At 65.7% G+C, this 57,671-nt stretch carries 45 protein-coding genes and 1 pseudogene (1 of these 46 running past the window's edge); 28 read left to right on the forward strand and 18 right to left on the reverse strand.

Annotated elements, in window-relative coordinates:
• Window positions 1-99 precede the first annotated feature (99 nt).
• Window positions 100-1,203: an anhydro-N-acetylmuramic acid kinase gene (locus Q0743_RS23295; protein ID WP_298243826.1), complete on the reverse strand. Its 1,104-nt coding sequence runs from the start codon at window positions 1,201-1,203 to the stop codon at window positions 100-102.
• 165 nt (window positions 1,204-1,368) lie between these two features.
• Here Q0743_RS23295 and tyrS point away from each other — a divergent pair, with 165 nt between their 5' ends.
• The 4 genes from tyrS (at window position 1,369) to Q0743_RS23315 (ending at window position 6,641) form a co-directional block, all read left to right on the forward strand.
• On the forward strand, window positions 1,369-2,622 hold the full coding sequence (gene tyrS, locus Q0743_RS23300) for a tyrosine--tRNA ligase (RefSeq protein WP_298243827.1): 1,254 nt from the start codon (window positions 1,369-1,371) through the stop codon (window positions 2,620-2,622).
• Between the two features lie 56 nt (window positions 2,623-2,678).
• Entirely contained in the window at window positions 2,679-3,938 is a 1,260-nt protein-coding gene (locus tag Q0743_RS23305) for an MFS transporter (RefSeq protein ID WP_298243828.1), read from the forward strand.
• A 219-nt stretch (window positions 3,939-4,157) separates the two neighbouring features.
• A complete protein-coding gene (locus Q0743_RS23310) occupies window positions 4,158-4,562 on the forward strand; it encodes a DoxX family protein (protein WP_298243829.1) in 405 nt (134 codons plus the stop codon).
• A 384-nt stretch (window positions 4,563-4,946) separates the two neighbouring features.
• Window positions 4,947-6,641 carry a methyl-accepting chemotaxis protein gene (locus tag Q0743_RS23315; protein WP_298243830.1) on the forward strand — a complete coding sequence of 565 codons (1,695 nt, stop codon included), beginning with the start codon at window positions 4,947-4,949 and terminating at the stop codon, window positions 6,639-6,641.
• Window positions 6,642-6,752: 111 nt separating this feature from the next.
• Here the strand turns inward: Q0743_RS23315 and Q0743_RS23320 are convergent, their stop codons facing one another.
• Window positions 6,753-10,577, reverse strand: coding sequence for a DUF3971 domain-containing protein (locus Q0743_RS23320; RefSeq protein WP_298243831.1), 3,825 nt, complete (start codon window positions 10,575-10,577; stop codon window positions 6,753-6,755).
• Between the two features lie 195 nt (window positions 10,578-10,772).
• On the opposite strand from Q0743_RS23320, the gene Q0743_RS23325 reads away from it, so the two are divergent.
• The gene (locus Q0743_RS23325) at window positions 10,773-11,462 is read left to right on the forward strand and encodes a peroxiredoxin (protein WP_298243832.1); all 690 of its coding nucleotides are present in this window, start codon (window positions 10,773-10,775) and stop codon (window positions 11,460-11,462) included.
• Window positions 11,463-11,573: 111 nt separating this feature from the next.
• Window positions 11,574-12,926 (forward strand): peptidoglycan DD-metalloendopeptidase family protein, encoded by a 1,353-nt coding sequence (locus Q0743_RS23330; RefSeq protein ID WP_298243833.1) that lies wholly within the window; start codon window positions 11,574-11,576, stop codon window positions 12,924-12,926.
• 34 nt (window positions 12,927-12,960) lie between these two features.
• Here the strand turns inward: Q0743_RS23330 and Q0743_RS23335 are convergent, their stop codons facing one another.
• Both Q0743_RS23335 and Q0743_RS23340 read right to left on the reverse strand, forming a co-directional pair.
• Window positions 12,961-14,151, reverse strand: a complete 1,191-nt coding sequence (locus Q0743_RS23335) for a DUF5666 domain-containing protein (RefSeq protein WP_298243834.1) — start codon at window positions 14,149-14,151, stop codon at window positions 12,961-12,963.
• A complete protein-coding gene (locus tag Q0743_RS23340) occupies window positions 14,148-15,035 on the reverse strand; it encodes a DUF6502 family protein (RefSeq protein WP_298243835.1) in 888 nt (295 codons plus the stop codon). Before Q0743_RS23340 ends, Q0743_RS23335 begins: the two co-directional genes overlap by 4 nt.
• Before the next feature lie 124 nt (window positions 15,036-15,159).
• Here Q0743_RS23340 and Q0743_RS23345 point away from each other — a divergent pair, with 124 nt between their 5' ends.
• The 5 genes from Q0743_RS23345 to Q0743_RS23365 are packed head-to-tail and all read left to right on the forward strand — an operon-like array spanning window position 15,160 to window position 20,678.
• On the forward strand, window positions 15,160-15,321 hold the full coding sequence (locus Q0743_RS23345) for a hypothetical protein (RefSeq protein WP_298243836.1): 162 nt from the start codon (window positions 15,160-15,162) through the stop codon (window positions 15,319-15,321).
• Between the two features lie 7 nt (window positions 15,322-15,328).
• Window positions 15,329-17,269, forward strand: a complete 1,941-nt coding sequence (locus Q0743_RS23350) for a glycosyltransferase (protein WP_298243837.1) — start codon at window positions 15,329-15,331, stop codon at window positions 17,267-17,269.
• Between the two features lie 3 nt (window positions 17,270-17,272).
• On the forward strand, window positions 17,273-18,013 hold the full coding sequence (locus tag Q0743_RS23355) for an ABC transporter ATP-binding protein (RefSeq protein ID WP_298243838.1): 741 nt from the start codon (window positions 17,273-17,275) through the stop codon (window positions 18,011-18,013).
• On the forward strand, window positions 18,010-19,404 hold the full coding sequence (locus Q0743_RS23360; RefSeq protein ID WP_298243839.1) for a glycosyltransferase family 1 protein: 1,395 nt from the start codon (window positions 18,010-18,012) through the stop codon (window positions 19,402-19,404). The genes Q0743_RS23355 and Q0743_RS23360 overlap by 4 nt, the downstream gene beginning before the upstream one ends.
• Window positions 19,401-20,678: an O-antigen ligase gene (locus Q0743_RS23365; protein ID WP_298243840.1), complete on the forward strand. Its 1,278-nt coding sequence runs from the start codon at window positions 19,401-19,403 to the stop codon at window positions 20,676-20,678. Before Q0743_RS23360 ends, Q0743_RS23365 begins: the two co-directional genes overlap by 4 nt.
• Here the strand turns inward: Q0743_RS23365 and Q0743_RS23370 are convergent, their stop codons facing one another.
• From Q0743_RS23370 to Q0743_RS23395, 6 genes and pseudogenes are all read right to left on the reverse strand, one after another.
• Window positions 20,679-21,914 carry an ABC transporter substrate-binding protein gene (locus Q0743_RS23370; protein WP_298243841.1) on the reverse strand — a complete coding sequence of 412 codons (1,236 nt, stop codon included), beginning with the start codon at window positions 21,912-21,914 and terminating at the stop codon, window positions 20,679-20,681. It abuts the gene before it with no gap.
• Between the two features lie 107 nt (window positions 21,915-22,021).
• Window positions 22,022-22,934 (reverse strand): annotated as a pseudogene (locus Q0743_RS23375) (DMT family transporter).
• Window positions 22,935-23,022: 88 nt separating this feature from the next.
• Window positions 23,023-23,901 carry an NAD(P)-dependent oxidoreductase gene (locus Q0743_RS23380; RefSeq protein WP_298243842.1) on the reverse strand — a complete coding sequence of 293 codons (879 nt, stop codon included), beginning with the start codon at window positions 23,899-23,901 and terminating at the stop codon, window positions 23,023-23,025.
• Between the two features lie 2 nt (window positions 23,902-23,903).
• A protein-coding gene (gene prfB / locus Q0743_RS23385) for a peptide chain release factor 2 (RefSeq protein WP_298243843.1) occupies window positions 23,904-25,035 on the reverse strand; the annotation gives its coding sequence in 2 pieces (ribosomal slippage) (window positions 23,904-24,965 and window positions 24,967-25,035; 1,131 coding nt in all).
• 111 nt (window positions 25,036-25,146) lie between these two features.
• Window positions 25,147-27,660, reverse strand: coding sequence for a penicillin-binding protein 1A (locus Q0743_RS23390; protein WP_298243844.1), 2,514 nt, complete (start codon window positions 27,658-27,660; stop codon window positions 25,147-25,149).
• A gap of 299 nt (window positions 27,661-27,959) precedes the next feature.
• A complete protein-coding gene (locus Q0743_RS23395) occupies window positions 27,960-29,255 on the reverse strand; it encodes an N-acetylmuramoyl-L-alanine amidase (RefSeq protein ID WP_298243845.1) in 1,296 nt (431 codons plus the stop codon).
• Between the two features lie 707 nt (window positions 29,256-29,962).
• Between Q0743_RS23395 and Q0743_RS23400 the strand changes: the two genes are divergently transcribed.
• Together Q0743_RS23400 and Q0743_RS23405 are read left to right on the forward strand one after the other, a co-directional pair.
• Window positions 29,963-33,049: an Rne/Rng family ribonuclease gene (locus Q0743_RS23400; RefSeq protein WP_298243846.1), complete on the forward strand. Its 3,087-nt coding sequence runs from the start codon at window positions 29,963-29,965 to the stop codon at window positions 33,047-33,049.
• Window positions 33,050-33,114: 65 nt separating this feature from the next.
• Window positions 33,115-34,347: an FAD-binding oxidoreductase gene (locus Q0743_RS23405; RefSeq protein ID WP_298243847.1), complete on the forward strand. Its 1,233-nt coding sequence runs from the start codon at window positions 33,115-33,117 to the stop codon at window positions 34,345-34,347.
• Here the strand turns inward: Q0743_RS23405 and Q0743_RS23410 are convergent.
• The 4 genes from Q0743_RS23410 to Q0743_RS23425 form a co-directional block, all read right to left on the reverse strand.
• Entirely contained in the window at window positions 34,344-36,425 is a 2,082-nt protein-coding gene (locus tag Q0743_RS23410) for a tetratricopeptide repeat protein (protein WP_298243848.1), read from the reverse strand. The genes Q0743_RS23405 and Q0743_RS23410 overlap by 4 nt on opposite strands.
• Window positions 36,426-36,618: 193 nt before the next feature.
• Window positions 36,619-37,953 carry a dicarboxylate/amino acid:cation symporter gene (locus Q0743_RS23415; protein ID WP_298243849.1) on the reverse strand — a complete coding sequence of 445 codons (1,335 nt, stop codon included), beginning with the start codon at window positions 37,951-37,953 and terminating at the stop codon, window positions 36,619-36,621.
• Between the two features lie 84 nt (window positions 37,954-38,037).
• Window positions 38,038-38,595, reverse strand: a complete 558-nt coding sequence (locus tag Q0743_RS23420; RefSeq protein ID WP_298243965.1) for a biotin transporter BioY — start codon at window positions 38,593-38,595, stop codon at window positions 38,038-38,040.
• A gap of 89 nt (window positions 38,596-38,684) precedes the next feature.
• A complete protein-coding gene (locus Q0743_RS23425; protein ID WP_298243850.1) occupies window positions 38,685-39,872 on the reverse strand; it encodes an aminotransferase class I/II-fold pyridoxal phosphate-dependent enzyme in 1,188 nt (395 codons plus the stop codon).
• A gap of 192 nt (window positions 39,873-40,064) precedes the next feature.
• Here Q0743_RS23425 and Q0743_RS23430 point away from each other — a divergent pair, with 192 nt between their 5' ends.
• The 10 genes from Q0743_RS23430 (at window position 40,065) to aat (ending at window position 49,967) form a co-directional block, all read left to right on the forward strand.
• A complete protein-coding gene (locus tag Q0743_RS23430) occupies window positions 40,065-41,465 on the forward strand; it encodes a M48 family metalloprotease (protein WP_298243851.1) in 1,401 nt (466 codons plus the stop codon).
• A gap of 131 nt (window positions 41,466-41,596) precedes the next feature.
• Complete coding sequence (locus Q0743_RS23435; RefSeq protein ID WP_298243852.1) at window positions 41,597-42,364, forward strand: DsbA family protein; 768 nt, start codon at window positions 41,597-41,599, stop codon at window positions 42,362-42,364.
• A gap of 220 nt (window positions 42,365-42,584) precedes the next feature.
• A complete protein-coding gene (locus Q0743_RS23440; protein WP_298243853.1) occupies window positions 42,585-43,397 on the forward strand; it encodes a DUF1236 domain-containing protein in 813 nt (270 codons plus the stop codon).
• Between the two features lie 227 nt (window positions 43,398-43,624).
• Window positions 43,625-44,092: a type II 3-dehydroquinate dehydratase gene (aroQ, locus tag Q0743_RS23445; RefSeq protein WP_074119570.1), complete on the forward strand. Its 468-nt coding sequence runs from the start codon at window positions 43,625-43,627 to the stop codon at window positions 44,090-44,092.
• Window positions 44,093-44,129: 37 nt separating this feature from the next.
• On the forward strand, window positions 44,130-44,618 hold the full coding sequence (accB, locus tag Q0743_RS23450) for an acetyl-CoA carboxylase biotin carboxyl carrier protein (RefSeq protein WP_298243854.1): 489 nt from the start codon (window positions 44,130-44,132) through the stop codon (window positions 44,616-44,618).
• Between the two features lie 80 nt (window positions 44,619-44,698).
• Window positions 44,699-46,054 (forward strand): acetyl-CoA carboxylase biotin carboxylase subunit, encoded by a 1,356-nt coding sequence (gene accC, locus Q0743_RS23455; protein ID WP_298243855.1) that lies wholly within the window; start codon window positions 44,699-44,701, stop codon window positions 46,052-46,054.
• 109 nt (window positions 46,055-46,163) lie between these two features.
• Complete coding sequence (locus tag Q0743_RS23460) at window positions 46,164-47,690, forward strand: CHASE3 domain-containing protein (RefSeq protein WP_298243966.1); 1,527 nt, start codon at window positions 46,164-46,166, stop codon at window positions 47,688-47,690.
• Window positions 47,687-48,127 (forward strand): response regulator, encoded by a 441-nt coding sequence (locus Q0743_RS23465; protein ID WP_298243856.1) that lies wholly within the window; start codon window positions 47,687-47,689, stop codon window positions 48,125-48,127. The genes Q0743_RS23460 and Q0743_RS23465 overlap by 4 nt, the downstream gene beginning before the upstream one ends.
• Window positions 48,124-49,227, forward strand: coding sequence for a histidine kinase dimerization/phosphoacceptor domain -containing protein (locus Q0743_RS23470; protein WP_298243857.1), 1,104 nt, complete (start codon window positions 48,124-48,126; stop codon window positions 49,225-49,227). Before Q0743_RS23465 ends, Q0743_RS23470 begins: the two co-directional genes overlap by 4 nt.
• Before the next feature lie 59 nt (window positions 49,228-49,286).
• Complete coding sequence (aat, locus tag Q0743_RS23475) at window positions 49,287-49,967, forward strand: leucyl/phenylalanyl-tRNA--protein transferase (RefSeq protein ID WP_298243858.1); 681 nt, start codon at window positions 49,287-49,289, stop codon at window positions 49,965-49,967.
• A 37-nt stretch (window positions 49,968-50,004) separates the two neighbouring features.
• Here aat and Q0743_RS23480 read toward each other — a convergent pair whose 3' ends face one another.
• Window positions 50,005-51,039, reverse strand: coding sequence for a DUF2155 domain-containing protein (locus tag Q0743_RS23480; RefSeq protein WP_298243859.1), 1,035 nt, complete (start codon window positions 51,037-51,039; stop codon window positions 50,005-50,007).
• Window positions 51,040-51,240: 201 nt separating this feature from the next.
• Between Q0743_RS23480 and Q0743_RS23485 the strand changes: the two genes are divergently transcribed.
• Together Q0743_RS23485 and Q0743_RS23490 are read left to right on the forward strand one after the other, a co-directional pair.
• Window positions 51,241-52,188 carry an alpha/beta hydrolase gene (locus Q0743_RS23485; protein WP_298243860.1) on the forward strand — a complete coding sequence of 316 codons (948 nt, stop codon included), beginning with the start codon at window positions 51,241-51,243 and terminating at the stop codon, window positions 52,186-52,188.
• A gap of 119 nt (window positions 52,189-52,307) precedes the next feature.
• Window positions 52,308-53,321, forward strand: coding sequence for a Na+-dependent transporter (locus Q0743_RS23490; RefSeq protein WP_298243861.1), 1,014 nt, complete (start codon window positions 52,308-52,310; stop codon window positions 53,319-53,321).
• A 7-nt stretch (window positions 53,322-53,328) separates the two neighbouring features.
• On the opposite strand, the gene Q0743_RS23495 is transcribed toward Q0743_RS23490, so the two are convergent.
• A complete protein-coding gene (locus Q0743_RS23495) occupies window positions 53,329-53,511 on the reverse strand; it encodes a hypothetical protein (RefSeq protein WP_298243862.1) in 183 nt (60 codons plus the stop codon).
• Between the two features lie 11 nt (window positions 53,512-53,522).
• Window positions 53,523-54,461 (reverse strand): GlxA family transcriptional regulator, encoded by a 939-nt coding sequence (locus Q0743_RS23500; RefSeq protein WP_298243967.1) that lies wholly within the window; start codon window positions 54,459-54,461, stop codon window positions 53,523-53,525.
• 97 nt (window positions 54,462-54,558) lie between these two features.
• Between Q0743_RS23500 and Q0743_RS23505 the strand changes: the two genes are divergently transcribed.
• Together Q0743_RS23505 and Q0743_RS23510 are read left to right on the forward strand one after the other, a co-directional pair.
• Window positions 54,559-55,245 carry a DJ-1/PfpI family protein gene (locus tag Q0743_RS23505; RefSeq protein WP_298243863.1) on the forward strand — a complete coding sequence of 229 codons (687 nt, stop codon included), beginning with the start codon at window positions 54,559-54,561 and terminating at the stop codon, window positions 55,243-55,245.
• 270 nt (window positions 55,246-55,515) lie between these two features.
• Entirely contained in the window at window positions 55,516-56,169 is a 654-nt protein-coding gene (locus Q0743_RS23510; protein ID WP_298243864.1) for a glutathione S-transferase family protein, read from the forward strand.
• A gap of 495 nt (window positions 56,170-56,664) precedes the next feature.
• Here the strand turns inward: Q0743_RS23510 and Q0743_RS23515 are convergent, their stop codons facing one another.
• Window positions 56,665-57,072 (reverse strand): NADH:ubiquinone oxidoreductase subunit NDUFA12, encoded by a 408-nt coding sequence (locus tag Q0743_RS23515; protein ID WP_298243865.1) that lies wholly within the window; start codon window positions 57,070-57,072, stop codon window positions 56,665-56,667.
• Window positions 57,073-57,317: 245 nt separating this feature from the next.
• Between Q0743_RS23515 and Q0743_RS23520 the strand changes: the two genes are divergently transcribed.
• On the forward strand, window positions 57,318-57,671 hold the 5' portion of the coding sequence (locus Q0743_RS23520) for a BA14K family protein (RefSeq protein ID WP_298243866.1). It continues 321 nt past the right edge of the window; 354 of the gene's 675 nt are visible here — the first part of the coding sequence; the start codon lies at window positions 57,318-57,320; its stop codon lies beyond the right edge, outside the window.

The following is a 57,671-nucleotide window of genomic DNA, read 5'->3' on the forward strand; positions in this document are numbered from 1 at the left end:
TCGCATCTGCGCAAAATTGCTACGCAATTTTGTCGCTGAGCTCCTCGCAATGACGCGGATGGTGCGCGCGCAATGCCGATAGACCTGAACTTGCTACCCTCAAGGCCGCGCGATCACCCCGCCCGTCATCGGCATCGGCACGCCCGTGGTGGCCGGATAGGACAGCGGCAGGCCCTTCAGCCCGCGCGCGGCGAGGAAGCCGAAGGCCTGGGCCTCGATGGCGTCAGAGGCCCAGCCGAGCGTCTCGGCGGCCTCGACGGTGGCCGAGCCCACCCGCTCGCGCAGCATCCTGAGCATGGTGAGGTTGCGGGCGCCGCCGCCGCAGACGATCCAGCTCCGTGGCCGGCGCGGCAGCAGCGGGATGATGCGGGCGATGGCCGCCGCGGTGAAGGCGGTGAGCGTTGCCGCGCCATCGGCCGGCGCGACATCGCCGAGCCTGAGCGCCGCAAAATCGTTGCGGTCGAGCGATTTGGGCGGAGGCAACGCGAAGAACGGCAGCTCCAGCGCGCGCGCAACCCAGGCCTCGTCCACCTTGCCGAGGCTCGCGAACTTACCTTCCGCGTCGAACGCCTGGTTCATGGTGCGGTACATGAAATCGTCGAGCAGCGCGTTGCCGGGACCGGTGTCACAGGCGATCAGCGTGTCGTTGCCGTCGATATAGGTGATGTTGGAAACGCCGCCGATATTGACCACGACGATCGGCCCCTCGCGGTCCAGCGCGTTGGCGAGCGCGCGGTGGTAGACGGGTACGAAGGGCGCGCCCTGCCCGCCAGCCTCGACGTCGGCGGCGCGGAAATCATGCATGACGGGAATGTGGATCGCTTTGGCCAGGGCCGTCGCGTCGCCGATCTGCACCGTCAGCCGCTTTTCGGGCCGGTGCAGCACGGTCTGGCCGTGGAAGCCGACGATGTCGATATCCTCCGGCTTCATCCGGTTCTGGGCGAGGAAGGCGGCGACCGCCTCGGCGTGGGCCTGCGTGACCGCACGCTCGGCGTCGGCCAGGATGCCCGGCCGGGCATCGCGCTGTGCCAGGTTCACGGCCTCGCTCAGCGCCTGGCGCAGCAGATTGCGCTCGGTCGGGTTATAAGGCCGGTAGCCGGACGGCCCGAACGCCTTCACCTGCTTTCCATCGGTTTCGATCAGCGCGACATCCACCCCGTCCAGCGAGGTGCCGCTCATCAAACCGAGTGCCGTCAACATCATGGATCAGCGTCCTCAAAACACCCCCTCCGGCATGCCGATCTTGTGCCAGAGGGACACATCTTATAATGCCACAGCGCCAAGTGGCGGGCGGCAATCGGGTTCCCATTGAAGACCCTTAAATTGCTCCCAAAACAGTAAACCAAGAATTTCTGGGCATGCCGACAGATGACTGCATTTAAATCGGATTTCCTCAATACCCTGCAGGAACGTGGTTTCATCCACCAGTGCTCCGATTTCGAGGGGCTGGACGCGCTCGCCGCCAAGGGCGAAGCGACCGCCTATGTCGGCTACGATTGCACCGCCCGCTCGCTGCATATCGGCAACTATCTGACCATGATGATGCTGCACTGGCTGCAGCAGTCCGGCAACAAGCCGATCACGCTGATGGGCGGCGGTACGACCATGGTGGGTGATCCCTCCGGCAAGGACGAGACGCGCGCCATGCGCACCGTCGCCGAGATCGAGGCCAACAAGGCCTCGATCCGCGGCGTATTCGCCAAGGTGCTGAACTATGGCGACGGCAAGAGCGACGCCATCATGCTCGACAATGCGGAGTGGCTGACCAAGCTGAACTGGATCGAGATGCTGCGCGACGTCGGCCGGCACTTCTCGGTCAACCGCATGCTGACCATGGACTCCGTGCGGCTGCGCCTCGAGCGCGAGCAGGAGATGAGCTTCATCGAGTTCAATTACATGGTCTGCCAGGCCTACGACTTCGTCGAGCTTGCCAAGCGCACCGGCTGCAAGCTGCAGATGGGCGGCTCGGACCAGTGGGGCAACATCATCATGGGCGTCGATCTCGGCCGCCGCATGGGCACGCATCAGCTGTTCGCGCTGACGACGCCGCTGCTGACGACCGCGTCGGGGGCCAAGATGGGCAAGACCGCGCAAGGCGCGGTGTGGCTCAACGCCGACCAGTTCAGCCCTTATGATTTCTGGCAGTACTGGCGCAACACCGAGGATGCCGACGTCGGCAAGTTCCTGAAACTGTTCACGACGCTGCCGATGGCCGAGATCAAGAAGCTAGAGGCGCTCGGTGGCTCCGAGATCAACGAGGCCAAGAAGGTGCTCGCCACGGAAGCGACCGCGCTGCTGCACGGCCGCGATGCCGCAAACGAAGCGGCAGAGACCGCCCGCCGCACCTTCGAGGAAGGCGCGCTCGCCGAGAGCCTGCCGACGGTCGAAATTCCGCGCGGCGAACTCGACGCCGGCCTCGGCGTGCTCAATGCCTTCGTCAAGGCGGGCCTCGTTGCCTCCAATGGCGAGGCACGCCGCCAGATCAAGGGCGGCGGCCTGCGCGTCAACGACGCGGCAGTCACCGACGAGAAGATGGCGCTGTCGGCCGGCAATCTGACGCCGGAAGGCGTGATCAAGCTGTCCTTCGGCAAGAAGAAGCACGTCCTGATCAAGCCTGCATAGGCGTATGAGCTTTTGATGCTTGTCAGGGCGCGACGAAGCGCGCTCCCTGACGGGTAATGGATCAGAACACGCCCAAGGATGCGTCGCGGGAACACGCTTCGAACGCGCAGCAAAGCGCAGTGCGCACGGCACTCGTCGTGCTGGCATTGTGCTTCACATTGGCGGTTCTCGGCCGCGGCCTGAGCGAGAGCTTCACGGTCTTCCTCAAGCCGATCTCCGAAAATTTCGGCTGGGACCGCGCGCAGGTCGTCTCGATCTATTCGCTGACGTGGCTGATCAGCGGACTGACCGCGCCACTTGTCGGGCGCCTGTTCGACCATTCCGGACCGCGCATCGTTTACGCGCTCGGACTGTTCCTGCTCGGCTCGGCCTTCCTGATCGCGAGCCAGGCACAGGCGCTGTGGCAATTCCAGCTGTCGATCGGCCTCTGCGTCGGCATCGGCGTTGCCTTCATCGGCAATGTGCCCAACTCGATCCTGCTCGGCCGCTGGTTCGGCCCCAAATTGCCGACCGCGATGGCGGTGGTGTATTCGGCGATGGGCGGCGGCGTGCTGGCACTGTTGCCGGCCTCGCAGGTCCTGATCGACCGGCTCGGCTGGCGCGAGACCTACCAGCTCTATGGCCTCGCCGCGCTCGCGCTGCTGGTGCCGCTGCTGCTGCTGCCCTGGCGGATGTTTGCGGCCGGCTCGCCGCATGTTACCAAGCGAAGCGATCCAGACTTCATCGACAACGGCTGGACGCTTCTCAGCGCGATGCGCCACCACGCGTTCTGGGCGCTGTTTTCGACCTTCTTCTTCACCGCCGTCGGCATGTATTCCATCGCCGCCCAGATCGTGGCCTATCTGATCGACGCCGGCTTTCCGCCGCTGCAGGCCGCGACGGCCTGGGGCTTTTCGGGGGTCGTGCTGGTGTTCGGCATGTTGGGGGTGTCCGCGCTCGACGGGATGATCGGGCGGCGGCCATCGGTGCTGCTCAGCTACGCGATCTCGATTCTGGGCATCGTGCTGCTCTGGCTGCTGCAATATTATCCGAACGTGATCCTGCTCACCGGCTTCGTCGTCTGCTTCGGCAGCATGATGGGTTCGCGCGGCCCGCTGATCACGGCAACCGCGATGAAGATCTTTCGCGGCAAGCGCGTCGGCACGATCTTCGGCACCATCTCGATCGGCAGCGGCTTGGGCTCGGCGTTTGGCTCATGGAGCGGCGGCCTCATTCACGACGTCACGCACGGCTACAATCTCCTGCTCGTGTTCGCACTTGCGAGCGTGATCCTCGGAATGATTCCATTCCTGATCGTCCCCGCCTTGCGGGAGTAAGTCTCCCCGACGTAACCTGCATCCCTCGATGTCACCGGGGAATTACGGACGACAGGCGGACATCTCACGCAAAAAAATCCGGCGCAACCTGCGTGAACGGACGAGCTGCGGTGTTTTGTCCGACATGACGAAAATGTCAGCGCGGAATTGATCCGGGGTGGCTTGCGAGGCAGAGCTGAATACGATCCTAGTCGCGCATTGGATGGAGGGCACAAACCAATGGACTTTCCCTATCTCACTCGCTTTCAACCGGTTCTCTTGAGCCTGTTTCGCTTCATCACCGGTCTCTTGCTGTTCCAGTACGGCGTCGCCAAGCTGTTCAAGTTTCCGGTGCTTCCCTACTTCGCCAACATCCCGCCGCTGATCTACGCCGCAGGCACGCTCGAACTCGTGCTCGGCGCGCTGCTGATGCTCGGCCTGTTCACCCGCCTCACCGCCTTCATCCTCTCCGGCGAAATGGCCTTCGCATATTTCATGGGCCACATGTTCAAGGGCGAAACGCCGGTGTTCCTGCCGCTGCTCAACGGCGGCACCGCGGCGATCTTGTTCTGCTTCGCCTGCCTCTACCTGTCGGCAGCCGGCGGCGGCTCGGTCAGTGCCGATGCGGCGATGGGTAAGCGATAGCGGCCCCTTCGCGCGGCGCTGACGCGCCTCTCTCTGACCCGCAAATCAGGACGGCACCGGCAGACCCGCCGGCGCCGTCTCAGCGCGCCCCCAGCACGTTCCAGATCAGGACGAGGGCCGCCACCAGCAGCACCGACATGACGATGCGGTGAGCGAATCGGTTCATTGCCGCTCCTGCCGGGCTTGATCACCGCCAAAAGTAGAGAGCGATTCTCCCCCGCAAAAATACGGGCGCATGGCGATGCATGGCCTTCCGCCTGCACACGCGCGCATATGGCTGCGCCGCATCTGCCGAACAGGCGGAGCCCAGAGGCGTATGTTCATGATTGGTAAGAACTTCATGCTACCGATGCGAGCAATAACAACCATTCCGTAGGGGCTGTGATGAAGCTGCTGAGTCATTTGAAGATCCGGACCAAGCTTGCCAGCATGGTCTGCCTCGCAGCTCTCACAGTCACGGCCATCATCGGCGTCTCGTCGGTCCTCAGCAAGAGCCGCATGATGGAGGACCGTACCCAGCAGATGCGGACGGCCGTTGAGCTCCTCTATAACTACGCGCAATCGCTCCAGGACGAGGTGACCGCCGGCAAGCTGACGCTGGCCGATGCCAAGGCCCAATTCCACCAGCGCGGCCGCCGCATGAACTTCAACGGCAACCAGGGCTACCCCGTCGTCTACAATGCCGACACGTCGATCCTGGTGAACGGCGCCAACCAGCAGCTCGAAGGCAAGGTCACCGGTGCGAAGGACTCCAACGGTGTCCTGATTGCCGACGCCATTCTCAAGGCCGGCAGTGAAGCCACCCAGGGCGGCGTCACCTCCTATCTCTACCCCCGCCCCGGCCAGACCGAGCCGGTCCGCAAGACCGTCTTCGCGCGCAAATTCGCGCCCTGGAACGCGACCATCAGCTACGGCCTCTATGTCGACGACATCGACGCCGACGTCCGCGCCCTGACGCTGGAGCTCGCTGCGATCGGCGTCGGCCTGATGCTGCTGATGGCGGCGCTGTCTTGGCTGATCGCCCGCGACGTGCTCAGCGCGCTCGATCGCCAGAAGACCCGCATGCAGGAGATTTCCGAAGGCGCGATCGACAAGCCGGTCGAGGAAACCGACCGAGGCGACGAGATCGGCCGCATGGCCGAGACGCTCGAAGTGCTCAGACAGACCGCCTTGACGGCGCGGGCGCTGGAGGCCGAACAGGCCGCCACCAAGACCCGCACCGAGCAGGAGAAGCGTGACGCCCTGACCGCGCTTGCCGACCGCTTCGATGCCTCCGTCGGCCAGCTCGTCGGCCTGATGGCTTCCGGCTCCGGTGAGCTCGAGCATACCGCCAAGTCGATGTCCTCGACCGCCGAAGGCACCAACCGCCGCGCCGCAGTGGTCGGCTCCGCCGCCACCGAAGCCAGTCAGCGCGTCCAGACTGTCGCTGCGGCCGCCGAGGAGCTTTCCTCCTCCATCACCGAGATCAGCCGCCAGGTCGCCCAGTCTGCCGAAGTCACGGGACGCGCGGTCGACAGCGCGCGCCGCACGGACACGATCGTGCGTGCTCTCTCCGACGGCGCCCAGCAGATCGAGCATGTCGCCGAGCTGATCTCCAGCATCGCGGCGCAGACCAACCTGCTCGCGCTCAATGCCACCATCGAGGCCGCGCGCGCCGGCGAAGCTGGCCGCGGCTTTGCCGTCGTCGCCTCTGAAGTGAAGTCGCTGGCGAGCCAGACCGCGGAAGCAACCCGTGAGATCGGCGACAAGATCGCCCAGATCCAGGGCGCGACCAAGGAGGCCGTGGACGCCATCGGCGGCATCACCGCCACCATCGAGGAGGTCAGCCGCATCGCAACCTCGATTGGCGCGGCCATCGAGGAGCAAGGCGCAGCCACCGCCGAGATCGCCCGCAGCGTCTCCCAGACCGCAGAGGCGACCAAGGAAGTCACCACCAATATCGGCGGCGTCTCGACCGCTGCGAACGAGACCGGCAACGCGGCCGGCATGGTGCTCGCCGCCGCCAGCAACCTCTCCAAGCAGGCCGAGCAGCTCTCGGGTGAAGTCGGGACGTTCCTGGCAGGCGTGCGCGCAGCTTAAACCTTCGGACGCCGATATCTCCACTTGCGTCATGGCCGGGCTCGTCCCGGCCATTCACGCTTTTGCCCACCGCGGCGACAGTCCGCGAATGTTCGTGAGCGAAGAGTCCTGCTACTGCCGCCGCGCGAGGCTGCAGCCGCTCGAGAGCTGACGCGTTGAGCCGGTCGAGCCGTCGTTCGATTGCGAGGGGAATTCCTCGAACGGCGAGTTCTGCTTGCCGGTGTTGAATTCGAAGATCTTGCGGAACAGACCAGGCGCCATCGCCGAGATCGGATTGACGCGCATCACGGGCGCTGCCGGCGTGCCGACGACCTCGTAGGTCACGCCGATCAAGCCTTCATTGTTGCCGCCGCCGAGGAAGATGCCGAACAGCGGGATCTGGCCGAAGATGTTGTTGACGCCGTACATCGGCACGAAGGTGCCGCTCATGCAAACCTGGTTGCCGGGATAATCGATCGAGCCTTCGATGGTGGCGCCGATCATCGGTCCCTTGACCACGCCATCGCGGATCGTCAGCGCGCCGTTCTGGCGCGTGAACTCGGCACGCAATGCGCTGAAGGAAACGCCGTTCCCGGTGCCGTTGGGCGCGCCGGCGGCAACACGTTCGAGCTGCGCCTCGCCCTTCACCGTGAAGTCGCGGACGTTGATCAAGCCCTCGCGCGATGTGTTGGGCTCGGATGTCGGCGGCTCCATGGCCACGACCATCTGGCCGCCGACCGCCTTGGTGTAGGTGTCGGTGAAACGCAGGAGCGCGCCGGCATCGTTGGTCTGGAGATAGATCACCTCGCGGTTGCCCTGCGCGCGTCCGCCGCGCAGATCGGCGGCCACCGGGGTATCCTTGCCGACCTTGCCGCTCAGCGTGAACGCCTTGATGGCACCGTTGCGTTTCGACATCTTGGCATCGACGCTGCGCATCGCCTCGCCATTGAAGCCGGCGACGGCGCCGAGCTTCACGTCGATGTCGAAATCGACATTCTTCATCTTGTTGTTTTTATCGTCCTTGGAATTGCCGGAGATCGCCGATTTCAGGAAGCCGCGACCGTCGAACACGTCGCCGCGCATCGTGCCCTTGACGACGCCATCCTGGTTGCGTTCCACCTTCAGCGACGCCTTGTCGCCGTCGGACGGCGAATAGACCGGGAAGTTCGCGTTCATGAGGTCGCCGTTCGCATCGACTTCGAGCGAGCCCTTGATCGAGGCGCCGCCGCCCTCGATGACGATGTCCTCCAGGCGCGTCGATTGCGCCGTCGGCACGACCTTGAAGCTGGCCTTGCCCGACTTGCCCGGCAGCTTGACCCAGCCCGGCAGGATATTGTCGAGCTTGACCGAGGTCAGGTCGGCCTCGACGCCGAGCTTCGTCGTCTGCTCGGGACCGCCGGCGATCTTGCCCGACAGCTTGATCGGCAACGAACCGCTGACGGCCGGGCTGAGATCAAATCCGAGGCGCGCGCGGCTCGCATCGTCCAGCGTCGCCTGCAGCCTGACATCCGCATCGCCTTCGGTCGGCTTACGATAGTCGAGCGAGGCCGCCTGCCCGTTGATCTTGACGTCGCCCTTGACCTGATAACCCCCGTTGTTCGCGACGATCTTGAGGTTGTTCGCCTCCAGCTTCTGATTCATCACGAGCTTGTCGGCGGCAAAGCCGTTGAGGTCGGCGGTGACGGCGTAGGTCGTGTCGGCCTTGGTCAGCTCGCCCTTGACCGGCATGCCGAGCTGGATGTTCGCCGAGAAGGTGCCCTTGCTGGTGTTGGGATCGACGACGGTTGATGACAGATCGCTCAGGCGATCATTGGCCAGCATTTCGGCCGCCGCGGGCACCGGACCGTCGACGCGGAATCTGGTCCGCGAGGGCGAGGGCTTCGGCGCCATGTCAGGCACCTCGAACACGAAATCGGAGATCGTGACCTTGCGGCCGGCAGGCGTATCGGCGATGCCCTGGCCGATCGTCACGGTCGCGGTGCGGCCGGTCACCCGCGCCTTCAGATCGGCGTCGTGCACGACAGGCATGCCGTCCACCGGACGGACCGCGACGCCGCTCGCCACGATGTTGACCGACAGGCCGTCGTCCGGAATGGGCGGGCCCTTGCGCGGAAGATTTTTGGTCGGCGAATTGACGCCGATCTCGATGCGTTGGAGCGTCCCGCGCTCGATCCGCTCGATCACCCATTCACGCAGCTCGGGCACCACCAGCGTCGGCCACATGCGCTTCAAGGCGGAGGCCGACATCGGCGTTCCCGCAAAGCCCAGCGTCAGCCGCGGCTCGCCCGAATAGTCGATGGCCCCCGTGCCGGCGACGCCGATCTCGCCATTGCTGATATCGGCCTGCGTCAGCAGGAAGCGCTTGTGATCAGTGTCGAAACGGAAGCCGATCGCGATGCGGTTGAAGACGAGCGGCGGCTCGTTGTCGATGCCGCCGAGCAGGATCGAGCCGCCGCTGAAGCCGAGCTGCCAGTCGTTGATCGTGCCGTTGGGCGGTTCGAGATGGGCCAGAAGCGTCAGGCGGTTCGCGCCCGACAGGACCTTGAACGGCGCGACCAGCACCCGGCGATTGGCGTCCCACTCGACGTTGATCTCGGCCTGGTCGATCGCCATCGGATAGTCGGGCGTGTCGGTGTCGATGATATGGCCCGCGCCGACGTTGATCTTGCCGCGGAAGAATGTCGGCACGCCATCGCGGCCGAGCTCGCCCTTGAGCTCGCCGGTGAGCGGCAGATCGGCCGTGTAGGTGAGGTCCTTGACGCGCAGCGCCAGGAGTATGTTGGAGGTCGAAACCTTGTCAGCCTTGATATCGACCGAGCGAACGCCGTTCTCGGCCGGCCCGATCGTGGCCCGCAGCATCCACGGATGCGCGCCCTCCTCGCCGAGGCTGAGGGTGACACCGCCGCGACTCGGCCGCCGCAGGCTGAGGCTAATGTTCTCGAACGACCATTTGCTGCCGCGCTGCTGATCGTCGACGATCAGATTGCCGTTCTTCAGGCCGATCTCGTTGAGGTTCTGGCCGTCGAGCCCGGTCATGCTCAGGCTGTCGAGCCAGTCGAGGCCCTGAAGGATGCCGCTTTGCGCGGTCACCTGGGGCGCGCCTTGCGAGGCGGCCTGAGATGCATCCTGGCTCGCGGGGGCCGTGGCGAAGGGCGGCGGAGGGACGCCACTGCGCGGGAAGGTCGGCGGCAGGCCCGCCTCCTTCTTCGAGGCGACGCCGGTTGCCAGCGGCTTTGCAGTATCGCCGGCAGATACGGTGACGGTGCCGTCGGGCGCGATGCGGATCGCGAGCTCGGCATCGACGAGATTGAGGCTTTCGGCGCGCAGGTGACCCATCAGCAGGCCCGCGCCCGACAGCTTCACCTCTGCCTTGGGCGCGCTGGCGACCACGGCGTGATCGCGGTCGCGGACGATGATGTCACGGATGCGGACGGCGATGCGGATCCGGCCGGCGCGCTCGATCTGCGTGCCGCCGATCTCGACCGTGTTGCCGTGACCGATATTGTCCTCGATCGCGGCCGCGAGCCATGGCGTTGCGATGTCGAGATTGATGGGACCGGCTCCGAGTCGCCACCACAGCGCAGCGAAGCACCCCACGAAGACGACGGCGAGAGTCCCCACGACAAGGACGACGCGCTTCAGCCAGCGGTCGGCGACCAGCCAGCGGCGCAAGGCGCCAAACCCGTCACCGAAGCGATGAAAGCCCGAATTGGAACGCGACAACAGCCGGCGCGCGCGATGCCCCGCGGCCGCCTCCTGATCCGGATCCCAATCGGCGTCGTCCCATTCCTGCGGCTGTTGCTGACCGCCGTGCCGATCGAAGTCCCGATTGTAATCCTGGGGCGACTTATTCCTTGCCATTGCCTCTCGATACAGGCGCCCATCGTTGTATTGAGCGCCGCCGGGACCGCAGCCGTCCACGGGGAGCGAAGCTCCCTGCGCCGGCACTGCCGCCATACCTCTCATATTCCTGCTGTTCGTCATCTCGCCCCGGGAGCGCGTTCAACGAGCAGTGGGGTGGTGCGTGGAATTCCTTGTAACCATACTCCGGCGTCGTCAGACTTGCCCAGCCGAGGGCGCGGGTCCGACACACCGGACAAGAGCTGCAATACCGCTTCGGTTGACCCGCCGAAAGCGACGAAAGGAAGGCGTATGTCCAAGAAATCCCGAAAGAAATCGTCCAAGGCGCCCTCCGGCAGTCCGACGTCTAAAAAGAAGGCCCCGAAAACGCGGGCATCCAGTCAAACAAGGTCCGCCAAAACCCAGCGGACAGCGGCCGGCAAATCAGTTGCGACCATAGCAAAAGCAGGATCACATAAGGCCGCGCCGAAACAGTTAAATTCTTCCAAATTGGCGCCCTCGCCCGCCGGCGCGAAGTCCGGCCTGGCCGAGGGCGATAAGGCCCCCGCCTTCCGCCTGCCCCGCGACGGCGGCGACGTGGTCACGCTGGGGGACTATGCCGGCCAAAAGCTCGTCCTGTTCTTCTATCCCCGCGCCGACACGCCCGGCTGCACCCGGGAGGCGATCGACTTCACCCGCCTCGCCGGCGCCTTCTCGGCCGCCGGCACCGCCGTGCTCGGGATTTCCGCCGATCCGTTAAAGGCCCAGGAGAAGTTCCGCGACAAACACAGTCTCGGTGTCCCCCTGATCTCGGATGAGCAGCATCAGATGCTGGAAGCGTATGGCGCCTGGGGCGAAAAGTCCATGTACGGCAAGACCTTCCTTGGGATTCTTCGCACCACGATCCTGGTCGGCGCCGACGGTAAAATTGTCAGGATCTGGCGCAATGTCCGGGTCGACGGTCATGCCGACGCGGTGCTGGAAGCGGCAAGAAGTCTTTAACCAGGCCTTTAAATTCGCGCGTTCCCGTTTCCGGAAAATTAACCATGACCGGCCCAGATTGCTGCGGCAATTAGGGCCGTACGGACTCATCCGACCGGCGCGGGAGTGCCGATGTCGAAAAGTTCTGCCCAATATTCGCAGTACCCCCAACATCATGCTCACGATCACGGCCGGGTCTTCCAGAGGCGTGCTGCCGTTGCGGCACCGGTAGCGATCCCCCTTCCCGCCACCGATGACGCCTACACCATCGTCCATGCCGGCAAGCAGGTCCGCTTCGGGCCCGTCGTGTTCTGGATCGTTGTCGGAACGGTAGTGCTGCTCGGTCTCTGGTCGGCCGCGACCGCCACCTATTTTGCGTTCCGTGACGACGTTCTGACCCGGCTGATCGCGCGCCAGGCCGAGATGCAATACGCCTATGAGGATCGCATCGCCGAGCTGCGCGCCAAGGTCGACCGCACCACGAGCCGCCAGTTGCTCGACCAGGAACAGTTCGACCAGAAGCTCGACCAGATCATGAAGCGCCAGACGGCGCTCGAGTCCCGGGCGACGGCGCTTGGAGCCATGCCTGACGTGACCGGATCGATTCCGCGTGCGACGCCTCAACGCGGCGATTCGAGCCAGAGCACGCCAAAACCCTCGCCGATCAGCGACACCGTCATCTTCGTGGCGCCGCCGGACCGTGAGGCGCGGCTCGAATCGCGCGCGCCGATCGTGGCGGCTCCCCAAGCCAATCAATTCGCCAAGAACCACGGCTTTGACAACGTCCTGGTCCGGCTCACGACCTCGCTCGATCAGGTCGAGCGTCGCCAGATCGCGGCGCTCAGCGCCGTCGAAGAAGGCATGGATTCGCGCATGCGCCGGATGCGCGGCGTGGTCAGCGATCTCGGCCTCAATCTCGCTAGTCTCGAGGCTGCCGTGCCGCGCAGCGCAATGGGCGGACCATTCGTTCCCGTCAAGCTGACCGCCAATGCCGGGCCGTTCGAGAAACAGCTTAATCGCATCAACGTCACCCGTGCCGAGATGGACCGTCTCAACCGCACGCTGGCGCTGGTGCCCTATCGCAAGCCCGTCATCGGCGAGGTCGAATTCACCTCCGGCTTCGGCGTGCGCAGCGATCCTTTCCTTGGCCGCCCCGCGATGCATACCGGGCTCGACTTTCGCGCCGCCACCGGCGATCCGGTTCGCGTCACCGCCTATGGCAAGGTGGTTTCCGCCGGCTGGTCCGGTGGTTACGGCCGCATGGTCGAGGTCGATCACGGCAACGGACTTTCGACCCGCTACGGCCATCTCTCCGAGATCAACGTCAAGGTCGGCGAGATCGTGAAGATCGGCCAGGTCGTTGGTCTGGTTGGCTCGACCGGTCGCTCCACCGGTCCACATCTTCATTACGAAACCCGCATCGAGGGCGAAGCGGTCGATCCGCAGAAATTCCTGCGCGCCGGCGTGCGCCTCAGCGCGGGCTAAATCCCGCGCTCGTCAGTTCCGGCCCGCGCATCGCTTAACGCCGGCCACCGCCCATCCCGCCTCCGGGACCACCGAATCCGCCACCCATTCCACCGCCGGGTCCCATGGGTCCGCCGGGCGATCCCATTCCACCGGGGGCTGACGGACCACCAGGTCCTGTCGGCGCAGAGCCGGGCATTGCTCCCGACGGCGGCGATCCCGGCGCGGGTGCGCCCGGTGCGCCGGGCTGACCGCCACCCGGATTGGGCGTGCTCCGATTCGGATGCAGGATCGAACCACCGGGCGACCGGTTGGGATTGCCGCCGCCGGAAGGAGGCGCTCCGGGTCCTTGACCGATCGCCTGAGCCGTATCCACCTGGAAGCCGCGGGAACGGTCGAACGCACCGCCCACCACCATGCGCGCTTCGCCGGCCGCGGGTCCAAACCGCGAGCCATCACGGGCCACGAAGCCGGAACCAAGCTGGAGGTTCGCGCCCGCGCGCTGCACATAAGCCTCGACCGACAGGCGGCTTGCGCCGACCAGATCCGAGAAATCGTCGATCCGGGTGCGCGCCACCTGCATCGCCCCCTGGCTCGCGCTGCCTTCGATCTGCACGCGCTGGCCGGCCAGTAACGGATCGACCCCATTCAGCTTCAATCCGCCAATTCGCAAGCCGTCTGGCCCACGCTCGACCAGGCCCGTCACACGCTCGGTGGTCGCGCGTCGCGGTTCGACCAGACTTGCCACGATGACGCCGTCGGTCCGGCGCAGACCGTAGACGGCGACTTGCGAGCCCGGACGGAGCCTGCTCCCCTTGTCACTCACGACGATCTTCTGGCCGAGCACCGTCATTTCGTTGCCCTTTACCGTCTCGACGGGACCTGCAACTTCGCTCGCGATCGCGATATTGCGCGTGACGAGGGTGCCGTCGGCCTGACGGACCGCGACCACGCGGGCAAGCTGGCCGATGCGCAGAGCCTTGGGACTCGCCGCCTCGCCGTCGATCCGCACCGGCACGTCGCTGGCATAGGTGACCCGCTCGCCGTTGACGTAGATGCTGCCGAAGCGCTGGATGACGCCGACGATCCCGGTGCCGCCGATGCCGTGATCATCACCGCGCGTGATGCCGGTGCCGCCGATGCCCTGATCGGTGCCGCGCTTGACCTGCGCACGGGCGATGGCCGTACCGGCGAGCCAGAAACCCATCAACAGCAGACGGCGTGAGATCAGCGGCGGCCGGCTCATGAAGAACCGCCCTCCTTGCCGCTCTCCTTGCCGTTGTCCCTGGAATCGCCCTCCTCGTCGGCGTCCTCGCTGTAGATGTAGATGCCGAAATTCCAGCGGGCGTCACCACCCTTGTCCTTGGCGAGCGCGCGGTTGGCCTCGCGGTTGGCGGTTTTCAGCGCGTCCATGGCGAGCTCGCGCGAGCGCGCCTCGAGTTTCCGCGCCAGCTTCGGCGAGATGTTGTTGTAGTGCACCGCGCGCTCGAGGAAGCGCGGCCCGTCCGAGACGTTCTGCGCGGCGGCCGCGATGTGGTCGTGCAGATTGCGGCCGAGATAGTGCCATTTGCTGTCATCCTCGCCTGACGGGACGAAGGCGGCCTCGACCAGCTCGATCTCGTCATCCGCGTTGATGGCGACGAGCTTGCGGTCGATCCATTCATCGAGCACCGCGCGCGGGCGCACGTCCTTGGTGACGGACGCGACCAACTGCTCGAACGACGGCGCATCGTCCTCTGCCGTACGCGGCAGCGGCAGCGGCTCCCCCTTGGCGTCCGTGAATTCGGGCGCGGCCAGCCAGCGCGCGATCACCGCGCTCGTCAGCGAAACCGCCGCCGGCGCCTCGTGTACCGGAGCCCCGGCGCCACGGAGCCGCGCCACCTCCTTGCGATGGATGCCGGTGAGCAGGCTGACGCGACTGTCGGTCTGCTCCTTTCCCTCCAGCGCGAAATCGTGCTCGGCGACATTGACGAACAGCTCGCGCAGCAATTGCGCCAGCGCCGGAAAGGTCATGCCGCTGCGAATGCAGAGCCGCACCAGGGGGCGCAGCAGCCGCGCCAGCGGCGCGTGCAGCTTCGCGGCGGCATTCGGCTGCGGAGCCGCTGCTTTGGACCCGGACTTGGCGTTCATGTCTGAACTGTAGCGATCGTCGGCGTGGGACACAATCCCACTTTTTCCTGATTTCCAATTGACGTGGTAAATTTTCCCACATATACGGATCGCCACTGAGGGGCGCGACGTAAAGGGACACGACATGGCTGACCATCTGGTCCGCATTTCCAGTTCACCGCGTGCCGTGCCGGCTCCCGGTTGGGGGCGCGGCGCGATCGAACCGATGCTGCCGGCACTGCTGCGCGGCGTGATCTTCATCTCGGTGCTGGCAGCGCCGTTCGTCGCGGCACTTCTGGCAGGCTGACGCCATCATGCATCACACCCAACAGACTTCGCACGACACCCCGCGCCGCCCGTCGGTGCTGCACATCTTCAAGATCTACTATCCCGACCTGTTCGGCGGCACGCTCACGGTGATCCGCGACATCTGCGCGAGCTTGAAGGACGCCTTCGCCTCCGCCGTGCTGGTCTGCTCGCAATCGGCCGAGAAGCGCCAGATCGTCGTCAACGACGTGCCGGTCGAGCGCGTCCGCTCGTTCGGCAATCTGCTGTCGCTGCCGGCCGCCCCGACCTATCCCTGGCGCCTGTGGCGCAAGATCGCCGAGCATGACCTGCTGGCGCTGCACGCGCCCTTCCCGCTCGCCGACCTCGTTTTCGCGTTCGGCTTCGGGCGCAAGCGGCCGCTCGTGGTGCACTGGCACGCCGACATCGTCACCCATGCCGGCCTGCGCTGGTTCATCGAACCCTTGATGCGGCGGACGCTGCGGCAGGCCAAGGCGATCATCGTCTCGGACCACGTGCTGGTCGACAACACCCCGCTGCTGCGCGAATTCGAGGACAAATGCCACGTCGTTCCGTTCGGCATCGACACCTCCGGCTATGACTGGCCGAAGATCGAGGCGCACCACGTCAACGACCGCGGCCGGCTCGTGCTCGCCTGCGGCCGGCTGGTGCCCTACAAGGGGTTCGACGTGCTGATCCGCGCCGCGGCCGCACATGATTTCGAACTCTGGATCATCGGCGAAGGCGTCGAGCGCCCCCGGCTGGCGCAGCTCATCGAGGAGCTCGGTCTCTCTGAGCGCGTGCGCCTGCTCGGCTCGGTCAACGATTGCGAGCGCATCAAGCTGATGTGCCTCGCCGACGTCTTCGTGATGCCCTCGCTCACCAATGCCGAGACGTTCGGCCTCGTTCAGCTGGAGGCCATGGCCGCGGGCCGCCCGGTCGTCAACACGGCACTCGACACCGCCGTGCCGCGCGTTGCCCGCCACGGCCTGGAGGCGATCACCGTGCCGCCCGGCGACGCCGGAAAACTGGGCGAGGCCATCGACACCCTGATCCGCGATCCCGAACGCCGCCGCCAGATGGGATTTGCCGCGCGGACGCGCGCCCTCTCCCGCTATTCGGCCACGGCCTTCAGGCAAGGCATGGAAACCGTCTACCGCGATGCCGTCACCGCGCCCAGCGAGCAGCGAACGATGAATGTCGAGCCACCGCCGGCGACCGCATGGTTCGACAGCATCCGGATCGCGGCGACGCTGGCCTGGTCGGACATGCGCCACCGCTACGTTCGCTCGCTGCTCGGCCCGTTCTGGATGTCGCTCCAGATGGCGATCGTGGTTGCGGTGCTGGGTTCGGTGATCGGGCAGATGTCGAACGCCGACGTGCTATCGCGTCTGCCGATGCTCGCGCTGTCGATGACGGCCTGGACCTTTCTCAACAGCGTGGTGCTCGACGCCACCACGGCACTGCAGAATTCCGCGAGCCTGATCCGCGACCGCGCATTGCCGCCGGTCATCTTCCTCCTGCAATGCACGTTTCGCCAGGCGCTGTTCGCGCTTCATAACGCCTGCGTGCCGCTGCTGCTGTGGCTGGTCCTGTCGCCGCACGACTTCTCGCACGGGTTGGCGGCGCTGCCCGGCCTGCTGCTGTTCGTGGTCTGCACCTTCGCCCTCAGCCTCGTTCTCGGCGCGATGGCAACGCGCTATCGGGACCTCAAGCCGATCATCGAATCGACCCTGATGCTCGCCTTTCTCGCTTCCCCCGTGATCTGGTCCTCGGACATGATCAGCCATCGCTCGACGGTGATGCGGCTCAATCCGCTGACGCACCTCTTCGCGGTATGGCGCGAGCCTCTGACCGGCAGCCCGATCGATCCCGTCAGCATCGCCTACGTCCTCGTCGCGCTGGCGCTGCTGATCGGTGCGAGCCTGCTGACGCTGGTCCATCTGCGCAAAGCGGCGTTCTGGATCTGATCCATGGTCTCGATAAGTCTGCGCAATGTCTGTCTCGACTATCCGCTCTACGGCGCCTACGACTATTCGCTGAAACGGCGGCTGCTCGGCCGTCTCATCCGCGAGCCGGCCGAGATGCGGATCATCCGCGCCGTGGATGACGTCACCATCGAGGCCGAAACCGGCGCCCGAATCGGGCTCGCCGGCCCCAACGGCTCCGGCAAGTCGACCCTGTTGCGGTTAATCGCCGGCGTCTATCCGCCGAGCAGCGGCGGCATCGCGATCCAGGGCAATGTGGTGCCCCTGCTCGGCCTCAACGCCGGCGTCAATCTCGATTTCGTCGCGGAGGACAACATCGCGCTGCTGCTGCGGATCAGCGGCCGCAAACCGACCCGCACGATGATCGACGAGATCTGGGCCTTCACCGAGCTCGAAACCCGGATGCAGCGGCTTCCCTTGCGGATGTTCTCTTCGGGCATGCTGATGCGGGTGCTGTTTGCCACCGCCACGGCCTTCCCCGCCGACATCCTCCTGCTCGACGAATGGCTCAGCGTCGTCGACGAGCATTTCGCGGAGAAGGCCGAGGAGCGCCTGCTCAATCTCGTGTCGCAGGCCGCGATCGTGATCATCGCCTCGCACGACCAGCCGCTGCTACGCCGCATCTGCACCAGCGTCATCAATCTAGATCACGGCCGCATCGCCTCCATCGTCACGGTCGAGCCGCCGGCCACGCACGCCTTCCAGCTTCGCGAGCAACGCGCATGAATCAGAACATCCTCGTCGTCTCCGAGTCGCTCGGACAACCCAATCACAAGCGCGGCATCTTCCACTTCACCCGCGAACTGGTCCGTTCGCTCGCTTCGGAGGGCCACGAGCTCACGTTGCTGGTGGAGACCTCGAAGCGCTACCGCAAGCTGGTCCGTCGCGAGCGACGTACAAAGCTGTTCGCGGCGCAGGCGCGCAACATCGAGCTGCTCGCGCTCTATCGCTTCCTCGACGAAATCAACGTGAGCGGACCGGTGACCTTCAGCGGTGCGCGCCGCAAATTCGGCTGGCTCCGCCAGCGCGCCGGCACGTTGCTGTCGCGCGACGTCATTCTCTGCATCCTTCGCACGATTGGCCTGCGGGGCTTGAACGCGAAGCGGATCGCGAACCGGACGGCCGCGCTCGAATACATTCCGCCGGATTTGAACCACCTCGAACTGTTCGGCGAATTCCAGCTCGAGCCGGGATTCTTCAACTATCAGGATTCCTCGGCCTTCTTCCTGCTGCCGCCGCCGCGGATCGATGCGCGCGACTACGACGTCATCGTCGTGGACACCCCTACGCGGGTGGCGATCACACGCAAGCCCGGCGCCAAGGTGATCTGCGTCGTGCACGATCTGCTGCCGCTCACCGACCTCAAGCTCAGCGACATCGCCACGCGGCAGTTCCTGGCGCGAATCCGCACCAGCCTGCGCCAGGCCGACGAGCTCGCCTTCGTTTCAAACTACAGCATGATGCGGTTCAGGGAACTGTTGCCGCAATTTGCCCACCTGCCGGCGCGGGTCGTGTATCCCCGCACCCGGTTCGACGCCCCGGATGTCCTGCACCTCCCAGCCCCGTCGGGGCGTCCGGGGCGGCCGAGCTTTGTCGTCATCGTCTCGAACGAACCGCGCAAGAACGTCGCCACCGTCGTCCGCGCCTTCCGTGGCGTGCCCCAGGCCGACCTCGTCGTGATCGGCTATGCCGGCGAGATCGGCGGAATGCGGAATCTGCCGCCGAACGTGCGGTTCGCCGGTTACGTCGACGAGCACGAAAAGGCGGCCCTGATTGCGGAGGCGCACGGCCTGATCATGCCGAGCCTCGCCGAAGGCTTCGGCGTGCCGATCATCGAGGCGCTGGCTGCGAACACGCCCGTGCTGTGCTCCGACATCGCCGTGTTCCGCGAGGTCGCAGGCGAACTTGCCGACTATTTCGACCCGTTCTCCACGGACTCGATCGCCGCCTCCGTCACCCGCGCGCTGACGCGGCAGGAGGAGTGGCGCGGCAGGATCCGGGCGCAGCGCCACGCGCTCGCGCGACGCTTTGGCTACGAGACCCAGGCCCGCGATTTCCTCGGCGAGCCGGTGCGCGCCGAAAGCCTCGCGACCCCACAGCTCGCATCGTACGGATGAGCGCCGAGAGCGCACTGCTGTCCGCTCCGGCCGATCAGCGAGACGGTCGGGACCGATGGCAAACCTGGCGCAAGTCGGCCGCGCTGGCCCGGACGGCAGACGTGCTGGTCGTCCTGACCGCGGCCTCGCTGCCGTGGTCGACCACGGCGCCCTCGATCTTTGTCGGGCTCTTTCTGCTTGTGGTGACACCGACCATCGACTGGCCGGACTATGCGCGCAGGTTCGCGCGACCGGCGTATGCTCTGCCCATCGCAATCCTGCTGCTCGCGCTCGCGGGCCTGCTGTGGTCGGACGCAGCCTGGGCTGACCGCTTGCACGCGATCAAGCCGGTCGCAAAGCTCGTGCTGATACCGCCGCTGCTCTACCATTTCAGCCGCTCGGATCGCGGGGCTTGGGTTGGCCTCGCCTTTCTCGTTTCCTGTGCCGTGCTTGCGGTCTTCTCCTGGATCGTGCTGCTCGAACCCGCCTGGAAACTCACCGCGACGGCATCACCGGGCGTTCCCGTCAAGAACTATATCGACCAGAGCCAGGAGTTCACGCTCTGCGCTTTTGCGCTCGCGGTGCCGGTGCTCACGTTCCGGCGCAGCGGACGCGCAATCGCTACAGCCGCCTGCCTTGCACTCATTCTGCTGTTCGCCACCAACATGATCTTTGTTGCCTCGGCCCGTACGGCGCTGCTGTGCATTGGCGTGCTGCTGGCCTTGTTTGCCTGGAAGCATCTGGCCCGGCGGGCAGCGCTGGTTCTGTTCGCAGGCTCGGTCGCCGCGAGCCTCTTCGCCTGGACGACGTCGCCCTACCTGCGTCAGCGCGTCACGGATATCGCCGTCGAGTATCGCCACGGCCATGAGGACATCAGCCGCGCCTCGACCGCTCAGCGCCTAACCTATTGGCGCAAATCGCTGCACGCCTTCGCCGAGGCGCCTCTGCTCGGCCACGGCACCGGCTCGATCAAGCGACAGTTCGAGCGCGCCGCCACGGGCGAAAGCAATCTCGACGCGGAAATCGTCAACAATCCGCACAACCAGACCCTCAACGTCGCCGTGCAGTGGGGCCTCCTGGGCGTCGCCCTGCTCTACGCACTCTGGATCGCCCATCTCCGCCTGTTCCTCGGCGGAGGGCTCGCGGCCTGGATGGGCCTCGTCGTCGTGGTGCAGAACATCACAAGTTCCTTGCTGAACTCGCACCTGTTCGACTTCCACGAGGGGTGGATGTATGTGCTGGGTGTCGGCGTCGCCGGCGGTACCGTGCTGAAGAGGACCGCCGGCCAATCCTGACTACTGGCTGCGCTCGTGGCCGACTTCGCCGGTGATGACGTCGCCGAACAGCTCCCATGCCTGGCCGTTGAAACGCATCAACTGCATCTGCTCGATCGGGAAATAGTCGTCCGGTGAGGTATTGACCATGATGCCGGGCAGCATCAGGTCGGTGTGGAAGTCCTTCAGGCTGGCCGCCTGCTTCATGACGTTGTCGCGCGTGAGAGTGTCGCCGCATTGCTTCAAGACTTGCGCCATCGCCTCGGCCTGCACGTAGCCGTAGATATTGTTGGCGTTGGCCTTGTCGCCATCCGGGTAATATTTGTCCATGAATTCCCGCCACTTCACGACCGCAGGATCCTTGTCCCAGGTCGGATCGGTGGGATCCTTCAGATAGGCCGTCGAGATGATGTCCTTGGAATAGTCGAGCCCGGCGGGCTTGAGCACCGATGCGACCGAGGTTGCGGTATTGGCCAGGAAGAATTTCGGCTTCCAGCCGAGCTCACCGACTTTCCGGATCGCCTGGGCCGAGCCTTTCGGTGCAGCCCACGAGAAGAAAATATCCGCGCCGGAATCATGCAGCGCGACGATCTGGGAGTCGATCGAGGGATCGCTGACCTCGTACGACTTGTCCGCGATGATCATGTTGACCTTGTCACCGAGGCCATCCTTCAGGCCCTTGAACTGGTCCTTCCCGGCGTCGTCGTTCTGCCAGAACACCGCGATCTTGCCGTTCGGAAATTTGTCGCGGATGTACTTTGCGTAGATCCGCCCTTCGCTCTGATAGTTGGGCTGGAAGCCCATGGTCCACGGGAAGTTCTTGGGATCGCCGAACTTGGTGCCGCCGGAGGCGACGAAGAGCTGCGGCACCTTCTTGGCGTTCATGTATTTCATGATCGCCGAATTCGAGGGCGTGCCGAGCGGCTGGAAGATCAGCAGCACCTCGTCGCTCTCGACCAGCTTGCGCGCCTGCTCGATTGCCTTCGGCGGCGAATAGGCATCGTCATAGCTGATGAAGTTGATCTTGCGCCCGTTGATGCCGCCCTGCTCGTTGATCATCTTGAAATAGGCAGCCTCGGTCTTGCCGATCACGCCATAGGAGGACGCCGGTCCGCTATAGGGCATGATGTTGCCGATCTTGACTTCGGTGTCGCTGGCGCCGGGATCGTATTTCTTCTGCGCCAAGGCCGGGGTCGCGGCGAGCGCTCCGGCAACAAGCATGGCGAGGGCAGCAAGGTTTTCGCGACGACCCGGCATCGTTTTCTCCCCTATTTTGTAGTCTTGTTTTGCTGGGGAGTGTCGCAAGCAAGCTTGCTGCTGGCAAGCGCGACGATTTTCCGCAAGGTGAAACGGCGGAGATGGAACTACGCGCTGCGCCGCAGCAGTTGCAAGGCGCGCCCGTCGATGACGAGCAACGCGCAGCCGATCACCACGGCGCCCGCGATCTCACGCGCGGAGATCGGCTCGCCCAGCGCCAGCCACCCCAGCAGGATGGCGGTGACGGGAATCAGCAGCGTCACCAGCATGACATTGCTCGCTCCCGAGCGTTGCACGATCTGAAAGAAGACGATGTAGGCAAGCGCCGTCGACAAAGCGGCAAGACCGAGCACCGCGGACCATGTCGCAACGCCCAGCACTGCAAGGCGCCATGGCTGCTCCGCCACGCCGGCAACGACCGCCATCATGACTGTCGACGCCATCAACTGAAACGTCGCCGTACCCAATGGCACCGAATCCTTGAGCAGCCGCCGCGCCGCCAGCGCCGCAAAGCCGTAACTCAGGGCGCCGCCGAGGCAGAGCACGATGCCGAGCCCCTGCCCCGCCCTCGTCTCGACGCCCCATCCGCGCAGGAGGATCACGCCAATAAGGCCCAGCGCCACGCCGGCCACACGCCGGACATGCAGGCTCTCCTCACTGGCCGCAGCCATCACCAGCACCGTGAACAGCGGCGTCGTCGCGTTCAGGATCGACGCCAGCCCGCTCGGAATGAAGGTCTGGCCGATGACGATCAGCGAGAACGGCACGACATTGTTGAGCAGCCCGATGACGACGAATGGCTTCCAGCCGGCTACGGCCATCGGGAAAGCCGATCCCCTGCATGCGCAGCAGCGGCAGCAGCATGGCCGCGCCCAGCGCGACGCGCAAGAACACCAGCGTCAGCGGCGGCAATTCCCGCAGGGCCGCGCCATTGAAAAAGAACGATCCGCCCCAGAGGATCGAGAGCACCGCGAGCAGCGACCAGTCCCGCGCGTCAATCCGGTTGTCATTCGGAAGCATTTGTCTCACCAGGCGGCCAAGTCTGTCCGCCTAGAACGGCGCGATCGAAAGCGCCACCCGGATTCCGATAAAACGAGGATGCGATGAGCTACGGCTTCTTCGGCCGCGACACCAGCTCGATCATCTTGCCTTCGTCATCATCCGGCATGGCAGCCTTCGCCTGCGCGTAGGCCTCGACCGCGGCGCGCGCGACCAGCGGCTTGCCGGCCAGGAGGCTCTCGGCGAGCTTCACGGCATAGGCGGCATCCTTGTGTCGCAGCGCCGCGGTGAAGGTCGCGCCGGAAAAATCGCGGGCGACCATGCGCTTGGAATGACGCTGTACCTGCGGACTGGCGGCGACGCCCGCCTGGATCGAGTCCAGGACAAGGTTCATGTCGAGCCCGGCCTGCTCGGCGATGGCGAGGCCCTCGGCAAGGCCGGCGATCTGGATTGCGCCCATCAGATTGTTGATGAGCTTGTAGACGGTGCCGGAGCCGACCGCGCCGAAATGGCGGATGGTCGAGCCGATCGGCTCGAGGAACGGGCGGGCGCGCGCGAGGTCGGCGGCATCGGCGCCGACCAGCAGCGTCAGCTTTCCGGCCGCCGCCGCGTCCGGCAATCCCGTCACGGGGCAATCGATGTAGATCAGCCCGCGCGCATTGAGCTCGCGGCCCATCTCACGCGCGTGGTCATAGGAGACCGTGGAGCATTCGATCGCGATGGTGCCGGCCTTGGCGGTCTTGGCGGCGCCCTTCGGGCCGAGCCAGACCGCGCGCGAAGCCTCGTCGTCGGCGACCATGGTCACGACGGCGTCGGAATCGATCGCGGCATCCTCGGGCGACGTCGCCCACAGTGCGCCGCGCGCGATCAGGTCCTCAGCCTTGGCCTTGCTGCGATTCCACAGCGTCACCGTAAAGCCGGCATCGAGATAGCGGCCGGCCATGCCGTGCCCCATCCGCCCCAATCCGATGAAGGCGACGCGCGGCATGATCAGTCCACGTCCTCGATGTCGGCACCGGGGGTGCCGAAGGCGCGCTGCGCCAGTGTCGCGGCCATGAAATCGTCGAGCTCGCCGTTGAGCACGCCTGATGTGTCGGAGGTCTGCACGCCCGTGCGGAGGTCCTTCACCATCTGATAGGGTTGCAGCACGTAGGAGCGGATCTGGTGGCCCCAGCCGATATCGGTCTTGGCGGCCTGATCGGCGGCGGCCTTCTCCTCGCGCTTCTTCAGCTCGATTTCATAAAGACGTGCGCGCAGCATGTCCCAGGCCTGGGCCCGGTTCTTGTGCTGGGAGCGGCCGGCCTGACAGACCACGGCAACGCCGGTCGGAATATGCGTGAGCCGCACCGCGGATTCGGTCTTGTTGACGTGCTGGCCGCCGGCGCCGCCGGACCGCATGGTGTCGACGCGGACGTCGGATTCCTTGATGTCGATCTTGATGCTGTCGTCGATGACCGGAAACACCTGCACGCTCGAGAACGAGGTATGCCGACGCGCGTTGGAATCGAACGGCGAGATGCGCACCAGGCGATGCACGCCGGCTTCGGTCTTCAGCCAGCCATAGGCGTTGTGGCCGGAAACCTGGATGGTCGCCGACTTGATGCCGGCCTCTTCGCCTTCGGACTCTTCGAGATACTCGACCTTGAAGCCGTGCGTTTCGGCCCAGCGTGTGTACATGCGCAGCAGCATCTGCGCCCAGTCCTGGCTCTCGGTGCCGCCCGCGCCGGCATGGACTTCGAGATAGGAATCGAAGCGGTCGGCTTCGCCCGACAGCAATGCCTCGAGCTCGCGCCGCGCCACTTCCTTCTTCAGGGTCTTCAGCGCGGCTTCGGCTTCGGCCACGACACCGTCATCGCCCTCGGCCTCGCCGAGCTCGATCATGCCGATATCGTCTTCGAGTTCCTGCTCGACCTTCCCGATGCCGCCAAGCGAATCCTCCAGCGAGGTGCGCTCCTGCATCAGCTTCTGGGCCTTCTGGGGGTCGTTCCAGAGGTTGGGATCTTCTGCGAGCTTGTTCAGCTCAGCGAGGCGCGCCGTCGATTTCTCGACGTCAAAGATGCCTCCTCAGCAGCCCGACTGACTGCTTGATCTCTTCTACCAACCGTTCGATTTCGGCGCGCATGTCGTTCTCGTATCGCGGGATCGAGCCCGCATTCAATTGAGCTGGGGATGTAGCGGCGGCGGCTGCAAAGCGCAACCGCCGGAAACACGAACGTCTGTCTTGTCCTAAGCCTTAGTACAGCCCACCGGTGCCCGGCCGCATGAAGAAGCCGGAATCCGGCTGCTGCTGCTGTGAGGCCGGCATGCCGCCGCCGCGGCCGTCGGCGTCGGCAACGCCAATGACCGAATAATTGTCCGGCGGCGCCGTGCCCGGCTTGAAGGCTTCGAGGATGGTGCCACCGGTCTCGCCGGGACCTGCGCGCATGCCGGTCTTGGAGACGACGCGGACGAGCTTGATGCCGGCCGGCACCTTGAACGGAACCGCAGGCTTGTCGGCGAGCGCGAGCTGGAGGAAATCGCGCGCGATGGGGGCCGCCAGATGGCCGCCGGTGGCGGCATTGCCCTTACCCAGCGGACGCGGCTTGTCGTAGCCCATATAGATGGCGACGGCGATGTCGGGCGAGAAGCCGACGAACCAGGCGTCCTTGGCCTCGTTGGTGGTGCCGGTCTTGCCGGCGATCGGCTTGCCGACCGCCTTGACCACGGTCGCCGTACCGGCCTGGACCACGCCTTCCATCAGCTCGGTGATCTGATAGGCGGTCATGGAGTCCAGCACCTGCTCGCGGCGGTCGATCAGCTGCGGCTCGGGCTGGTTCTTCCAGCCACCGGGCGCATCGCAGCCGCGGCATTCGCGCTGGTCATGCTTGAAGATGGTGTGGCCGTAGCGGTCCTGGATACGGTCGATCAGGGTCGGCTTCACCCGGCGGCCGCCATTGGCGAGCATCGAATAGGCCGTCACCATGCGCATCGCCGTCGTCTCGCCGGCGCCGAGTGCGTAGGAGAGATAGTTCGGCAGCTCGTCATAGACGCCGAAACGGCGGGCATATTCGCCGATCAGCGGCATGCCGATGTCCTGCGCGAGGCGCACCGTCACCGTGTTGAGCGATTGCCGCAGCGCGTTGCGCAGCGTCACCGGTCCCTGGAACTTGCCGGACGAGAAGTTTTCCGGCCGCCACACGCCGGCGCCCTGGCCTTGATCGATTTCGATGGGAGCATCGAGCACGACGGTCGAGGGCGTATAGCCGTTGTCGAGCGCGGCCGAATAGACGATCGGCTTGAACGACGATCCCGGCTGCCGGTAGGCCTGCGTGGCGCGATTGAACTGGCTCTGGTCGAACGAGAAGCCGCCGACCATCGCGAGCACGCGGCCGGTCCAGGGATCCATCACCACCATCGCACCGGACACTTCGGGGATCTGGCGCAACCGGTACTGGCCTTCGACCGGCTGTCCCTCCTTGCTGTAGAGCGGATCGGCATAGATCACGTCGCCGGGTTGCAGCACCTGCGCCACGGACGTCGGCGTCTTGCCCTTGGTGTTGCCCTGCGCCGCCCTCGCCCAGCGCACGCCGTCGAGCGTGACGAGGCCGGTCTCGCGCTGCTTGCTGACGGCGCCGCCAAGCTCGCGGCTCGGCTGGAAGCCGATGCGCGCCGACTGGTCGCTGGTCTCCAGCACCACGGCCATGCGCCAGGGCGAAATGTCGGAGAGCGATTTGATCTCGGCGAGCTTGACGCCCCAGTCGCCCGACGTGTCGAGCTTGCTCATGGCGCCACGATAGCCCTGCTGCTCGTCATAGTTCACGAGGCCGGCGACCATGGTCTTGCGGGCCATGACCTGGATTTTCGGATCGAGCGTGGTGCGAACCGAAAGGCCGCCTTCGTACAGCTTCTTCTCGCCGTAGCGCTCGAAGATGTCGCGACGGACTTCCTCGGCAAAATATTCGCCGGCGAAGGTGTGCGCGCCGTTGGACCGGCTGGTGACGGCCAGCGGCTCCTTGCGGGCCTTGTCGGCGTCGGCCTGCTTGATCCAGCCGTTCTCCAAGAGACGGTCGATCACGTAGTTGCGGCGCTCGATGGCGCGGTCGCGGTTACGGACCGGATGCAACGTCGCCGGCATTTTCGGCAGCGCGGCCAGATAGGACGCTTCGGCGACCGTCAGCTCGTTCACGGACTTGTCGAAATAGACCAGCGAAGCCGCCGCGATGCCGTAGGCGCCGAGGCCGAGATAGATCTCGTTCAAGTAAAGCTCGAGGATCTTGTCCTTCGAGTAGGTCTTCTCGATGCGCATTGCCAGCAAGGCTTCCTTGATCTTGCGGGCGAAGGAGACCTCGTTGGTCAAGAGGAAGTTCTTGGCGACCTGCTGGGTGATCGTGGACGCACCCTGCGGGCGACGGTTGGAGCCGTAATTCTGCAGATAGAGCAATCCGGCGCGCGCCATGCCGGTGTAGTCGATACCGCCATGCTCGTAGAAATTCTTGTCTTCGGCCGCCAGGAACGCGTTGATCACGAGCTTGGGCACCGCCTGGATCGGCAGGTACAGCCGCCGCTCCTTGGCGTATTCGCCGAGCAGCGAGCCGTCGACCGCGTGCACGCGGGTCATCACCGGCGGCTCGTAATCCTGGAGCTGAGAGTAGTCCGGCAAATCCTTGGAGAAATGCCAGATCAGGCCTGCCACGGCCCCGACACCGACAAGGAACACCACCGTTCCCGCGGCGAACAGGAAGCCCATGAACCGCACCAGCAAGCGCATTATGTGTTTATCCGTTCAAACTCTGAATCAGCCCAGGATCGGTCCCTTGGCACCTCAAACTGGCGCCAACCTCACGTCGCGAATTCACCGGCTTACACAATACCATCAATGCCGGACTTAAGACGCTTGCCGAACGGGATTCTCGCCGATTCCGGAACCCCCTGCCGGGTTTTTATAAAGCGCCCGCTGTGGCCAAACTAGGGCTTTTACGGCAAGACGGAAAAACCCTTTCAGTTCGGAACTCCCCGGGTCGTCAATTTGACGATCCCACGGTCGTCAGCTTGGCGATCCCCGGGTCGTCAGTTTGACGATCCCGCGGTGGCCATCCGTTTGGTCAGGAACCCGTCGATCGCCTGCGCCATCGAGCCCACCGCCTTGGACCGCCAGCCCTCGGAGACCAGGTGCTCGAGGTCGCCCTTGTTGGAGACATAACCGATCTCGACCAGCACGGATGGCACGTCGGGCGCTTTAAGGACCCGGAAGCCGGCCGACTTCAGGGGATGCTTGTGCATTCGCACCGTCGACTTCATTTCTCCCATCAAGAGGCGGGCAAAACGATTTGAAAAGGTGCGGGTTTCCCGCTGCGTCAGATCGATCAGGATGTCGGCGACGTCGGTCGGCTCCTCCGCAAGATTGAAGCCGGCGATCGCATCCGCCCGGTTTTCCGCGTCCGCCAGCCGCTGGGCTTCGGCGTCAGAGGCCTTGTCGGACAGCGTATAAATGGTCGCGCCCTGCGCATCGCCCTCGGCACGCGGCAACGCATCGGCGTGAATCGAGACGAACAAGGCGGCCTTGAGATTGCGGGCGATCTTGGTCCGGCCATCGAGGGGAATGAAGGTGTCGTCGTCCCGGGTCATGACCACGCGGTACTTACCGGCCTTCTCCAGCCTGTCCCGGAGCGCCAGCGCAAAGGCCAGCACCAGGTTCTTCTCGCTCTCGCCGCTCGATTGCGTGCCATTGTCGATGCCGCCATGGCCGGGATCGATCACGACCACCGGGCGGCCATCGGCCTTCTGCTGCGCCGTATCAGGGGCTGTCGCGGCAGGAGCCGTGGCGGGCTGTGCCTCGGCGATTGTCGGCCGGAGTTCGGGGCGATTTTCGGGCGCAAGCGCCTGTACGAAGGCGGCTCGGTCGACCTCCTCCAGCTCCAGCACAAGCCGGGCCGGCTGGCCGTTGGCCGCCTCGAGCACGTAGGACTTGGCGATCCGGGCGGGTCCCGTCAGATCGAACACGATTCGCGAGCCGCCGGGCATGACGAGCCCGTAGCGGAACGCCTTGACCAGTCCACGCCCCCCGGCCCCCGTGCCCGCGGGCAGCTGAAAACTGACCTGCGGTACGTCAACGACCACCCGATAGGGGTCGGCCAGCGTGACGGCGCGGAAGGTGACGGCCTGATCGAGGTCGAGAATGAAGCGGGTCTGCTTGCCATCGCCGGCCAACCGGGCGCCCGAAGCGATTGGAAAATTCGCCGCCGCAACAGTGGGTTGCAGCTGGCTTTCCGCCGCCTTCAGGCGCGAGGAATCAGCACATGGCAATGCCGCGGCGCACAGCAGCGCGCATACCAGCAAAACCCGTTGATTTGTGCGGCTCGCCACCGATTCCGTGCCTCCGAGCAGCCCTTTTAACGCAATAGAACCACAGGGTTAATTGATCCTTAATGACGGAAACGCGAAACTCTCTGAGTGTGACCGCCGTGCGACGCTCCCTTGCACGGATGGCTCATTCCTCGTATGTACGGAATGCTGACGGCCGATATTTCCGGTTGTGTCGCATTCAGCCTGCCGGCGCAGCGCCGGAACTCCCAAGGTTTGGGAATTCCAGCGTTTTCCATTTCCCTCTAAGGCCAGCGCGGTGCGCGGCAGTGAGGTGGAACGGGTCGAGCGCCGGCGGCGGAACGGTCTCGGGTTACCACTCCACTTGCCCGGACGGTTCTGACAGCGATGTAACCCATTACCCGGTCCCTTGATCCCAGGGGAGCGGTTCGTGATCCCCCAAGGCGAGCGCGCTCGCGCCATGCCTGGCCAGCAGCAACTGATTGAAGGGCGGCCTCGCCGCCCAGTGTTTCATACGGGCCGACGCTTGATGCGCCAGACTGTGCCGACGAATTCTGAAGGACCATTCGCGACGCTGCGGAGTGAAAATCCCGCACGCCGCCATGGTCCTGAAGCTTCCGGTTCGGCAAGGCGCGAGAGACGGCGTTTCGGCCTTCCCCTCACCCCCGAATCAGGTGGACCGTCGCGTCACCCGGCGGCGCGATACGCGCCCACGGTGATTAGCGCCCGCCGCCGCCAAGAGTTAAGACATGCCCAACAAGATGTTGATCGATGCCACCCACCCGGAAGAGACCCGGGTCGTCGTGGTCCGCGGCAATCGCGTCGAAGAGTTTGACTTCGAGACCGCGCAACGCAAGCAACTGCGCGGGAATATCTACCTCGCCAAGGTCACACGGGTCGAGCCCTCGCTCCAGGCCGCTTTCGTCGAATATGGCGGCAACCGCCACGGCTTCCTCGCCTTCAGCGAAATTCATCCCGATTACTACCAGATTCCGGTCGCCGACCGGCAGGCGCTGATCGAGGCCGAGGAGCAGGCCCATCGCGAGGCCGAGGAAGAGAGCGAGAACCGCTCCCACGGCCGCCGCCGTTCGCGCCACCGCAACGCCCGTCGCCGCGGTCACGGCGAGCGCGTGCGCAGTGACATCGTCGAAGGCCTCGAAGCCGGCGCCGATCCCGCCGCCCAGCCGGTCGAAGGCGCGCCGCAGCCGGAGTACATGGAAGGCGCTCTGCACGAAGGCGAGCATCTGCATGCCGAGGCGGAGCATCACGGCGAGCACGACGGCCACGACCACCACGACCATGATCACGACCACCACGACCATGATCACGGCGACCACGATCATGGTCACGACGATCATCATGCCCATGATGACGAGCACGGTCACGATCACCAGCACGATCATCACGAGCACGATCATGCCGACGAGACGCCCGCGCCTGTCGCGGCCGTCGGCGCCGAGCCGGTCGTCGCGACCGAAGCGGTCGCCGATCAGCACGAGGCCGCAACGTCCGAGCCGCACGCCGAGGCCCTCGCCGAAGCGGTGACCGCTGCCGCGGAGCCGGCCGACGCGATTTACGGCGAGAGCATCGAGGCGCCGCAGGCCGAGGCCACGGACGCAGCCGGTGAAGACGACGAGGATGAGGACGAGGACGGCGAGGAAGCCGAAGAGGAAGTCGTCGAATCCGTCGGCGGCGACGACGTGCTGGAGGAAGTGCCGGAACGCACCTTCCGTCCGCGCCGCCAGTACAAGATCCAGGAAGTCATCAAGCGCCGCCAGGTCATGCTGGTACAGGTCGTCAAGGAAGAGCGCGGCAACAAGGGCGCGGCGCTGACCACCTATCTGTCACTCGCCGGCCGCTATGCGGTGCTGATGCCGAACACCGCCCGCGGCGGTGGCATCAGCCGCAAGATCACCAGCGCCCAGGACCGCTCCCGCCTGAAGGAAGTGGTGCAGGACCTCGACGTGCCCGAGGGCATGGGCATCATCCTGCGCACCGCAGGCGCCGCCCGGACCAAGCCCGAGATCAAGCGCGATTTCGAGTACCTGATCCGGATGTGGGAGACGGTGCGCGACCTGACGCTGAAGTCGCAGGCCCCGACCCTCGTCTACGAGGAAGGCTCGCTGATCAAGCGCTCGCTGCGCGACCTCTACAACAAGGAGATCGACGAGATTCAAGTGGCCGGCGAATCCGGCTACCGCGAAGCGCGCGACTTCATGAAGATGCTGATGCCCGCCAATGTCAGCGCAGTGAAGCAGTATCGCGACGGCCAGCCGCTGTTCTCGCGCATGGGCGTCGAGAGCCAGCTGGACGCGATGTTCTCGCCGACCGTGCAACTGCGGTCCGGCGGCTACATCGTGATCAACCAGACCGAGGCGCTGGTCTCGATCGACGTCAACTCCGGACGGTCGACGCGCGAGCACCATATCGAAGACACCGCGCTCAAGACCAATCTGGAGGCGGCCGAAGAGGTCGCCCGCCAGCTTCGCCTGCGCGACCTCGCCGGCCTGATCGTCATCGATTTCATCGACATGGACGAGAAGCGCAACAACCGCGCGGTCGAGCGCAAGCTGTCCGATTGCCTGCGGCAGGATCGGGCGCGCATCCAGGTCGGCCGCATCTCGCATTTCGGCCTGCTCGAGATGTCGCGCCAGCGCATCCGCGCCAGCGTGCTTGAATCCTCGACCGATCCCTGCCCGCATTGCGGCGGCACCGGCCATGTCCGTTCGGTGTCCTCGGTGGCGCTGCAGCTGCTGCGCGGCCTCGAAGAGATCCTGATGAAGGGCGCGACCCACAATCTCGTGGTCCGCACCCGCACCGACGTCGCACTCTATGTTCTGAACCACAAGCGCGGCCATCTGCGCGATCTCGAGAACGGCTTCAAGGTCACCCTGTCGGTGATCGCCGATCCGAGCGTCAGCGGGCCGCAGGCCTACCTGATCGACCGCGGCGAGCAGGTGCATACGCTGGAAGCCGCCAAGGCGTTGCTGGCGGCACAGGCGGCTGCAAGCCCACCGCCCGTGGCCGAAGACGCCTACGATGATGAGGACGGCTTCGACATCGAGACCGAATCCGAGGTCGAAACCGAGGAGACCGAAGGCCTTGCCGAGGAGCAGGCATCCGGTGAAGCCGCGTCCGATCAGGACGGCCAGCGCCGCAAGCGGCGCAGGCGCAGGCGCGGCCGCGGTGGCCAGCGCGAGGGCGAGTTGCGCGAGGATAGCCCTGCGACCCTTCCTGAGGCGGCTGTTGCGGCCGGCGAAGGCGAAGAGGATGCCGACACCGAGCAGGATGGCGAAGAAGGCGAGGATCAGGCGGCCCGCGGCGAACAACAGGGTAGCGGTGATCGCCGCCGCCGGCGTGGTCGTCGCGGCGGACGCCGTCGGCGTGGTGGCGGCGAGGACGGTCTCGCCGGCTCCATCAGCGACGAGCTCGCGGTCAATGCGCCGCCGGAAGCGAGCGATGCCGTCGCTGATTTCGACGGCTTCGGCAGCGAGACTGCGCCCCCGATTGCGCAAGCCGAGCACAGCGCCGAGCCGCAGGTTTCTCAGCCTGAGCCGCGCGCCGAGGTGCAGACCGAGGCCCCGGCCCAGCCCGAGCCCGTCGCCGCGGAAGAACCCGCCGACGACAAGGCCGCACGGCGCCGCTCCACGGTCCGCGAAAAGGTAAGCTTCCTGTCGAGCAGCCCGAGCGAGCCGGCCGCACCGGTTGCGCAGGCGGCCGAGCCGGTCGCCCCGCCGGCGCCGACGGCTGAGCCCGCGCCGGAACCGGCCAGCGAAACACCGGCCGCCCCGCGCCGCGCCGGCTGGTGGTCCCGCCGCTTCGGCGGCGGCGAGTAGAAGGATCATCCAGATGAAACCGCCCGGCCAAACCGGGCGGTTTTGATTTGGCGAGGTGAGTTGGAATGCAAAGCGCAATCGTTCTCGGCGGCGGCATGATCGGTGTCAGTGCGGCACTGCATCTGCGGCAGCGCGGCTGGGCCGTCACGCTCGTCGACCGCAGGGAACCGGGCCGCGAGACCAGCTACGGCAACGCCGGGATGATCCAGGCCGAAGCGGTCCGCCCCTATCCAATGCCGCGCGACCTTCCGACCCTCCTGAAGATCGCGACCGGCCGCACCAACGACGTGCGCTACAGCCTGTCGTCGCTTCACCTCCATATCGAGCCCCTGCTCCGCTACTGGTGGCACTCGGCGCCGAAGCGGCATCGCGAGGCGATCGAGGCGTGGGCGCGACTGATCGCCTACGCGACGAGCGAGCACGACATTCTCATTCGGCAGGCTCATGCCGACAATCTGATCCGCCGCGCCGGCTATCGCATGCTGCATCGCGACGCCGCTTCATTTGATCTCGCGATCAAGACGGCGGAGGAAGACCGCCGCGAGTTCGGCGTGAATTTCCGCGTGCTCTCCGGCAGCGAGCTCGCCAAGGCCGAGCCACTTTTGCGCGACGACCTGCCCGGCGCGATCCATTGGCTCGACACCTGGACCGTGTCCGATCCGGGCGCGCTGGTCACGGCCTATGCCGAGCTGTTCGAGCGCCTTGGCGGCATCATCGTGCTCGGCGATGCACAGTCGCTGCGGCAGACCGCGACCGGATGGTCGGTCGATACGGATCAGGGCCGCCTCGACGCCGCCCACGCTGTCGTAACGCTCGGGCCGTGGTCACCCGACCTCCTCACCAAATTCGGCTATCGCATCCCGCTGGTGCGCAAGCGCGGCTATCACATGCATTACAGCGGTGGCGCATCGCTCGATCTGCCGCTGGTCGACAAGGCCAGCGGCTACGCCATGGGGCCGATGGCGAAGGGAATCCGCATCACCACCGGCGCCGAATTGACCGGCATGGATGCACTCGCCACCCCCGTACAGCTCGCCAGCGCGGAAGGCTCCGCGCGCGAGCTGATCGACCTCGGCAAGCGCGTCGAGCCTGATCCGTGGTTCGGCACGAGGCCGTGCACTCCCGACATGCTGCCGGTGCTCGGACAGGCTTCGCGACACCCCGGCCTCTGGATGAATTTCGGCCACGGCCATCAGGGCTTCACGCTGGGACCTGCGACCGGACGCCTGCTCGCCGAGATCATGAGCGGCGAGACGCCGGCGATCGATCCCGCGCCGTACCGGCCGGAGCGGTTCTAACCTTCGCCGCGCGCGGCGAGCACCGCAAGCGCCGCCGACAGGCGCATCAGCGGATCCTCCCATTCGCGCGGGGCACGCTGGCGGAACAGGCGCATGGTCGGATACCACGGGCTGTCCTCGCGCTCGCGCAGCCAGCGCCAGTCGAGCGCGTAAGGCGTCAGCATCCACACTGGACGGCCGAGCGCGCCGGCGAGATGGGCGACCGAGGTGTCGACCGCGATGACGAGATCCAGGGCGGCCACCGCTGCGGCAGTATCGGTGAAATCGCCGAGCGCGGGCGCGAGGTCGATGACATCGCCACCGAGCGCGGCCAGTACCGGAGCATCTTCGGGACGCGGCTCCTTCTGCAGGCTGTAGAGCTGCACGCCCGGCATCACCAGACGCGGCAGCACCGCCTGTGCGGACAATGAGCGCTGCCGGTCGCCCTTGTGCCTGGCATTGCCGGCCCAGACCACGCCGACCTTGAATGCCGTCACGTCCGCAAGCGCCGCTCGCCAGCGCGACAGTTTTGCAGGATCAGGACGCAGGTACGGGACGTTCGCCGGCACTGTATGAAGCGTCGTGCCGAAGATCCGCGGCAGGTTCATCAGCGGCACCTGCAGATCGAATCGCGGCAGCGGCTCGCCGCGCGCGACCACGGTGACATCGAAGAGCTGCCGCAACAGCTGGGCCAGCGCAGGCTGCACCTGAAGAACGATCTTTCCGCCGCACGCGGCGACCATCGGCACGTAGCGCACGAAATGCAGGGCATCGCCCAGCCCGTATTCGGCGAACAGCAGCACGGTGCGGCCGTTCAGCGGCTCGCCCTGCCATTCCGGCTCGCTGAACGAGGGATCGCCGTCCGCGAGCGTCTTGCATTTGCGCCGCCAGCGATAGGCCTCGAAACCTTCAGCGAAGTCGCCGTTCATCAGCAGGAAATGCGCGTGGTTGTACTGCGCGAGCGGCTGCTCCGGATCGAGCGCGACCGCGCGATGCGAGACCGCCAGCGCCTCGTCGATCTCGCCGGCATTGCGCAGCGCGACTGCAAGATTGGCGTGGCCCTTGGCATAGGCAGGGTCGGCCGCGACCGCACCTCGGTGTGCGGCCACTGCGTCGTCTCCACGCTCCTGCTTCTCGAAGATGATGCCGAGATTGGTCCAGGCCGGGGCGTGATCGGGCCTGAGCAGCAGTGCGTGCTCGCAAGCCACGATCGCTTCGTCCAGTGCGCCGAGCTCGGAGAGACAGGCGCCGAGATTGCTTGCGATGACATGATCCGAGGAATCCCGCGCAAGGCTTTGCCGGTAGATCGTGGCGGCCTCCTGCAGATGCCCAGCCTCATGCAGGACAAGGCCGAGCAGCCGCAGCGCCGGGGCATTGTCCGGCGCCAGCGCAAGCGCACGGCGGTACGAGCTGATGGCGTCTTCCAGCGCCCCGCGCCGATAGAGCGCGGCGCCGAGATTGCAGAGCAATCCGGGATTATCGGGATCGACCTCGAGCGCATGGCGATAGGCCGTCTCCGCTTCGTCGAGCCGCGCCTGGTCCACGAGGAGATTGCCGAGATTGAGCCAGGCGCCGCGATGGGAGGGCTCTCTTGCAATGACCTCGTGATAAGCCTGTTCGGCCTCCGCGAACCGTTGCTGCCCTGCGAGCATAACGGCGAGATTGAAGCTGGCGCGGGTCAGATGCGCATCGAGCGCGAGCGCACCGCGATAAGCGGCCTCCGCCTCGTCGAAGCGGGCGAGCTCCCCGAGCGCGACGCCGAGCTTGTTGTGCAGGCCGGCGTCGCCTGGCCGCCGGATCAGGGCGCGCCGGAAGGCCGCCACCGCCCCCTCCTGCTCGCCCTTCACCGCGAGCGCGTCTCCGAGCGTGACGAGCGCGGGCGCGTGGTCGGGATCGACGACGAAGATGCGGCCGAGCAGCGCGGCGCCCTCGGCCGCGCGGTCGGTCACGAAGGCGGCCAGGGCGGCCAGATGCAACGCCGGCACGTGGTCCGGATCGGCCTTGAGAACCTCCGCGCAGAGTGCATCTGCCTGATCCGGACGCCCTGCCCCAAAATGCTCCGCCGCCTCCGCCACGATCCGATTCACAGCCGCGCCCACGATACCGCCCCTTCGAGGTCCGAGATGAGGGTTAAACGTGCAACCCGGGAAATTCCGTCAGTCGGGGTGCCGGCAAGTCTCCGACGGGCTCGGCACCGGCGCAGAAATAAGGGCTGGTCGATGATCTCGACCAGCCCTCTCAAACTCCCGGGGCCGACGGCGTGGCTGACGCCGTCAGACTGCAGCTTGCCGATCAGTCCGTCGTGATCGCCGTCTCCATGTCGGTCGGATCGATCCGCTTGGCGAGGTTGGCGTTGAGCTTGTCGCGGTCGAGCTCGCCCTCCCACCAGGCGACGATCACGCAGGCGACGCCGTTGCCGCACAGATTGGTCAGCGCGCGGCATTCGCTCATGAACTTGTCGATGCCGAGCACGATCGCCATGCCCGGCACGAGGCGCGGATCGACCACGGCCAGCGTCGCCGCCAGCGTGATGAAGCCCGCGCCGGTGATGCCGGAGGCGCCCTTCGAAGTCAGCATCGCCACCACCAGGATGGTCAATTGCTGGCTGAAGCTGAGATCGACGCCGAGCGCCTGCGCGATGAAGAGCGTCGCCAGCGTCATGTAGATGTTGGTGCCGTCGAGATTGAAAGAGTAACCGGTGGGCACCACGAGGCCGACCACCGACTTGGAGCAGCCGAGCCGCTCCAGCTTCTCCATCATGGACGGCAGCGCGCTCTCCGAGGAGGAGGTGCCGAGCACGATCAGCAGTTCGTCCTTGATGTAGGCCAGGAACTTGAAGATCGAGAAGCCGGCCAGGCGCGCGATGATGCCGAGCACGACGAACACGAACAGCGCCGCGGTGGCGTAGAAGGTCGCGATCAGGCCGATCAGGTTGAGGATCGCACCGGTGCCGAACTTGCCGATGGTGTAAGCCATCGCACCGAACGCACCGATCGGCGCCGCGCGCATCACGATCGAGATGACGCCGAACACCGCATGGGCGGCGTCGTCGATGAAACTGCGAATGGTGTGGCCGCGCTCGCCGAGGCTCATGATGGCGAAGCCGAACAACACCGAGAAGAGCAGCACCTGGAGGATTTCACCTTGCGCGAAGGCGCCGACCACGGTGTCCGGAATGATGTGCAGCACGAAGTCGACGGACTTCTGGCCGGCGGCCTGCTTGGCGTAGTTCGCAACGGCCGCCTCGCTCGCCGCGGCATTACCGAAGCCGGCGCCCGGCTTGACGAGATTGCCGATGATGAGCCCGATCACCAGGGCGAAAGTCGAGACGACCTCGAAATAAACCAGCGCCTTGACGCCGATGCGGCCGACTTTCTTGGCATCCTGGATGTGGGCGATGCCGGAGACGACGGTGCAGAAGATGATCGGAGCGATCACCATCTTGATCAGCTTGATGAAGCCGTCGCCGAGCGCCTTGATCCAATCATTGGTGGCGACCGTCGGCCAGAGCCAGCCGACGATGGCGCCGAGCACGATGGCGATCAACACCTGGACGTAGAGAACCTTGTACCACGGCTTTGCTGCGGGCGGCGCGATCGGCGCCCCCGCCATCGTTGTCGTCGTCATCGTTTCACTCCCCCTCAAAACACCGGGCCAGCCAAGATCAACTTGGCCGGCCCTGTCAATTGGAACCGCGAGTTCTTTGCGTGCTTACCGACGGCGCTCGATCAGTCGTCGAGCAGCCGGCATCAATGTCGCGCCGAGCGCATTCTTGACCAGCGAAGCCGCAATGAACGGCGCGATGCCGACCTGCCAGGCTTTGGCAACGCCGAGGCCAAGGCCGAACGCCAGCCAGCCGAAGCCGGCCGCGAGGATGACGAGATGGCCCACCGCCATCGCTGCAAACAGCAGCACCACACTGCGATCCCAGCCGCGCTCGGCGAGCCAGCCGGTGACGAAGGCGGCCGCAATGAAACCGAACAGATAGCCCGCAGTCGGGCCGACCAAGGGTGCAATTCCACCCACCGGCCCTGCGAAGACTGGTGCGCCAAGGGCGCCTTCGGCGAGGTAGGCGATCATGGTTGCGCTGCCAAGACGCCAGCCATAGGCAGCACCGATCATCAGCACCACCAGCGTCTGCAACGTCATCGGCACGTAAGGCAGCGGCAGGTTGACCTTGGCTGACAGCGCCATCAAGGCGGTGCCGAGTGCAACCAGCACGACAGCGCGCAAGCTGCCGACCGTTTCGCCCGGCCGGGTTGGCCACATCAATGCGGCGAGGGAAAAATGCGGCGCGGCAGCGGTCGGGACAGATCGGTCAGACAAGATGAACTCCGGACGTGGTCGAAAACTGGCGGCTATTTAAGCCAGTGAGCGATCCGGTCAACTGCCTCGCGCATCTCTTCGGGCGAACGTGCATAGGAAAAACGAATGAACGAGCGGCCGTGCACTGGATCGAAATCGACGCCGGGGGTGGCCGCGACGCGCGCCTGCTCCAGCATCTGCTTGGCGAACTCGAGACTGTCGGAAGTAAAGTTCGAGACGTCGGCATAGAGATAAAATGCACCATCGGCCGGCAGGAACTTGGTGAGGCCGGCTTTCGGCAATCCCTCGATCAAAATCTGCCGGTTTTCCTGATAGCCGTGCTTGATCGTCTCCATCTCGGCCGCGCCGTCGAAGGCGGCTTCGGCGGCAATCTGCGAGAGCGACGGCACCGAGATCGACAGGTTCTGCTGCAGCCGCTCGATCGGCCGCACCAGAATTTCAGGTACGACCATCCAGCCGACGCGCCAGCCGGTCATGCAAAAATACTTCGAGAACGAGTTGATCACGAGCGCGTGCTCGGAGAGCGCGGCCGCAGTGACCGCCGGAAACGCATAATCGAGCCCGTGATAGATCTCGTCCGAGATGAAGCGGATCCCGGCGTCTTCCGCCGCCGCGATCAGGCCAGCGAGCGCTTCGCGGGACATCATCGTTCCCGTCGGATTGGCAGGGCTGCCGACCAGCACGCCCTTCAGCGGCGCCTTGCGATGGGCCGCGAGCAAGGCCTCGCCGGTCAGCGCGTGGCGCGTGTCATTGGTGGTCTCGATCAGCACCGGCTCGCAACCGAGCGCGGTGAGGATGTGACGATAAGGCGGATAGCCCGGCACCGTCACGGCGACGCGGTCGCCCGGCTCGAACATCGACAGGAACGCCAGGATGAACCCGCCGGAGGAGCCTGTGGTCACCACGATCCTGTCAGGGCCGACGTCGCAGCCATGGGCATCGCGATAATGGCGCGCGATGCGCTCGCGCAAGGAGGGGATGCCGAGCGCAGAGGTATAATCGATCCGCCCCGCCTCGAGCGCCGCATGCGCCGCTGCAATCGCGGTTTTGGGCGCCCCGGCTGCGGGCTGGCCGACCTCCATATGGATGACATGGCCCCCGGCGGCCTCGATTCGGGCCGCGGCGGCCATGACGTCCATCACCATGAACGGGGGAACATCACTGCGGCGGGAGGGTGAGAGCCACTGCCCCAACCGGTTCCTCAAGGTCGCATCGTGCATCGATTTCTGCTATTTCGCTGGCGGGTCGGTCTGTCCGGCCCGGAAAACAGGGCGCTTGCGCCCCAGACTGGCCGCATTGTACGGCTCATAAGGGGTAAGGCTCATAAGGGCATATCGCGTATCCGGTCCGCCGCCAATCGCCAAAAACCAATCACGAAACTGCTGTCCAGACCGTTTGACCAAGACCGCTTGATGTCGCTCCAAATCGCATTGCGCAAGAAGGCCTCCGCCCTCACCGCCCTCGTCACGGCTGCGGCAGTCGCGCTGACGCCGTTCTCGGCCGCGCACGCGCAGGCCAAAGGGCCGCCGGTGCTGCGCGACACCGAGACCGAGCAGCTGCTGCGCGAGTACACGCGCCCGATCCTGCGTGCCGCGGGTCTGGAGAAGCAGAACATCCAGATGGTGATCCTCAACGACAGCTCGTTCAACGCCTTCGTCGCGGACGGTCGCCGTATCTTCGTCAATTGGGGCGCGATCCTTCAATCGGAAACGCCGAACCAGATCATCGGCGTGCTCGCGCACGAGACCGGGCATCTGGCCGGCGGCCATCTGTCCAAGCTGCGCGAGCAGCTCGCCGCCGCCCAGACCCAGATGATCATCGCGATGCTGCTCGGCGCCGGCGCGATCGCCGCGGGCAGCACCCAGCGCAGCAGCGCAGGCAACAACGGGCTCGCCAATGCCGGCGCCGCCGCGATCGCCGCTCCGCAGGAGGTGATCCGCCGGACGTTGCTATCCTACCAGCGCCAGCAGGAGGAGAACGCCGACCGGGCCGGGGTGAAATTCCTGACCGCGACCCAGCAATCGCCGAAGGGCATGTACGAGACGTTCAAGCGCTTCACCAGCGAGAGCCTGTTCGCCGCGCGCGGCGCCGATCCGTATCTGCAGTCGCATCCGATGCCGGCCGAGCGCGTCGCTGCGCTCCAGGAGTTCGCGAGCTCCAGCCCCTACTGGAACAAGAAGGACGATCCTGCGCTCCAGCTCCGCCACGACATGGTGCGCGCCAAGATCTCCGCCTTCATGGAGCGGCCGGAGACAGTGTACCGCCGCTATCCCCAGACCAATGACAGCCTGCCGGCGCGCTATGCCCGGGCCATCAGCACCTATCTGCACGGAGATCTGAGAAGCGCACTCACCCAGATCGACGCGCTGATCCAGGTCCAGCCGAACAACCCGTATTTCTACGAGGTGCGCGGCCAGGCCCTGCTGGAAAGCGGCAAGCCGGCAGAGGCGATCCCTGCCCTGCGCAAGGCTGTCGCACTCTCGAACAATTCACCCCTCATCGAGATGTTACTTGGGCAGGCTCTGGTTGGAACCGATAATAAGGCCTACACCGACGACGCCGTTCGGATTCTCCGCGCTGCGGTGGCGCGAGAGCCTGAGGCGGCGCTCGGCTATACCCAGCTCGCGATGGCCTATGGCCGGAAGGGAGAATATGCCGAGGCCGATCTCGCCTCGGCGCAGGCCGCCTATCTGCGCGGCGACAACAAGACCGCCCGCGAGCTTGCCACGCGCGCGAAAACCCGTTTTGCCGTCGGCACGCCCGGATGGGTCAAGGCCGACGACATCGTGGCGGCGAAGCCGCCGCGCAATTGACCACCGTGGCGGCCAAGCCGCTACGCAGTGAAATGACTGGAACGACGCCCGAAACCGCGACGTCACGACACCGAGCTTCAAGTCCGCCGGGACGTTTCTCGAAACCTGCTTTGGATAAGAGGATTTTGCCTATGCCTTCGCTGCGCCTGCTTGCTCCCGCGTTGTTTGCGCTCGCCCTGTTCGGCGCAGCCGTGCCCGCGTCGGCCGACAGTTTCTCCGACAGCCAGCGCACCGACATCGAGGCGATCATCAAGAACTATCTCGTCAGCCATCCCGAGGTGCTCGAGGAGGCCATGACCGAGCTCAGCAAGCGCCAGGCCGCGGCCGAGACGCAGAAGCACGAGGCCAGCGTCGCGCAGAACGCGGAGGCGATCTTCAACTCGCCGCGCCAGGTCGTGCTCGGCAACAAGGACGGCGATGTCACTTTCGTCGAGTTCTTCGACTACAACTGCGGCTACTGCAAGCGCGCGATGGACGACATGCTCACCATCATGAAGGGCGATCCGAAGCTGAAGGTCGTGCTGAAGGAGTTTCCGGTGCTGAGCCAGGGCTCGGTCGAAGCGGCCCAGGTCGCGGTCGCCGTGCGCATGCAGGATCCCACCGGCAAGAAATATCTCGACTTCCACCAGAAGCTGCTCGGTGGCCGCGGCGCCGCCGACAAGGCCCGCGCGCTCCAGGCGGCCAAGGAAGCGGGCCTCGACACCGCGAGGATCGAGAAGGACATCAGCAGCCCCGAGGTGCGCGCCACCATCGAGGAGAACTTCAAGCTCGCCGAAGCGATGGGCATGAACGGCACGCCGAGCTACGTCATCGGCAAGCAGATCGTGATCGGCGCCGTCGGCGTCGAAGGGTTGAAGGAAAAGATCGGCATTGCCCGCTGCGGCAAGGCGACCTGCTGATCGGCCGTTTTTCATTCACGCATGCGCAGAGGCCGGCTGAAGAGCCGGCCTTTTTCGTTGGCCGCCAGCTTCGCGGGAATCAGGCGCGAATCCGGCGCCCGCATTCATCTCGCGTTTAAAAAACAAATGCCGCAGGGCGGCTCATGTTCCGGAACAACTCAATTCTGCTTTCGTTGTCGGCGCGGGCAATGACGCAAATAAACACGTGAGGAGAATTTCGATGTTGAACCGCTTTATGATTTCGGCTGCCGCACTCGCGCTCGTCGCCGGCACCGGTGTTGCGAACGCACAGGGCACCATGGGCCGCGACGGCGGCGGCAGCGCCGGTGGCGCGCAGATGCAGCATTCGCAGCCCTCCGGCGGCGCGGCTGAACGTGGCTCCATGGGCAAGGACTCTGCCGCTCCGGAGCGAGGCACCGTGGGCCAGTCCGGCGGCGCCATGAAGCCCGGCGGAGCCGCCGAGGGCAAGTCGTCCGGCGCGATGGAGAAATCCGGAGCCGCGGAAAAGTCCGGCGGGATGGACAAGTCCGGCACCATGAACAAGAACGCGGCCGACGATAAGGCCGGCATGAAGGGCGAGCACGCCCAGGGTGCGCAGGACAAGTCCAAGAGCATGAGCTCGGACCCGACCAAGTCTGACTCCAAGTCCGGCGCCAAGGACATGAAGGCCGAGGACAACAAGGCCGGCGGCGCCGCCAAGAGCAACAATGCCGAGAACCGCCCGGCCACCACCGACAGCAAGTCTCAGACCACGACGGGCAACGCCTCCGCGACCGCGGCTGCCCCGCCCGCCGAGAAGCGGACCGAAATCTCGACGGCGATCAAGTCGACCAAGATCGAGGAGACCACCAACGTCAACTTCAACATCTCGGTCGGCACCGCGGTCCCGGCGTCCGTCCACTTCCACCCGCTGCCGCCCCGGATCGTCGAGATCTACCCGCAGTGGCGTGGCTATGAAGTAATCTTCGTCCGCGGCCAGTACGTGATCGTCCGCCCGCAGACGCGCGAGATCGTGTACATCATCGAAGGCTAAGGCCGGATACCGGCAACCTCAGGGGGCGGGCAGCAATGCCCGCCCTTTGGCGTTGGCCGGCAGCCATGCTTTGGACTGGTTAACAAGCAATTTCCGTAACTTCCGCACAGGTTTTTGCACCCCGGATGAGGTACCTGAAGCCCTCTGGGAGGCCCTTCAAGGCTTCCCCTCACGCGCTTTGTTACCTATAACCGCCGCCACGCCGAGCACCTCTTTGCGGGATTGGAATGGCCGAACCAGCAACCGACACGATCCTCGTCCTCAACGGGCCGAACCTCAATATGTTGGGGACGCGCGAGCCGGAGAAGTATGGCCATGCGACGCTGGCCGACGTCGAGGCACTGTGCCGGGAAACCGCGGCGACGTTCGGTCTCAAGGCCGATTGCCGGCAGTCCAACCGCGAAGGCGAGTTGATCGACTTCATCCACGAGGCGCATCGGCGCAAGATGAAGGGCATCATCATCAATGCCGGCGGCTATTCGCACACCTCGATCGCGCTGCACGACGCCCTGCTCGCGGTGCAGATCCCGACGGTCGAGGTGCATGTGACCAACATCCACGCCCGCGAGAGCTTCCGTCACCACTCCTACACGGCACGCGCGGCCTTCGCCTCGCTCTGCGGTTTCGGCATCGAGGGTTACCGTCTCGCCATCCAGGGCCTTGCCGCCAAGCTTGCCATCAAGCCCAAAGCCTGAAGCCCCCTCATCAAACAGAACATTCGGATCAAAGAACATGGCGCGCCAGCCAGACGACAAAGCAGCCGCAAAGTTTTCCAGCGAGGATTCCGCGCTCGTCCGCGAGCTTGCTCTGCTGCTCGATGAGACCAGCCTCACCGAGATCGAGATCGAACGTGCAGGCCTGCGCCTGCGCGTCGCCCGCAACGTCAGCGTCGCCGCAACCATGCCGGTGCCGATGGCTGCCGCTCCCGCCGCCCTACCGGTCGCCTCTGCCGCGCCTGCCGCCGCCGGACCCGACCTGTCGAAGCATCCGGGTGCGGTCAGCTCGCCTATGGTCGGCACCGCCTATTGGGCGCCCGAGCCCGGCGCCAAGCCGTTCATCGAAGTCGGAACCAAGGTCTCGGTCGGACAGACGCTGCTGATCATCGAAGCCATGAAGACCATGAACCAGATCCCCTCGCCGCGCGCCGGCACGGTGACGCAGATCCTGGTCGAGGACGGCCAGCCGGTCGAGTACGGCGAGCCGCTGGTGATCATTGAGTGAGGGAGTGGCGAATAGCGAGTAGCGAATAGCTGCTCTTCCCCATTCGCCATTCGCTATTCCCCATTCGCCCCTGAGGCACCATGTTCGACAAAATCCTCATAGCCAATCGCGGCGAGATCGCCCTTCGCATCCTCAGAGCGTGCAAGGAACTCGGGATCGCCACCGTCGCCGTGCACTCCACCGCCGACGCCGACGCCATGCATGTGCGCCTGTCGGACGAGAGCGTCTGCATCGGCCCGCCGGCGTCCAAGGACAGCTATCTCAACGTGCCCGCGCTGCTCGCGGCGTGCGAGATCACCGGCGCCGATGCCGTGCATCCCGGCTATGGCTTCCTGTCGGAGAATGCCCGCTTTGCCGAGATCCTCGGCGAGCACAATCTGCATTTCATCGGCCCGAAGGCCGAGCACATCCGCTTGATGGGCGACAAGATCGAGGCGAAGAAGACCGCCAAGCGTCTCGGCATCCCCGTGGTGCCGGGCTCGGACGGCGCGGTCGGGCCCGACGATGACGCCATGACGATCGCGAAGCAGATCGGCTTCCCGGTGCTGGTGAAGGCAGCAGCCGGCGGCGGCGGCCGCGGCATGAAGGTCGCGCACAGCGAGGCCGACCTCCAGGTGGCGCTGTCGACGGCCGCCAACGAAGCCAAGTCCGCCTTTGGCGATGCGTCCGTCTACCTCGAAAAATACCTCCAGAAGCCGCGCCATATCGAGATCCAGATCCTGGGCGACGGCCGCGGCGGCGCCATCCATCTCGGCGAGCGCGACTGCTCGCTGCAACGCCGCCACCAGAAAGTCTGGGAGGAAGGCCCCTCGCCGGTGCTGGCCGCCGCCGCGCGCGCCAAGATCGGCGAGACCTGCGCCAAGGCCATGCGCGAGATGAAATATCTCGGCGTCGGCACCATCGAATTCCTGTTCGAGGACGGCGAGTTCTACTTCATCGAGATGAACACGCGCATCCAGGTCGAGCATCCCGTCACCGAGAGCATCACAGACATCGACCTCGTGCTGGAGCAGATCCGCATCGCCGCCGGCGGCGACCTGCCGGCCAAGCAGGACGAGATCCAGGTCATCGGCCACGCCATCGAGTGCCGCATCAACGCCGAGCATCCCCAGACCTTCCGCCCCTCACCCGGCCGCATATTGCAGTACCATCCGCCCGGCGGACTGGGCGTGCGGATCGATTCCGCCGTCTATCAGGGCTACACGATCCCGCCCTATTACGATTCCCTGGTCGGAAAGCTGATCGTGCACGGCAAGACCCGCGCCGAATGCCTGATGCGGCTCCGCCGGGCCCTGGACGAGATGGTGGTGGAAGGCATCGAGACCACGCTGCCGCTGTTCCGCGCGTTGGTCCGGGAAGGCGATATCATCAACGGCGATTACCACATCCACTGGTTGGAACAGTATCTGGCCGGCAAGGAACCCGCCCCGCAATAATGTTTGCCCTCTCATGGAACCCTTTGGCCTCAATCACGTTCTGAACGGTTGGGGCTTGGTTCCAAGGGGGCGTTTTGAAATTCCACTGCACATCGACAGGCCAACCGTCGTGACGGCTGAAGCCCAACGGCGGCGCACATTCTGGCAGATCCTGCTGTTTGCGGCGGGCCTTTTCGTACTGACCGGGATCAGCGCCGGCTCGGTCTATCTCGTCAACCAGGCGCGCGAGGACAACAAATGGGTGGTTCACACCCTCGAGGTGGAGAACCAGATCAACAGCCTGCTGCTGGAAATCCGGCGCGCGGAAAGCTCCGCCCGTGGCTTCCTGCTGACGCAGGCAGAGAGCTTCAAAACCGACCACGAAAAAGCCGTGGCGGGGATCGTCCCGGCGCTGGACAAGCTGACACGCCAAAGCGGCGACAATCCCGCGCAACGCGAGAACGTCGAAAAGCTGCGCGCGGCGATCGAGACTCGCCTCGGCCAGTTCGCTCAGGAAATGGAGTTCATCCGCCAAGGCCAGCCCGACAAGGCCGCCGCGTTGATCCGCGAAGTCGTGTCCACGGACGCCACGGCCGCAATCGCCAAGATTGGGAACGGCATGATCCAGGAAGAGGAACGGCTATTTCGGGTCCGCTCGGAAAATGCCGACCGCAGCCAGACCTTCGCCGCCTCGATGACCGGCATCGGCTCAGGTCTCGTCGTGGTGCTGGCGCTGATCTCGACCTGGCTGGTACGGCGCTCGGCCCGCGCCCGGGACGACGCCGAAGCGCGCCTGCGCGATGCCAACGTCAATCTGGAATCCGTCGTCGACGAGCGCACGGCGGACCTGCGCGAGGCCAACGACGAGATCCAGCGCTTCGCCTATATCGTCAGCCACGATCTGCGCTCGCCGCTCGTCAACATCATGGGCTTCACCAGCGAGCTCGAAGAGCTCGGCGGCGACATCTTCCGCCGTATCGGCGGCCTCGCTCAGGTCTCTGCGAACGGTGCGCCGCTGGCCCCCGCCGGGCCGGGCGAGATCGTGCTCGAGGGCGCCGACAAGCAGCTGTCGGAGGATTTTTCCGAAGCACTCGGCTTCATCAAGACGTCGATCGCCAAGATGGACCGGCTGATCTCGGCCATCCTCAACCTCACCCGCGAGGGACGGCGCGAATTCCAGCCCGTCAAGGTCGATACCGGCGAGTTGATTGGGGCTATTGCCTCGACGATGGCACACCAGGCGGCTGAGGCACAGGCTGAAATCCGGATCGAACCGCTGCCGGATATCGTAAGCGACCGGCTCGCACTCGAGCAGATCTTCTCCAACCTGATTGACAACGCCATTAAGTATCTGAAAAGCGGCGTGCCCGGCGAGATCAGAATCCGCGGGCGCACCAAGCTCGGCTACGCTATCTTCGAGATCAGCGACAATGGCCGCGGGATCGATCCGAAGGACCACCAGCGGATATTCGACCTGTTCCGCCGGGCCGGAACCCAGGACAAACCCGGCCAGGGCATTGGTCTTGCGCATGTGCGTGCACTTGTGCGTCGCCTCGGCGGCACCATGTCGGTATCATCCGAACTTAACGCGGGCAGCACCTTTACGATCACGCTGCCGATTGCCTGGAATGTGAACAACCGGAACTCTGATCGATGACCCAGCCTGTCACCATCATCATGATCGAGGACGACGAGGGCCACGCCCGCCTGATCGAGCGCAACATCCGCCGATCGGGGGTCAACAACGAGATCGTCTCCTTCCAGAACGGCACGGACGCGATGATGCACCTGTTCGGCGCCGACGGCTCCGGGCTCGTGCAGAAGGGCAACGCGCTCCTGATCCTGCTCGACCTCAACCTGCCCGACATGACCGGGATCGACATCCTCAGGCAGATCAAGGAGAACAAATATCTGAAGGCCTCGCCCGTGGTGGTGCTGACCACCACCGACGACAGCCAGGAAATCAAGCGCTGCTACGAGCTCGGCTGCAACGTCTACATCACCAAGCCCGTCAACTACGAGAATTTCGCCAATGCCATCCGGCAGCTCGGCCTGTTCTTCTCGGTCATCCAGGTCCCGCCCGCCGCCCCATGAACCAGCGCACGCCCACCCTGCTCTACATCGATGACGACGGTGCACTGGCGCGCCTGGTCGATCGCGGCCTGACGCGGCGCGGCTACAAGGTTGTCCATGCCGCCAGCGGCGAGGAAGGTCTGGAGCGCATCCGCCGTGCCGGGGCCGACGGTTGTATCGATGTCGTGGCGCTCGACCAGTACATGCCTGGTCTCGACGGGCTGGAGACGCTGGAGCAGATCATGGCGATCCCGGGCGCCCCGCCCGTGGTGTTCGTCACGGCCTCGCAGGACTCCAACATCGCGGTCACCGCGCTGAAGGCTGGCGCGGCCGATTATCTCGTCAAGGACGTCACCGGCGATTTCATCCCCCTGCTCCACGTCGCTGCCGAAGGCGCGCTGCGCCAGGCCGAATTGCAGAAGGCGCGCGAGGAAGCCGAAGCCGAGATCCATGCCTCGCGCGACCGTTACGCTGCGCTGGCCGCCGAGCGCGAGATGCTGCTGCGCGAGGTCAATCACCGCGTCGGCAATTCGCTTCAGATCATCGCCTCGCTGCTGCATTTGCAGGCCAGCTCCGCCGCGCAGGACGAGGTCAAGGCGGCGCTGACCAATGCGATGGGCCGGGTCGCCGCGGTCGCGCAGGTGCACCGCCGCCTCTACACCTCGCAGGACCTGAAGAGCGTGGTCCTGAACCAGTATCTGGACTCGCTCCTCGAGGATCTCCGCCGCTCGGCCGAAGGTAACCGGATGTCTCGCCTGACGCTGAAGGCCGAGCCGATCGAGATCGACCCGGACCGCGCGGTCGCCGTCGGCATCATCGTCAACGAGCTGGTGATGAACGCGGTGAAATACGCCTATCCCGACGGCGCCGGCCCGATCCATGTCGAGCTGAACGCCTATGGCGACGATCTCCTGCTGTCGATCACCGACAACGGCGTCGGCGACAACGTCAAGGCCGATCCGCGCTCCACGGGCATGGGCCAGCGCATCGTCGCGGCTATGGCCTCCAAGCTCGACGCCTCGGTCGAGCGCGATCCCACGCATTCGGGAACCCGGATTGTGCTGAAGTTCGGTCGCGTGCCCCCAAGCCTCGGCAAGCCCAGCACCGCCGCCGCGGGCTGAGCTGGCGCTCCGCTGCGCCCCATCGCAACGACATCGCGATCCTGCTATGATTGCGCACCATGACTTCGCGCGACTCCGCTTCGTCTGAAATCACCCCGGCCGTGCTGCTGCGCGCCTACGCCTGCGGTATCTTCCCGATGGCGGAAAGCGCCGACGATCCGACCCTGTTCTGGGTCGAGCCGGAGCTACGCGGCGTGATCCCCCTCGCTGGATTTCGCATCGCCTCGCGGCTCGCACGCACCGTCCGCTCGGATGCGTTTCGCGTGACGGTCAACACCGCATTCAAGGCGACGATCGCCGGCTGCGCCGCGCCGCAGGAAGGACGCGAGGACACCTGGATCAACAAGCGCATCCGAGACCTCTATGGCGGCCTGTACGAGCTCGGCCATTGCCACAGCGTCGAGGCCTGGCAGGGCGAGGACCTCGTCGGCGGACTTTACGGCGTCAGCCTGGGGCGGGCGTTCTTCGGCGAGAGCATGTTCCACACCGCACGCGACGCCTCCAAGGTCGCGCTGGTGCATCTGGTCGCGCGGCTCATCCATGGCGGCTTCGAGCTGCTCGACACCCAATACGTCACCGAGCATTTGAAGAGCTTCGGTGCGGTCGAGATCTCGCGGCGGCGCTACACCGCGCTGCTCGACAAGGCGCTGGCCGGCGAGCCCGGCGATTTCCTCAGGCTCGCGTCCGGCGACGCCATCCCGGGGGCACGCGCCCTCGAGATCATCGCCGCGCGGCAGTAATCCAGGTTTACCGGCTGCCGAACCCGCGAGATTTGGCCTAGCGGCCAAACCCGGGAATGCCGAACAGACCCGGCCGCTGCTCCGGTGGCGGAGGCGGCGGTGGTGCCGGTTGCTGCGGCTGGATCGGCGGCAGCGGCTGCGGCGGACGCTGCTGCACCTGCTTCGGCGCGGCCTTCTTCTGTGCGGGCGGCGGCGGAGGCGGCGGCTTGGTCGCAGGATCCGGTGCGGCGGTCGCGATGGTCTGCTGCGGCTCTTTGCAGTCGGTGAGCCAGATGTCGTAAATCGGGTGCTCGACGCCGTGCAGGCCCGGGCTTGCCGCGTACATCCAGCCCGAGAAGATCCGCTTCACCTCGCCCTGCAGGGTGATCTCGTCGACCTCGACGAAGGCGTCGGTATTGGCGGCCTCCGTCGCCGGCCGTGTGTAGCAGGCGTCGGTCTTGACCCTGAGCGCGCCGAACTGGACGGTCTCGCCGATCTCCTCGTCGAAATTGATGATGCGCCCGGTGATCTTGTCGAGGCCGGAGAAGGTCGCCTTCTTGTTCACGATCTTCTGGGCCGGCGGCTCGGTGACCACCTCGTCGCCCGGCTGCAGGCTCGCCGGGGTCTGCGGCACGGCGCCGCCCGGCCCGCCCTTCTGCTGCGGCTGACGCCCCGGCGCGCCCGGCTGGGCGCCACCTGGCGGCACGACCGCCACGGGCGGCTGGTTGGGTGGGGCGACAGTGGAGCCCGGCGGCGGCGCCAGCGGCTGGCTCTCGACCGGACCGGGCATCACATTGCCCTGCCGACCCTGAGGCGGCAGCGGCATCGGACGCGACGGCAGCACGCGGCCCTGCGGCGGCAGCTCCGGCACCTCTTCGTCGTCGTCGGGGATCTGCTGCGGTTGCGGCTGGCCACGCGGAATGTTCCCGGGCGGCCGCAGCGGCGGCGGATCGGAAAAGATCGTGCCGATCTGCGCCTGCGCCGGCGTCGCAACCGTCAGTGCGGTGGCGGCCAAAAGCGCCGCAAGACCTGTCAGGGTAATGGTTCGAAACATCTCGCGCGGCTTCAACAGCGAATCGGGCTTGTTGGACATTCTATAGAGGATACCGCCGCTCGCAGGCCCTCCGGTTAACACGGCGAATACGGCGGGGGAAGGGCGGCAACCCTGCCCTTCCCGGGCCCGTCTGGCCAGAACGGCCGCCGAATGGGATAGTTGAACGCCCCCTCCCGGGGGCCGAGGCGGGCATCGCCTTCCGAATGTCCCCCGACCGGAAACACCCCAAGGTCACCTCCCATGCCCGTCGTGCTCGATCCCGATGCTGCTGCCGTCTACAAGGCCTTCCAGGACGCCGGCCGCCCGGCCTACGAGACCCTGACGGCGCCCGAGGCCCGCGCCTATTACGCGCAGGCCCGTTTTGCCACCAACCCCGAGCCGCCCGAACTTGCCCGCATCGCACAGCTTGCGATCCCGGCGCAGCACGGGGAGATTCCGGCCCGCCTCTACGTTCCGAAGGAGCCGCGCCGGCACGACGGTCTGTCGCCCGCGCTTGTGTTCTTCCATGGCGGCGGCTGGGTGATCGGCGATCTCGACTCCCACGATGTCGCCTGCCGCCAGCTCGCCGACGCGGGCGCGCTGATCGTGATCTCCGTGGACTACCGCCTCGCGCCCGAGCACAAGTTTCCCGCCGCGGCCGATGACGCCATCGCGGCGACCAAATGGGTTGCCGCCAACGCACGCGAACTCGGCATCGACGCAACGCGCCTTGTGATCGGCGGCGACAGCGCCGGCGGCAATCTCACCGCGGTCGTCGCGCTCGCCGCGCGCGATGCCGGCGGCCCTGCGCTCGCGGGCCAGGTGCTGATCTATCCCGCCACCGATTTCGCCATGACTCACGGCTCCCACAGCGAGCCCGAGACCAGCGTGCTGCTGACGCATTCGGTCATCCGCTGGTTCCGCGACCATTACCTCAACGGCGCCGCCGACATCCACGATTGGCGCGCCTCGCCGGCACGGGCACAAGACCTTGCGGGCCTGCCGCCGGCCTATGTGCTGACCGCCGGCGCCGATCCGCTACGTGACGAAGGCGACGAATATGCCGCGCGGTTGAAGCAGGCCGGCGTGCCCGTCGCCTACAAGCATTACCCCGGCCAGTTCCACGGCTTCTTTACGATGGGCAAGCTGCTGCCACAGGCAAATGTCGCTATCGGCGATATCGGCGCGTGGCTGCAGGGATTGGGATGAAAGGCCGGTAGCCCGCATGAGCGACAGCGACATGCGGGACCCCTCGCACCGAACGCAAAGAGACCTGTCCCGGATATCGCTGCGCTCATCCGGCCTACAGCGCTGATGCCCTGATTCAGATGCCTCCCGTTCTCCAAATTATCTTTGCCCTTCCGCTGCGCATCCTGACCTGGCTCGGCAGCCAAGGCACCCGCGCGGTCGCCGCCATCGTGTTCATCGCGGCGGCGGTCCCGCCGCTCGGCGCAGTGCTGCGTCCCTACCTCACCGAGGCCATCCTCTGCCTGCTCTGCATCTCCTTCATGCGGGTCGATCTGGCCGCGCTCTACGGCCATCTGCGCCGGCCGGCGCTGGTTGCAACCGCGACGGCCTGGACCACGATCGGCGTGCCGCTGATCGTGGGCCTGGTCGCGCACGCAACCGGGCTCGCGGCGCGCGCGCCCGGGCTTTCGCTCGCCTTGATGCTCCAGAGCATGGCCTCGCCGATGATGGCCTCCCCGGCGCTCGCCGCGCTGATGGGCCTCGATGCCACGCTCGTGCTGATCACGCTGGTGACCTCGACCGCGCTGGTGCCTTTCACCGCCTCGCTGTTTGCCGGCCTCTTCCTCGGCGACATGCTGAGCCTCACGCCGCTGACGCTGGGCCTGAAACTGCTCGGCATCCTCGCGACATCGCTGCTGGCCGCGACCGCCATCCGCTGGATCTTCGGCGCGGCGGCGATCCAGCGTCACAAGGCACCGATCGACGGCCTCAACATCATCATCCTCTTCATCTTCGCGGCCGCGGTCATGGGTGATGTCGTCAGCGACCTCCTCGCGCAGCCGCTCTTCACCCTCAGCCTCGCCGCTCTGTCCTTCGCGATCTATTTCACCCTGCTCGCCGTCACCACGCTGCTGTTCCGCCGCGTCGGCACCGAACGCGCGCTGGCGCTCGGACTGATGGTGTCACAGCGCAATCTCGGCCTGATGCTGGCCGCGACAGCCGGCGCATTGCCGCCCACGACCTGGCTCTATTTCGCGATGACGCAGTTTCCGATCCATCTTGCGCCGTACATGCTGATGCCGATCGCGCGGCGGCTGGCGGCGCGGGCGGATATGTCGAGCACGGCTGACGGAAAGCTGGAGGCTCGGCCGTAACGTACTTTCAGCGCGTGAGATAAAAAAGTCCAAAGAACACGGCTGCCAGAAACACCAGTTCGAGCGAGGACAGGGCTTTATCGATCGTGGTGTAGGTTCTTGGAAAGCGCCGTCGCGCGATCTGCCCAAGGCAAAATGCAGTCATCGCGAGTGTGACGAACAAGACCAAGCCGATCGACTTCGTCCACATGATCCGATGCCCTACTCCGCCCGCGCCGCGCGCCGTAGCGCCTGCGGGGGCTGGCCAAAAGCGCGGATGAAGGCGCGGCGCATCCGCTCGGGATCGCCGAAGCCGGTCGCCTCTGCGACGAGCTCGATGCCCTCACGCGAAGATTGCACGCGCTCGCGCGCCACTTCGAGGCGGAGCCGCTCGATCGCCTTCGACGGTGTCGTGCCTGTCTCGGCGGCGAAGGCCCGGGCAAAATGCCGCGCGCTCATGCCGGCGCGATCGGCGAGATCTTCGACGGTCAGCCTGGTGTCGAGATTCTCGCGCGCCCAGGACAGCAGCGTGCCGAAGCGGCCGTTCGGCGTCTTCAATTCCAGCAGCGAGGAGAACTGCGACTGGCCGCCGCTGCGGCGATGATATAGCACAAGGTGGCGCGCGGCCTCCTGCGCGATCTCCTCGCCGTGATCTTCGGTCACCATGGCGAGCGCAAGGTCGATGCCCGCGGTGATGCCGGCCGACGTCCAGACGTTGTCGTCGCGGGTGAATATCTGGTCCGGCTCGAACTTCACCTTCGGATAGCGCGCGACGAAATCGCGCGTGCGCCCCCAATGCGTGGTGGCGCGGCGGCCGTCGAGCAGGCCGGCCTCGGCCAGCACATAAGCGCCCGAGCAGACGCTGGCGATCCGCACGCCGCGCCTGGCCAGCCGCTGCACGAAGGCGCGCGTGGCCTCGCAGCGCGCAGCGTCGGTCACGCCCGCGCCGCCAGCGATGACCAGGGTGGTGATCGCATTCGCCGACTTGAAATCACGCGCCATCATCTCGACGCCAGACGAGCTGCGCACCGACCCCGCGTTCAGCGCCAGCACCCGCAGCGCCAGCGGCTTGCGGGCGCAACGCGCCGCGACCTCGAACACCGAGATCGGGCCGGCCGCATCGAGCAACTGGAAATCCGGGAAGATCAGGATGCCGATCATGGGACGATGTCCGAAATAGTGGGAATTATGCCATTTGAGACACGAAGGCAGCATGCCAGTCTCCGCCCGTCAAGCCCAACTTTGAAAGGATCCGCCGATGTCATCCCCCCTCCAGATCGGTCTCCTGATCTTTCCGCGCGTCACCCAGCTCGATTTCACCGGTCCCTTGCAGGTGTTCGCCATGGTTCCGGGCGCGACGCTGCACCTCATCTGGAAACGGATCGAACCGGTGCCGAGCGACTCCGTGCTCACGCTGACACCGACCACGACATTCGCCGATTGCCCGCAGCTCGACGTGATCTGCGTGCCCGGCGGCGGCGGCACCAACGATCTTCTCAACGACGAGGAGGTGCTCGACTTCCTGCGCAAGCAGGCTGCGGGCGCGCAATACGTCACTTCGGTCTGCACGGGATCGCTGGCGCTCGGCGCCGCCGGCCTTTTGAAGGGCTACCGGGCCGCCACCCATTGGAGCGCGATGGAGATGTTGAGCCAGTTCGGCGCGACGCCAACGAAAACCCGCGTCTGCATCGACCGCAACCGCATCACCGGCGGTGGTGTCACCGCAGGCATCGATTTCGCGCTGACGCTGGTGTCGATCCTCGTCGATCGCACCACGGCCGAAGCGATCCAGCTTCAGATGGAATACAACCCCGCCCCGCCGTTCAATTCCGGCTCGCCGGATACGGCCTCGCCCGAAGTGATGGCCCTTCTGCGGGAGCGCGGCGCGCAAAACCAGGCGCGGCGCCTCGAGGCCGTGAAACGCGCGGCGGAACGGGTGGCATAGTCTCCGCTCTCATGTCCCGGACGCGCCGCCGCGCGAAGCGCTGCTGCGCAGAGCCGGGACCCAGCAGGCGATACGGCGTGGCGCAATGGGCCCCGGCTCTGCAGCGCACCGTCGAAGTGACGCTGCGCTGCGTCCGGGGTATGGCTGGTCGCACAGCTGCGTTCCCCCATGGCTGCACTGCTGACATGACGTTGTCAGGAGCCCGCCGCGACAATCCGCATTACGCGCCGCTCCGGCTTCCCGGCCGCGCGCGCAAGGGAGGATCTGACCATGGCGCGGTACAGGCTGCATTGTGTCGGAGCGTCGGGCAATTCGTTCAAGGTTGCGCTCTTCCTCAACTGCGCCGGGCTCGACTGGGAGCCGGTCGGCGTCGATTTCGCCGGCGGTGAGACCCGCACGTCTGACTGGCGGGCTGCAGCCAACGTCATGGGCGAAATTCCTGTCCTCGAAGTCGATGGCCGGCATATGAGCCAGTCAGGCGCGATCCTGATGTGGCTCGCCGAAGCTCACGGCGTGTTTGCTCCGACCCGCCAGGAGACGTTCGAGACGATGCGCTGGCTGCTGTTCGACAATCACAAATTCACGTCAAGCTTCGCGCAGCATCGCTTTCAACGATGCTTCATGCCGGAGCCTGTCCATCCGGCCGTGCTCGCCTACTTGCGCGGGCGCACCGAAAGCGCCTTTGCGATCGTCGACAAACACCTCGCCGACCGCAGCTTCATGCTGGGCGAGCGGCCGACGATCGTGGATTTCTCACTGCTGGGCTATCTCTATTATCCTCGCGAGGAGACGGGCTTCGACCTTGCAACGGCCTTTCCTGCCATCGATGCGTGGCGCCGGCGTGTTGCCGAACTGCCGGGCTGGAAGCCGCCTTATGAGATGATGCCGCTCGGCAACTCTCCGCCGCTTCATTTATCTCTTTGAGGGACGACAAGCGCTGACTTCGTGTCCCGGACGCGGTGCGGCACGCAGTGACGCTCCGCTGAGCCGGGACCCACGCTACGGGGGTGCTCTTGGATACATGGGTCCCGGCTCAGCGGCGCAGCGTTGCACGCTGCACCGCGTCCAGGAGACGAGCCCGTCCCAACAGAAAAAGGCCGCCCGGTTTCCCGAGCGGCCTTTCCTGTCTCACGGCGGCTGCACATTCACATCGGGCGATTTCGGAGCTTCCAGACCGGGGGCCTATCTCCCGATCGAGTCCTTCCTCGGCGGCCGCTGCATCTCGGGACAGTCGCGAGCTGTTGCCCGAACCGAGCGCGATGGTTTCCCATCTCCGTAAGATGGGTTCATTGAGCCGCATCGCCCGCGTCGGCGCAACGGCCGCGCGGGCGCCGTCCCCGCTGTTCCCGTTGTCCACAGCAAGACGCGGCGGATGCGCATGCATCCAATTCAACGATGAAGAGGCTGAGGCTGGAAAGCCTAGCCAGGCGTCCAGGGCTGGTAGTCGCCGGTCGCCTTCGGCCGCTTGCCGCTGGCGAGAGTCGAGCCCGAGGGACGATAGGCCATGGCCGTGCCGGTGAGATTCGGCTGGTGCGGCTTTTCCCATTCGCGCGGCTGGTAGTTGGCCTCGGTCGGCGGCACATCGACGACGTGATGAATCCAGCCGTGCCAGGACGGCGGGATCCGGCTGGCCTCGGCATAGCCGTTGTAAACCACCCAGCGCCGCTCGAAGCCGAGGGTCGGATCGACCGCCCCGCCGCGGGTGCGATAGTAGAGATTGCCCTGCTCGTCCTGGCCGACCAGCTCCCCGTACCGCTTGGTCCAGAGCTGGGTGCCAAAAGTCTGGCCATTCCACCAGGTGAAGAACTTCAGGAAGAATTGTTTCATGCGGCAAGGGCCCTGCTTCGTCGGGCCCTGATGCCATCCGGGCGGCAAAATGTCCAGTTCGGCGGGGGCGGCTGTGCCCTGTTCGAATGCGCGGACTTGGCACCGGCGTCTGCCGCAAATCCGGCGCGATCCGTTCATGCCGGGTACAGCCGACGCGAGCGAGGCTTCCATTGACGCGCAAACCGGCGTGATCCCAGGAACCCCGGCCCTTTCATAGGGTTTGCTCCCGGGAAAGGAGTTTGATCATGAAAAGTCTGAAAGTATTGAGTGCCGCTGCAGCGGTGGCCCTCGTTCTCCCGCTGGCAACACCGAGCTTCGCACAGGGCCACGGTGGTCGTGGTGGCGGCGGCGGCGCGCATTTCGGCGGTGGCGGCGGTGCACATATCGGCGGCGGCGGTGGCGGCGCCCACTTTGGCGGCGGTGCGCGCATGGGCGGCGGCGGCTTCGGCGGCGGCGCGCGGATGGGTGGCGGCGGCGCCGCCTTCCACGGAGGTGGCGGCAATTTCGCGGCCGGCGCAGCGGTCCGTCCGAGCGGCGGCACGTCCTTCACCGGCGGCGCAGCGCGTAACTTTGCAGCGGCCAACGGCGGCACTTGGCAG

Origin of the sequence: uncultured Bradyrhizobium sp. (genome assembly GCF_936943645.1) — a bacterium.
Taxonomy (GTDB): Bacteria; Pseudomonadota; Alphaproteobacteria; order Rhizobiales; family Xanthobacteraceae; genus Bradyrhizobium.

Coding starts and splice junctions, on each gene's coding strand:
- Q0743_RS23295 (WP_298243826.1), bottom strand. CDS start 1,203: ATGATGTTGACGGCACTCGGTTTGATGAGCGGCACCTCGCTGGACGGG.
- tyrS (WP_298243827.1), top strand. CDS start 1,369: ATGACTGCATTTAAATCGGATTTCCTCAATACCCTGCAGGAACGTGGT.
- Q0743_RS23305 (WP_298243828.1), top strand. CDS start 2,679: ATGGATCAGAACACGCCCAAGGATGCGTCGCGGGAACACGCTTCGAAC.
- Q0743_RS23310 (WP_298243829.1), top strand. CDS start 4,158: ATGGACTTTCCCTATCTCACTCGCTTTCAACCGGTTCTCTTGAGCCTG.
- Q0743_RS23315 (WP_298243830.1), top strand. CDS start 4,947: ATGAAGCTGCTGAGTCATTTGAAGATCCGGACCAAGCTTGCCAGCATG.
- Q0743_RS23320 (WP_298243831.1), bottom strand. CDS start 10,577: ATGGCGGCAGTGCCGGCGCAGGGAGCTTCGCTCCCCGTGGACGGCTGC.
- Q0743_RS23325 (WP_298243832.1), top strand. CDS start 10,773: ATGTCCAAGAAATCCCGAAAGAAATCGTCCAAGGCGCCCTCCGGCAGT.
- Q0743_RS23330 (WP_298243833.1), top strand. CDS start 11,574: ATGTCGAAAAGTTCTGCCCAATATTCGCAGTACCCCCAACATCATGCT.
- Q0743_RS23335 (WP_298243834.1), bottom strand. CDS start 14,151: ATGAGCCGGCCGCCGCTGATCTCACGCCGTCTGCTGTTGATGGGTTTC.
- Q0743_RS23340 (WP_298243835.1), bottom strand. CDS start 15,035: ATGAACGCCAAGTCCGGGTCCAAAGCAGCGGCTCCGCAGCCGAATGCC.
- Q0743_RS23345 (WP_298243836.1), top strand. CDS start 15,160: ATGGCTGACCATCTGGTCCGCATTTCCAGTTCACCGCGTGCCGTGCCG.
- Q0743_RS23350 (WP_298243837.1), top strand. CDS start 15,329: ATGCATCACACCCAACAGACTTCGCACGACACCCCGCGCCGCCCGTCG.
- Q0743_RS23355 (WP_298243838.1), top strand. CDS start 17,273: ATGGTCTCGATAAGTCTGCGCAATGTCTGTCTCGACTATCCGCTCTAC.
- Q0743_RS23360 (WP_298243839.1), top strand. CDS start 18,010: ATGAATCAGAACATCCTCGTCGTCTCCGAGTCGCTCGGACAACCCAAT.
- Q0743_RS23365 (WP_298243840.1), top strand. CDS start 19,401: ATGAGCGCCGAGAGCGCACTGCTGTCCGCTCCGGCCGATCAGCGAGAC.
- Q0743_RS23370 (WP_298243841.1), bottom strand. CDS start 21,914: ATGCCGGGTCGTCGCGAAAACCTTGCTGCCCTCGCCATGCTTGTTGCC.
- Q0743_RS23380 (WP_298243842.1), bottom strand. CDS start 23,901: ATGCCGCGCGTCGCCTTCATCGGATTGGGGCGGATGGGGCACGGCATG.
- Q0743_RS23390 (WP_298243844.1), bottom strand. CDS start 27,660: ATGCGCTTGCTGGTGCGGTTCATGGGCTTCCTGTTCGCCGCGGGAACG.
- Q0743_RS23400 (WP_298243846.1), top strand. CDS start 29,963: ATGCCCAACAAGATGTTGATCGATGCCACCCACCCGGAAGAGACCCGG.
- Q0743_RS23405 (WP_298243847.1), top strand. CDS start 33,115: ATGCAAAGCGCAATCGTTCTCGGCGGCGGCATGATCGGTGTCAGTGCG.
- Q0743_RS23415 (WP_298243849.1), bottom strand. CDS start 37,953: ATGACGACGACAACGATGGCGGGGGCGCCGATCGCGCCGCCCGCAGCA.
- Q0743_RS23420 (WP_298243965.1), bottom strand. CDS start 38,595: ATGTGGCCAACCCGGCCGGGCGAAACGGTCGGCAGCTTGCGCGCTGTC.
- Q0743_RS23425 (WP_298243850.1), bottom strand. CDS start 39,872: ATGCACGATGCGACCTTGAGGAACCGGTTGGGGCAGTGGCTCTCACCC.
- Q0743_RS23430 (WP_298243851.1), top strand. CDS start 40,065: ATGTCGCTCCAAATCGCATTGCGCAAGAAGGCCTCCGCCCTCACCGCC.
- Q0743_RS23435 (WP_298243852.1), top strand. CDS start 41,597: ATGCCTTCGCTGCGCCTGCTTGCTCCCGCGTTGTTTGCGCTCGCCCTG.
- Q0743_RS23440 (WP_298243853.1), top strand. CDS start 42,585: ATGTTGAACCGCTTTATGATTTCGGCTGCCGCACTCGCGCTCGTCGCC.
- aroQ (WP_074119570.1), top strand. CDS start 43,625: ATGGCCGAACCAGCAACCGACACGATCCTCGTCCTCAACGGGCCGAAC.
- accB (WP_298243854.1), top strand. CDS start 44,130: ATGGCGCGCCAGCCAGACGACAAAGCAGCCGCAAAGTTTTCCAGCGAG.
- accC (WP_298243855.1), top strand. CDS start 44,699: ATGTTCGACAAAATCCTCATAGCCAATCGCGGCGAGATCGCCCTTCGC.
- Q0743_RS23465 (WP_298243856.1), top strand. CDS start 47,687: ATGACCCAGCCTGTCACCATCATCATGATCGAGGACGACGAGGGCCAC.
- Q0743_RS23470 (WP_298243857.1), top strand. CDS start 48,124: ATGAACCAGCGCACGCCCACCCTGCTCTACATCGATGACGACGGTGCA.
- aat (WP_298243858.1), top strand. CDS start 49,287: ATGACTTCGCGCGACTCCGCTTCGTCTGAAATCACCCCGGCCGTGCTG.
- Q0743_RS23480 (WP_298243859.1), bottom strand. CDS start 51,039: ATGTCCAACAAGCCCGATTCGCTGTTGAAGCCGCGCGAGATGTTTCGA.
- Q0743_RS23485 (WP_298243860.1), top strand. CDS start 51,241: ATGCCCGTCGTGCTCGATCCCGATGCTGCTGCCGTCTACAAGGCCTTC.
- Q0743_RS23490 (WP_298243861.1), top strand. CDS start 52,308: ATGCCTCCCGTTCTCCAAATTATCTTTGCCCTTCCGCTGCGCATCCTG.
- Q0743_RS23495 (WP_298243862.1), bottom strand. CDS start 53,511: ATGTGGACGAAGTCGATCGGCTTGGTCTTGTTCGTCACACTCGCGATG.
- Q0743_RS23500 (WP_298243967.1), bottom strand. CDS start 54,461: ATGATCGGCATCCTGATCTTCCCGGATTTCCAGTTGCTCGATGCGGCC.
- Q0743_RS23505 (WP_298243863.1), top strand. CDS start 54,559: ATGTCATCCCCCCTCCAGATCGGTCTCCTGATCTTTCCGCGCGTCACC.
- Q0743_RS23510 (WP_298243864.1), top strand. CDS start 55,516: ATGGCGCGGTACAGGCTGCATTGTGTCGGAGCGTCGGGCAATTCGTTC.
- Q0743_RS23515 (WP_298243865.1), bottom strand. CDS start 57,072: ATGAAACAATTCTTCCTGAAGTTCTTCACCTGGTGGAATGGCCAGACT.